Genomic DNA, 57425 nt, shown 5'->3' with positions numbered 1-57425 from the left:
CTGCGCACGGCGGGCCTGGTGACCTCGCGCCGGGAGGGCACGCGCATCTACTACCGCGCCGCCGGTCCCCGCGTACGCGGCCTCCTGGAGGAGGCGTCCCTGGTCGCCCTCGCGGCGACGGCCGAGACCCCGGCCGAGGCCCCGGCCCCGGAGGCGGCGACCGCGCCCCAGCCCCAGGAACGCCCGGCCCGAGCACCCCGAGCCCTGGGCGTCCGCCGCGCCGCGACCTGAGCGGACGGCCCGATCCATAGGGCGGCTCGATACTTGACGGGTGACGGAGAGAAAACCGAATGGGTCGGCCCGGCCGAACGGCGTGACGGCCGCCCCGACCCGCCCCCACGCCCCCCTCGACCTCACCCACCTGCGCACCTTCCTCGCCGTCCACCGCACCGGCAGCTTCACCGCCGCCGCGCGGCTGCTGAGCCTGTCCCAGCCGACCGTCACCACCCAGATCCGCGCCCTGGAGCGACAGCTCGGCCGGGAGCTGTTCGAGCGGCTGCCGCGCGGGGTGGCGCCGACGCCGTACGCCGACGACCTCGCCGCACGCGTCGCCGCCCCGCTCGACGCGCTCGCGGCCGTAGCCGACCGGGGCCCCGGCGACGGGGCGCCCGCGCAGCCCGTGCACCTGGCCGGACCGGCCGAGTTCCTCTGCGTCACCGCGCTGCCCGCGCTCGCGCCGCTGGTCGCGGACGGGCTGCGGCTGCACGTCGTCACCGGCCTCTCCGACGAGCTGCTCGACGGACTGCGCGCGGGCCGCCACGACCTGGTGGTCTCGACCGTGCGGCCGCGCGGCCGCACCCTGACCGCCGTACCGCTGGCCGACGAGGAGTTCGTGCTCGTCGCCGCGCCGGAGTGGGCACGGCGGATCGGTTCCGGGCACGTCGCGGCGGACGGCCCGGCCGCGCTGGCCGGGGTGCCCCTGGTGACGTACGCCGAGGACCTGCCCATCGCCCGCCGCTACTGGCGCCACGTCTTCGGCCGCCGCCTCACCGGCGAGGCCGCGCTCACCGTCCCCGACCTGCGCGGCGTCCTGGCCGCCGTGACGGCGGGCGCGGGCTTCACCGTCCTGCCCCGCTACCTGTGCCGCGCCGACCTCGACGCGGGCCGCCTGGTCGCCCTCCTCGACCCCGAGGACCCGCCGATCAACACCGCGTACCTGGTCCAGCGCCCCGGCACCCCCGACAGCCCCCAAGTCACGCGCGTACGCGACCATTTGCTGGCTCTGGCGCGGGACTGGTGAGCGGGCACGGACAAATCAGTTGGCCGGGGCCGGAGCCCGGCGTTATGGTGACTGCGTTCCGTACGGCGGCCGTTGGCCGGCGTACTCCGGCCGTGAGCTCGATCCGGGAGGTGTGACCGATGGCTGTCATTGCGATGGGCGCTGCCCTCATCCAGAAGCGCGTCAATTCCACTCCCGTGGCCGCCGGCTGACACCCAACGCACCGCCGGGGCCACCCTTGTGAAGGGTCACCCCTTGTCTTCCTCTTCTGCTTCCCAGCAGTCGTCCTCGCAGCAGTCCTCCATCTCGCACGCCCTGGCTCCCTACGGCTGGGACGACGCCTGGGCCGCCGCCTTCGCGCACTACGCCGACCAGGGCCTGCTGCCCGGCCGCGTCGTCCGCGTCGACCGGGGCCAGTGCGACATCGTCACCGCCGGCGGGCTGCTGCGCGCCGACACCGCCTTCGTCACCCCGCACGACCCGATGCGGGTCGTCTGCACCGGTGACTGGGCCGCCGTCGAACCCGCCGGCGACCCCCGGTTCGTCCGCGCGTACCTGCCGCGCCGCACCGCCTTCGTACGCAACACCTCATCCAACCGGTCCGAGGGGCAGATCCTCGCGGCCAACGTGGACCACGCGATCATCGCGGTCTCGCTCGCCGCCGAGCTGGACCTCGGGCGGATCGAGCGGTTCCTGGCCCTGGCGTGGGAGTCGGGCGCACAGCCGCTCGTCGTCCTCACCAAGGCCGACCTGGTGCCCGACCCGGTCGGGCTCTCCTACCTGGTCCAGGACGTGGAGACCACCGCGCCCGGCGTCCAGGTCCTGCCCGTCAGCTCGGCGACCGGCGACGGCGTCGAGGTGCTGCGGGCGATCGTCTCGGGCGGCACCAGCGTGCTGCTCGGCCAGTCCGGCGCGGGCAAGTCGACGCTGGCCAACGCGCTGCTCGGCGCGGACGTGATGGAGGTGCAGGCCATCCGGGACGTCGACGGCAAGGGCCGGCACACCACCACGACCCGCAATCTGCTCGCCCTGCCCGGCGGCGGCGTCCTCATCGACACGCCGGGGCTGCGCGGGGTTGGCCTGTGGGACGCCGAGAGCGGCGTCGGGCAGGTCTTCGCGGAGATCGAGGAGCTGTCCGGGCAGTGCCGCTTCCACGACTGCGCCCACGAGGCGGAGCCGGGGTGCGCGGTGCTCGCGGCGATCGAGGACGGCTCGCTGGCCGAGCGGCGCCTGGAGAGCTACCGCAAGCTGATCCGCGAGAACCGGCGGATCGTCGCCAAGACCGACGCGCGCCTGCGCAACGAGATCCGCCGCGACTGGCGCATCAAGTCGGCCGAGGGCCGGGCGAACTACGCGGCCAAGCGGGGCGGCGGCCGCTGACGGCCCCGGGGGATTCGGACACGGCGCCCCGAGCGCCGTGTCCGAATCCCGCGAGTCGAACCGTCCGCCCTCGCGCACACTGGACGTGTGACGACGTACGAAGAGCCCCAGACGTACGAAGAAGCCGACGAGACCCGGTACGAAGCCGTCAGCAGCCGTGACGCCCGCTTCGACGGCGAGTTCTTCTTCGCCGTGTCGACCACCGGCATCTACTGCCGCCCCAGCTGCCCGGCCGTGACCCCCAAGCGCAAGAACGTCCGCTTCTTCCCGACGGCCGCCGCCGCCCAGGGCCACGGCTTCCGCGCCTGCCGCCGCTGCCGCCCCGACGCGGTGCCCGGCTCGGCGGAGTGGAACGTCCGCGCGGACGTGGTGGGCCGCGCCGTCCGGCTGATCGGGGACGGCGTGGTGGACCGCGAGGGCGTCCCCGGCCTCGCGGTGCGGCTCGGGTACAGCACCCGGCAGGTCCAGCGCCAGCTCACCGCCGAGCTCGGCGCGGGCCCGGTCGCCCTCGCCCGCGCCCAGCGCGCCCACACGGCCCGGGTGCTGCTCCAGACCACCGGGCTGCCGGTCACCGACATCGCCTTCGCGGCCGGGTTCGCCAGTGTGCGGCAGTTCAACGACACCATCCGGCAGATCTACGCCCGTACGCCCAGCGCCCTGCGCGAGGAGTCCGGGACGAAGGCCGGGCGGGGCTCGGCCGCCTTCGCCGCCGGGATCCCGCTGCGGCTCGCCCACCGGGGCCCGTACGCGGCGCGCGCGGTCTTCGACCTGCTCGCCGAGGAGGCCGTCGCCGGGGTCGAGGAGATGACCGGCGAGCCGGGCGCGCGCACCTACCGCCGCACCCTGCGGCTGCCGTACGGCACGGGCATCGTGGCCGTCGACGAGGCGCGCCCGCGCCGGGGCGGCTGGCTGGAGGCCCGGATCCACCTCACCGACCTGCGCGACCTCACCACCGCCGTGCAGCGCCTGCGCCGCCTCTTCGACCTGGACGCCGATCCGTACGCGGTGGACGAGCGACTCGCGGCCGACCCCCGGCTCGCCCCGCTGGTCGCGGCCCGGCCGGGGGTGCGCTCGCCGGGGGCGGCCGACCCGGACGAGTACGCGGTACGGGCGCTGGTGGGCCGGGCGGCGGCGGGGGAGCTGACCGAGGCGTACGGGAAGCGGCTCGACGTGCCGTGCGGCGCGCTCACCCACCTCTTCCCGGAGCCCGGCACGCTCGCCGCGCACCCGGATCCGGCCCTGGCCGAGCTCACCGCCGCGCTCGCGGACGGCAGACTGCGCCTGGACGCGGGCACCGACCGCGAGGAGGCCGTACGAATCCTGCACACCCTGCCGGGCCTCGACGCCCGTACCGTGGCCCTGATTCGTATGCGAGCACTCGGCGAACCGGACGTGGGCTTCGACGACGAGCTGTGGCGCCCCTGGCGCTCGTACGCCTACCGGCACCTGAGCGCGGCGGCCGCCTGAGCGGACTCGCGCCCTTCAGGGGCGCGGGGAACTGCGCGACCAGCCACAGACGGCCCGCAGCCAAAACCACCGCACCTCCAGCGAAGCGCCCCGCAGACGGTGTCGCCCGACGCGCGCACCCCGCCCCCGTCTGGGAACGTCGATACATGATCCGTCTCGCCCGCGTCCCCCTGGACCGGTGGTCGGCGCTCGTGCCGGCACTCGCCCTGGTGCTGCTCGCGTTCACCTGGGGGCGGTCGCTGCCCGCAGGGCTCGTCGCGCTGGTGGCCTGCTTCCTGGCGGGCGCGGTGCTGGCGGCGGTGCACCACGCGGAGGTCGTGGCGCACCGGGTGGGCGAGCCGTTCGGCTCACTCGTGCTCGCGGTCGCGGTGACGATCATCGAGGTCGCGCTGATCGTCACCCTGATGTCGGACGGCGGCGACAAGAACGCCACGCTCGCCCGCGACACCGTCTTCGCCGCCGTGATGATCACCTGCAACGGGATCGTCGGCGTCTGCCTCCTCATCGGGGCGCTCCGCCGCAGACTGGCCGTCTTCAACCCCGAGGGCACCGGCGCCGCCTTCGCCACGGTCACCACGCTCGCCGGGCTCAGCCTGGTCCTTCCGACCTTCACCACCAGCAAGCCGGGCCCGGAGTTCTCCACCGCGCAGCTCGTCTTCGCCGCGCTCGCCTCGGTGGCGCTGTACGGGCTGTTCGTCGCCACCCAGACCGTGCGCCACCGCGACTACTTCCTGCCCGTCACCCAGCAGGGCGAAGTGCTCGACGAGGAGCACGCCGACCCGCCCTCCGCCCGGACCGCGCTGATCAGCCTCGGGCTGCTCGGGGTGGCCCTGGTCGCGGTCGTCGGCCTCGCCAAGGGCGTCTCGCCGACCATCGAGAGCGGGGTGGCCGCCGCCGGGCTGCCCGCCTCCGTCGTCGGCGTGGTCATCGCCCTCCTCGTGCTGCTGCCCGAGACCATCGCCGCCTCCCGGGCCGCCGCCCGCGACCGGGTGCAGACCAGCCTCAATCTGGCGCTCGGCTCCGCGATGGCGAGCATCGGACTGACCATCCCGGCGGTCGCGCTGGCCTCCATCTGGCTGTCGGGGCCGCTGGTCCTCGGGCTCGGCGCCAGCCACATGGTGCTGCTCGCGCTCACCGTCGGCGTGGGCATCCTCACCTTCGTCCCGGGCCGTGCGACGCCGATGCAGGGCGGCGTCCACCTGGCCCTCTTCGCCGGATATCTGGTGCTCGCGGTCAGCCCCTGACCCGGCGGCCGGAACACGACGCCCCCAAGCCGCCCCGGTGGCGGCCGTGTTGACGCGCCCGGGGCCGGTGACGCACGATCGAAATATAGATGCTGGATACATCTGAATCGGCCGGGATCCCCGCCCGGCCGGAGAGCGGGAGGCACCCCATGTGTGGCATCACCGGCTGGATCTCCTTCGACCGCGAGCTGCGGACCGAGCGGGACACCGTCGACGCGATGACCGAGACGATGGACTGCCGGGGCCCCGACGACCGGGGCACCTGGATCTCCGGCCCCGCCGCCCTCGGCCACCGCAGGCTCGCGATCATCGACCTGCCGGGCGGCCGCCAGCCCATGGCCGCCCGCACCGACGAGGGCGGCGTCGTCCTGGTCTACTCGGGGGAGACGTACAATTTCACCGAGTTACGCGCCGAACTGGCCGCCCGGGGACACCGGTTCACCACCGAGTCCGACACCGAGGTCGTGCTGCGCGGCTATCTGGAGTGGGGCGAGGCCGTCGCCGACCGGCTCAACGGCATGTACGCGTTCGCCGTCTGGGACGAGCCGAAGCAGCGCCTGGTGATGATCCGCGACAGGATGGGCATCAAGCCGTTCTACTACTACGAGACCGCCGACGGCGTGCTCTTCGGCTCCGAGCCCAAGGCGATCCTCGCCAACCCGCTGGCCCGCCGCTCGGTCGGGGCCGACGGCCTGCGCGAGCTGTTCGTCACCGTCAAGACGCCCGGCCAGGCCGTCTGGGACGGCATGCGCGAGGTCGAGCCGGGCACCGTCGTCACCGTCGACCGGGGCGGGCTGCGCCGGCACGTCTACTGGACGCTGCGGACCCGGCCGCACGAGGACGGCCGCCAGGACACGGTCGCCCGGGTGCGGGACCTGCTCGACGACATCGTCCGCCGCCAGCTCGTCGCGGACGTGCCGCGCTGCGTCCTGCTCTCCGGCGGCCTCGACTCCTCGGCGCTGACCGCGCTCGCCGCCCGCCGCCTCGCCGCCGAGGGTGAGAGGGTCCGCAGCTTCTCGGTGGACTTCGTCGGCCGGACCGAGAACTTCGTGGCCGACGTCCTGCGCCCCACCCCCGACAGTCCGTACGCCCATGACGTGGCGCGCGCGGCCGGGACCCGGCACCGGGACATCGTCCTCGACGCGCACGCCCTGGCCGACCCGGAGCTGCGCGCCCGGGTGGTCCGCGCCCGCGACCTGCCCACCGGCCTCGGCGACCTCGACACCTCGCTGCACCTGCTCTTCCAGGCGGTGCGCGAGCACTCGACGGTCGCGCTCTCCGGCGAGTCCGCCGACGAGGTCTTCGGCGGCTACCGGCAGTTCTTCAGCGAACAGGCCCGCACCGCCCGCACCTTCCCGTGGCTCGTTCACCACGACCAGGACTTCGGCGACGGCACCTCCCTGCTGCGGCCCGAGGTCACCGCCGCCCTCGACCTGCCCGCGTTCACCCGGGACAGCTACGACACGGCCGCCGCCGGGGTCGAACGCCTCGACGGGGAAAGCGGGTTGGAGTACCGGATGCGGGTGATGAGCCATCTGCACCTGACGCGGTTCGTCCGCATGCTGCTCGACCGCAAGGACCGCGCCAGCATGGCCGTCGGGCTCGAAGTGCGGGTGCCGTTCTGCGACCACCGGCTCGTCGAGTACGTGTACAACGCGCCCTGGGCGCTGAAGTCCTTCGACGGGCGCGAGAAGAGCCTGCTGCGGGAGGCGGCGGCGGACGTGCTGCCCAGGTCGGTCTACGACCGGGTGAAGAGCCCGTACCCCTCGACGCAGGACCCGAAGTACGCCGCCGCCCTCCAGGAGCACGGCAAGGACCTGCTGGCGCGCACGGACCACCCGGTCTTCCAACTCGTCGACCGGGGGCGCCTGTCGGCCGCCGTGCGCGAGGCGGCCCCGCAGACCACCCAGGCCTCCCGGAGCGGCCTTGAGCACGCCCTCGACCTGGCCGTCTGGTTCGACATGTACGCGCCGGGGATTACACTCGCCTGACCTGAATTCGGTGCGGGGGGGCGGCGGACGGGCGATGATCATCGACGACGATGCGGCGCTGCAACTGGTGATCTCGCTCCACCGGTTGCTGCGCAGTCTGCGCCGGGCCGCCCCGGCCGACGGGATCCAGCCCACCCAGATAGTGGTGCTCTCGCTGCTCGCCGAGAGCGGGCCCGCCCGCATCGGCGAGCTCGCGGCCCGGGTGCCGTGCTCCCAGCCGACCGCCACCTCGGCCGTCGCGGGCCTGGAGGCGACGGGGCTCGTGCTGCGCCAGAGCGACCCCACGGACGGCCGGGCCGCCCGTATCGTCCTCACCGAACAGGGCGCCCGCGCCCTGGTGGACGCCGCCCGCGCCGAGGCCGAGGTGCTGGCCTGGCGCCTCGGCGCGCTCGGCGCCGAGGAGGCCCGGGCGGTCGTCGCGCTCGGCCCGCTGCTGCGCCGCCTCGCCGAGGCGGCCCACGACGGCTCCGACCCGGCGAGCCGGGCGTAGTCACGCGTCCTCCAGTCCCCAGCTGTGGATCTTCTGCGGCCGGATCCGGATCAGCTCCTCGCTGAAGTGCGGCCCCAACTCGTGCGGCCCGGTGAGCAGTTCGGCCTCGCCCCGGATCTCCACGCCCCGCACCCGCCAGGGCCGTACGCTCACCACGTCGTCCACGACAAGCGCGAGCCTCGGGTTCGCCAGCAGGTTGCGCCACTTCTTCGTGGTGCCGAGGGCGTATCCGCCGATCAGGATCGTGCCGTCGTCCTGCGGGAAGAACCCGACCGGGTTCGCCTGCGGCTGGCCCTTGGGGTCGACGGTCGCCAGCCGTCCCAGCCGCTGGGACTTCAGGTAGGCGCGCTCGGCCGCGCTGAATTCGGTCATGCCCCCAGCGTCACACGCGTACCCGCCGAAGGTCATCGGCTTCGGGGACCAGAGCGCCCGGGCCGCACGACCTACGTCTTTACCGGCCCGGACTCGCCGACTCGGGCCCACCGGCTCAGGCCCAGATCACCACGCCCGCCCACGCGCCCACCACCAGCAGGCACGCGAAGAGCTCCACCAGGACCGAGTACCCGCCGGACCGCAGCACCGTACGGGCCGACGTCCAGCCCGCCCCGTGGCTGCCGAGCCGCACCCGCTCCGCCCCGTACAGACCGCCCAGGAAGCCCAGGATCCCGCCGACCACCGGGAGCAGGAAGAAGCCGGCGATCGCCGCGATCCCGCCGGTCAGCAGGGAGCGCCGGGGCGCGCCGGCCGCCTTCAGGCGCCGGGGCGGCATGAGCAGCTTGAGGGCCTGGGCGAGCAGCAGCAGGCCCGTCGCCCCGGCCAGGACCGCCCAGGCCGTGCCGGTGGTGTCGCTGAGGGCCCACCACGCCACGGCGGCCCACACGATCGCAAGGCCGGGCACCCCGGGCACCAGCACGCCGAGCAGCCCGAGGAGCATCACCAGGCCCATCTCCAGGAGCTGCCACACGCCCACCTGCCCAGCGTGCAGTAAAGAGAACGTTTCCGCAGGTCCGCGCCCGGCCCCCGGCCCCGCATCCGGCCGGATTCCGCCCCCGTCGCCCGGCACGCTAGCGGGCCACCCAGCCGCGCTCGTACGCGTGCCACCCCAGCTGGAGCCGGGTGGTGACGCCCGTCAGCTCCATCAGGCCCTTCACCCGGCGCTGCACGGTCCGCAGTCCCAGGTCGAGCTGTTTGGCCACGCTCGCGTCCGTCATCCCGGCCAGCAGCAGCGACAGGACCTCCAGGTCGGTGGCGTCGGGGCCGGACGACTCCTCCCGTACCGCCGTGCCCGCGAGGCGCAGCGGCAGCGCGTCCCGCCACACCGCCTCGAAGAGGCCCATCAGGGACTCCAGGAGGCCGCTGGCGTGCACCACCAGGGCGGCGGGCTCGGCGTCCCGGCCGGTCAGCGGCACCATCGCCAGGCTACGGTCGGCCACCACCAGCTTGGTGGGCACCCGGTCGACCGTGCGCACCTGCTCGTCGCGGCCGAGCGCCGCCGTGACCTCGGTGATCCCGGCGGGCAGGGCGAGCACCTCGCGCTCGATGACCACCCGGTAGGCCACCCCCCGGGTCGCGGCCCGCTCCTCGGACTCGTTGTCCATCCCGGTCACCGCGACCGGATTGCCGGTGACCAGCGCGCACACCTCGTCGGTGGCGCCGAGCTGGAGCTGGTGGAAGCGGTGGGCGACGGCGGACGCGCCGGTCACCACCTCCACCAGGTCGTGCACGGCGGGCTCGGCGGCCTCGGCCCGGTACTCCTCGGCGAGCAGTGCGGCCGCCAGCTCCGCCTGCTCCAGCTCGTGGCGCTGCTGGGTGAGCAGGGCGCCGAGCGCGACGCCGGGCGGGGCCGCCACCCACCGCCCGGTGCGGGCCGAGGACTGGGCGGCCAGGCCCTGGCGCTCCAGGCGGCGCAGCGCCCGTTCCGTGTCGGGCTCGGGCAGCGCGAGCCGGTGCGCGAGGTCCGCGACCTCGGCCGCGCCCAGCGCCACCAGCGTCCGGTACGCCGACTCCTGCGTCTCGTCCAGGCCTATCGCTCCCAGCACCCTCGTCCGCCCCTCTCGCGCCCGCTGTCCACGCGTGGCGGGAAACGGCCACGGCGCAAACCCGCCTCACAACATCATCCCCGCACCTTCCGTCGCTCTGCCAAGGTGGCGCAACCGCAGCACCAACAGCCGTCGGCAACAAGGCATTTATGCGCTTTGCGCGCGGAGTGTTTTGTTCCGGATTCACCTGGGGAGAGCGATGCGTCCGATATCGCGCACGGCTCCGGGAGCGGCGACCGCTGCCCAGCAGCAGGGGCGGCCGGTCGCCGTCACCCTGGTCACCGGCGACCGCGTCCTGGTCAGCCGGAACGCCACGGGGAAGGCGGAGGCGCGTTCGGTCGTGTCCGCGTACGGCGTGCGGATTTGTGTGCTGACCACTTTTACCCGTTCCACCGTTTTCGTACGGCCCGTGCGGTGGACAATAAGGGCATGAGTCAGCAGGGGGAGAGGCGCACCTCGGACGACGACTGGTGGACTCGCCTGTACGACGAGCCCGCCCCGGACAACTCACCCGCAGCCGCGGGCGACACCCTCGACGACCGCTTCAAGTCCGTTGCGGAGGCGGTGAGTCCGACCGTGCCGGACCCCCGGTCCGCGCCGCAGGACCGAATCGATCCTGCGGATACGGCCGGGCCCGAACCCGAGGACATTCCGGGTGCGGCCCCCCAAGGCATCCTGCCCCGGGCCCCCTGGCAGCCGCCCGGCACCACGGCACCGCCCGGCTCCCGCCGTACGGCCGGGTGGTGGGAGCCCGCCGACTCCCTCCCGCCGTCGGCCCCGCCGCCGCCCGGGTACGAGCCCGCCGTCCCGGCACCGCCACCGCGGCCGCCGGAACCCGGCCCCGCCCGGCCGCCAACGGCCCCGCCCGATCCCCCCGCCGCCGTCACCGCCCCGCCCGACGCGGCCCCCGAACCACCACCGCCGCCCCCCTCGTCCCGGCCGCGCGTCGGCCATGTGGGGGACCGGCCGCCCACCTACGACGCCGAGCCCACCGCGCTGCCGAACGCGCGGCCCGACGGCCTGGACGAGCTCGTCGCGGACACGGTCCTCGACGGCGCCAGGTACGGGGCGTACGTGCTGCGCGCCGCCTCCGTACGCGGCGACTCGGCCCGCTACCGGGGCGAGCCCCGGCGCGACGCCCTGCTCACCGCCCGGTTCGGGAACGGCGAGGACGCGCTGGTCCTGGTCGCCGTCGCCAGCGGCATGCGGGCCTTCGAGGGCGCGCACCTCGCCGCCGCCGACGCCTGCCGCTGGATCGGCGGCGCCATCGGGCGCAGCCACGCCCGGCTCGCCGACGACATCAGGGCCGGGCGCCGGGGCGACCTCAAGTCCGGGCTGCACCGGCTCACCGACCGAAGCTACGGCAGACTGCGCGCCCGCGCCGCCGAGCTGGGCGCGGAGCCCGAGGAGTACACGGCGGGCCTGCGCTGTCTGCTGCTCTCCGCCGACCCCGGCTGCCGCACCCGGGTCTTCTTCGGGGTCGGTCCCGGCGGCCTGTTCCGGTTGCGCGCGGGCGTCTGGCAGGACATCGAGCCCGCCCCGCCCGAGCCGGGCGAGGTCAGCGGCGCGCCCGTCGTCGGGTTCGGCTCGCCGCCCGCCGAGACCGCCGAGGGCGACCGGCTCACCATGGACCTGCACACCGTGGAGCCCGCCCGCCCGTACATCGACCCGCCGCCCCCGCCCGCCGAACCGTTCCGCTTCCGGGCCTCCGTCGCCCGCCCGGGCGACACCCTGCTGCTGTGCAGCGGCGGGCTCGCCGAGCCGCTGCGGGGCGAGCCCGCGCTCGCCAAGGAGCTGGCCGAGCGGTGGGCCGGGGACGGGCCGCCCGGACTCGCCGAGTTCCTCGCGGACGTCCAGCTCAGGGCGAAGGGGTACGCCGACGACCGTACGGCCGTCGCCGTCTGGGAGGCGTGACGCGGCGCGCCGTGGATGAATGGGAGCCATGGCCAGACAGAACGTGGCAGAGCAGTTCGTGGACATCCTCGCCCGCGCAGGCGTGCGGCGGATGTACGGCGTCGTCGGCGACAGCCTCAACCCCGTCGTCGACGCCATCCGCCGCACCTCCGCCATCGACTGGATCCAGGTCCGCCACGAGGAGGTCGCCGCCTTCGCGGCCGGCGCCGAGGCCCAGCTCACCGGCACCCTCGCGGCGTGCGCCGGATCCTGCGGCCCGGGCAACCTCCATCTGATCAACGGCCTCTACGACGCCCACCGCTCGATGGCCCCCGTCCTCGCCCTCGCCTCCCACATCCCCTCGTCCGAGATCGGCCTGGGCTACTTCCAGGAGACCCACCCCGACCAGCTCTTCCGCGAGTGCTCGCACTACTGCGAGCTCATCTCCAGCCCCAAGCAGATGCCCCGGCTGCTCCAGACGGCCATCCAGCACGCGATCGGCCGCGGCGGCGTCAGCGTGGTCGCGCTCCCGGGCGACGTGGCCTCCGAGCCCGCCCCGGACAAGGCCGTCGAGCACGCGCTGGTCACCGCGCTGCCTTCGGTACGGCCCGGCGACGCGGAGATCGAGAAGCTCGCCCGGCTCGTGGACGAGGCCAGACGGGTCACCCTCTTCTGCGGCAGCGGCACCGCGGGCGCCCACGCCGAGGTGATGGAGTTCGCCGAGCGCGTCAAGGCCCCGGTCGGGCACGCGCTGCGCGGCAAGGAGTGGATCCAGTACGACAACCCGTACGACGTCGGCATGAGCGGGCTGCTCGGCTACGGCGCCGCCTACGAGGCCACCCACGAGTGCGATCTGCTGATGCTCATCGGCACCGACTTCCCGTACAACGCGTTCCTGCCCGACGACGTCAAGATCGTGCAGATCGACGTGCGGCCCGAGCACCTGGGGCGGCGCTCCCAGCTCGATCTGGCGGTGTGGGGCGACGCCAAGGAGACGCTGCGCTGTCTGACCCCGCGCGTGAAGGCCAAGACCGACCGCCGTTTTCTCGACAAGATGCTGAAGAAGCACGCCGACGCGCTGGAGGGCGTCGTCAAGGCGTACACCCGCAAGGTGGAGAAGCACGTGCCGATCCACCCCGAGTACGTGGCCTCCGTACTCGACGAACTCGCCGACGACGACGCGGTGTTCACCGTCGACACCGGTATGTGCAACGTCTGGGCCGCCCGGTACATCTCGCCCAACGGCCGGCGCCGGATCATCGGCTCGTTCAGCCACGGCTCGATGGCGAACGCGCTGCCGCAGGCGATCGGCGCCCAGTTCACCGACCGGAACCGCCAGGTGATCTCGATGTCCGGCGACGGCGGGTTCTCGATGCTGATGGGCGACTTCCTGACCCTGGTCCAGTACGACCTGCCGGTGAAGATCGTCCTGTTCGACAACTCCTCGCTCGGCATGGTCGAGCTGGAGATGCTGGTCGCCGGTCTGCCGTCGTACGGGACGAGCAACCACAACCCCGACTTCGCGGCGATCGCCCGCGCGGCCGGTGCGTACGGCGTGCGCGTGGAGAAGCCCAAGCAGCTCGCGGGCGCCCTCAAGGACGCCTTCAAGCACAAGGGGCCCGCCCTGGTCGACGTGGTCACCGACCCCAACGCGCTCTCCATCCCACCGAAGATCAGCGCCGAGATGGTGACCGGCTTCGCGCTCTCCGCGAGCAAGATCGTGCTGGACGGCGGGGTCGGCCGGATGCTCCAGATGGCCCGTTCCAACCTGCGCAACGTGCCCCGCCCGTAAGCCCGTTCAGGGCTCCATAAGGCAGATGTCCACCCGGCCGTCTGGCGATGGGGTGATCCTCCATGGTCAGTACGTCTCCCGGCCGGGTGGCCGGAAGGCGGGCGCAACCGCAGGCGCGTCCGGCCGCGCACGAGTGAATCCGGGGCCGACGGCCGTTTCCGGCCTGTGACTCGCCTGTGGGTAAGGGGCGCTGCCATGGAGTGTCCTCCTCGCCCGTGACCGGCCCGCAGCCGCGCCGCGAGCCGTGGAACTGCTCCCGCGGCGGATTCCGTCGGTCGTTGAGGAATCACCATGCGTGACGGGGGGGCGGTGGGGCATGCATCCCGTGAGGGTGTTCGAGACGGAAAGGGACGTGACGACGTGCGGGTGGGGGCTATGACTGAGCGTCAGGGAGGGGGCGGGCCCGAAATCAACGGGGCGTTCCGCGGGACGGGTGCGCGTGCGGTGCTCCATGGGCAGCTGCGGCGCAGGGTGGGGCGGTCGGACCTGACGGCGGTGCCGGAAGTGCGGCGCGCGCTGCGGGAGTTGCTGGGGCACTGGAAGCACACGGGGCCGGTCGACGTGGCCGAGCTCCTCACCTGCGAGCTGGTGACCAACGCGCTCATACACACGGACCAGGGGGCGGTGGTGACGGCCACCGTGGCGCCGGCCGGACTCCGCGTCGAGGTGCACGACTTCACCCCGATGCTGCCCGAACCGTACGTACCGTCCGCCGACGACGGTACGCACGGCCGGGGGCTCCTGCTGGTGCAGGCGCTCGCGGACGCCTGGGGCGTGCGCGCGCACGAGGCGGGCAAGGTCGTCTGGTTCGAGCTCGGCAGCGGGACGGCGTGAGGCCTGTGACGCCGTCCGCACTCAGCCGAACTGCTGCTCCAGATCCTTGAGTTTGCGCTCCAGGTGGTCCAGGCGCGGCAGCGTCTGGGTGTCGTCCTCGGCCGTGAGGTCGACGGTCCTGGACGCCGTCAGGAACTCAGCGTCCGTGACGGCCTGAAGGGAGGGCCGGTTGCGAAGAGGCAGTTGTCCCGGCTCTATGGCGGGCTCCGCGACAGCCTTCGGCTGCCCGGAGCCCGCACTCGCCATGGACTGGACGTCGACCTGACGGCCGCCGGGCCGCACCCGGCCCAGGTTCCGGCCCTGTCGGCTGAGCGCCTTCAGATGCGCCCGCTCCAGCTTCTCCTGCTCGCGCCGGCGCAGCCTGTTCTGCTCCTTGGCGCGCCGGTCCTCGCGTACCTCCTCGACCGCCTCGTCCAGCGTCCGCACCCCCTCCAGGAGCATCAGCGACCAGGCGCCGAACGTCTCCCGGGGGGCTCGCAGCCACCGTACGATCCGGATCTGCGGCAGTGGGCGGGGCACCAGGCCCTGTTCGCGCAGCGCCGCCACGCGGGTCTGCTTCAGCGCGCGGTCGAAGAGCACCGCGGCCGACAGCGACATCCCGGCGAAGAACTGCGGGGCGCCCGCGTGGGCCATGCCGCGCGGCGCGTGCACCCAGTTGAACCAGGCGGCCGCGCCCGCGAACGTCCACACGAGGAGGCGCGAGCCGAGTGCCGCGTCGCCGTGGCTGGCCTCGCGCACGGCGAGCACCGAGCAGAACATGGCGGCGCCGTCGAGGCCGAAGGGGACGAGGTACTCCCAGCCGTCGGTGAGGCCGAGGTTCTGCCGGCCGAAGCCGACCAGGCCGTGGAAGGAGAGCGCGGCGGCGACGGCCGCGCAGCAGAACAGCAGCCCATAGGAGACGGTGCCGTAGACGGCTTCCTTGCGGCGGCGGCGCTCCTCGCTGCGTTCCCAGGTGTCGTCGCCGGACGCGCTCTCACCGGAGCGCTTGCCGCGCGTGAGGACGACCAACGCCACGACGACCCCCACGATCATCACGCCGCCCGGAAGCAGCCAGTCCAGAGATATGTCGGTCAGTCGCATGCGGTGTCCCTTGAATCACGTAAGGCTTTCCGGGCGCCATAGTGCTCCTGCCGCACGGGGCCGCAGGCGTTTTCGGGGCAAGAGGCCGCCATTGGCGGCCAGTGGCATACGGATAGGTGCGATCTGCTCGAACTGGCTTGGTGGTGAACCGAGTTGAGTTCGAATCCGGCTCACCCGGACGAGTGGCGTGGATTCAGGACGCGGCGCTCAGCTTGGCCACCCGGTCGGCGTCGCAGGTACGCGGACAGGTGACACAGGTGTCCTCGGGGCGCAGGGTGTAGAAGAGGCAGCAGCTGGCCCGGTCGCGGGTCGGCAGCGGCTCGCCCGCCGGGCCGCTCAGCTCACGGAAGCCGGCGGCGCCGACGTACGGCTTGGTCGAGCCCGGCAGCAGCAGCTCCAGCTCGCCCATCGCCCGCCGCTCCTCGCCGAGCAGCGCCGCCACGTACCAGAGCCCCTCGACGACCTCGTCGGTCGCCATGCCCCACAGCGCCCGCCTGCCGCGCCGCATCCGGGGTCCGAAGCCGTCAAGGACCGGGCCGAGGTGCTCGGCGACGGCCGCGCGGACCTCGGCGCGCAGCGCCTCCTCGTCCGGGACGACCCGGGCGCCCGGCAGCGCGGCCGCGGGGTCCCCGGGCAGGCAGGCGAACTCCCGCACCCGCACGGTCAGCCGTCCGAGGGTGCGCTGGAAGGACACGTCCTCGACGGGTACGCGCGGCACCCGGCGGTGCAGGAACCACGGCACGGTGATGAGCAGACAGGCGGGCCAGGCGTAGCGGTGGAAGCCGAAGGAGGCGATGACGTCGGGGCGGGCCCGCTGCCCGTAGTCGCGCAGGACCTGCTCGTCGTCCCAGCCCAGGAAGGCGTCCAGGGCGTCCCCGCCGGAGGCGAGCTGGTGCGCGCCGACCCAGCCGGGGGATCCGGGGGCCCGCTCGCCGTCCGCGAGCTCGTGGACCCGGACGCCGGGGTAGAGGTCGGCGAGGCGCGCGTAGGACGCGGCCAGGGGGCTCGGGAGCAGCGTGGACACAGTCATGCAGGGACCACCGAATCACGATCGTTTGCAGGTAAGGCTTACCTTAGCGGATGTGCGCGATGTTTGAACTGTCGCTTTGTCCGCCTATGGTGCTGGGGGAATACCGAGCGGTAGGAGGGCCTGGGGTGGAACAGGGCAGAGCACGCGAGACGGCGGCGCCGCCGTTCGGGTCTCCCCGTGTGCCCGCGCAGGCCCGGGTGGAGGGTGACCCCTTCACGGCCGTACGGGGTGGTGAGGCGCGCGGTGAGCACACCCACAGCGAGCCGCCCGCGCCCCAGGTCCGCCGCTATTCCGTACGTGGGCAGATCCTGGAGGCGCTGCGGGCCGCGCTGGTCGACGGCGAGCTGGTGCCGGGCGAGGTGTACTCGGCGCCGGTGCTCGGCGAGCGGTTCGGCGTCTCGGCCACTCCGGTGCGCGAGGCGATGCAGCGGCTGGCCTCCGAGGGCGCCGTCGAGGTCGTCCCGAACCGGGGCTTCCGGGTCACCGAGCGGGGGCCGCGCGAGCTGGCCGAGCTGGCGGAGGTGCGCGCGCTGATCGAGGTGCCGGTGATGCTGCGGCTCGCGCGGTCCGTGCCCGCCGCCCGCTGGGCCGAGCTGCGGCCGCTCGCCGAGGCGACCACGCAGGCGGCGGCGGTGGGCGACCGGGCGGGGTACGCCGAGTCGGACCGGGCGTTCCACCGTGCGGTGCTTGCGCTCGCCGGGAACCAGCAGCTGCTCGCGGTGGCGGAGGACCTCCACCGGCGCTCGCAGTGGCCGCTGACGGCTGCGCCGGTCGCCCGTCAGGGCGAGCTGGTGGCGGATGCGGCCGAGCATCTGGCGTTGCTGGACGCGCTGATCGCACAGGATCTGACCGTGGTTCAGACCCTTGTGCGGGAGCACTTCACGGGGTCGGCGCTTTAACGCTGCGCGGTGGGTGCGGGTTCGTTGTGGCTGGTCGCGCAGTTCCCCGCGCCCCTTAAATGCCGCTGCGCGGCATCTGCCTTTAGGAGCGCGGGGAACTGCGCGAGCAACCCAGCACGGTCCGCAGACGAAGTCGTCACGTGGCCGCCGGGGACGGCGTCAGGTGGCTCGCCAGCCACGTGGGCACCCCGCCGAGCAGCCGGAACAGCCGCGCGGCCTCCGTGCGCAGCCGGGCCGCCTCCGGCTCCGGCTCCGCATCCGCCAGGGCCGCCAGCGCCGGGGCCGTGCCGACCAGATAGCCCAGCTCCTCGCGGATCCGCAGGGACTCCGCGAAGCCGTGCCGCGCCTCCGCCAACTCCCCGTCTCGCAGGGCGAGTCCGGCCAGATGGCGCCAGGTGAAGGAGAGCAGCAGCGTGTCGCCGTGCGCGGTGGCGCCCGCGTGGGCGCGGCGGTAGGCGGCGCGGGCCGCCTGCGGCGCGTCCGCCACGTTCTCCGCGAGCAGCCCCCGCCGGAAGTCGAGCAGCGCGCGCCCCCGCGCGGCCGGGGCGATCAGCGCGGCCGCCCGGCCCAGCGCCGAACGGGCCTCGTCGGCGCGGTCGCGCACCCCGAGCAGCGTCGAGGCGTACGCGAGCTGGCCGCGCTCGCACGCGGCCGCGCCGCGCTCCTCGTCGTCCCCGGCCACCGCCTCGGCGCCGCGCAGCGCCTCCTCGGCCTCGGCCCAGCCGTCCCCGGTGTACAGACAGCGCTCGGTGAGCAGCGCGGCCCGCTGGAGCGCCGCGGCGGGCTCGGCGCCGTGCGGTTCGAGCAGGGCGGCCGCGTCCGTCCAGCAGCCGCGCGAGCGCAGCCGCCATACCGCGGTCTGGAGCGGATCCCCGTTCTCTGCATTCGTTCCGGAATCAGACATGGCGGAGTACGCCACGTTGCCCTCCCCGAGCGCGCCATTGAGCCGTTGAGTCCGAGCTGTTGAGTCGTGGGCGAATCTCAGCACGGATTGGCACGCCGGGCCAAGGGCAATGCGTGAATTCCTTCACAAACGGCGAATTGCGGTGCGTCCAGGTGGTGTTCCGGCCTCGCCGCGTCGTCCGCGCGCCCCCTCAGCTCATCCGCAGGGCCAGGAAGAAGTCCAGTTTGTCCTCCAGCCGCGAAAGATCACGACCCGTCAGCTGCTCGATCCGGCCCACCCGGTAGCGCAGGGTGTTGACGTGCAGATGCAGTCGCGTGGCGCATCGGGTCCAGGAGCCGTCGCAGTCGAGGAACGCCTCCAGGGTCGGGATGAGCTCGGCACGGTGGCGCCGGTCGTAGTCGCGCAGCGGGTCGAGCAGCCGGGCCGTGAAGGCGCGGCGCACGTCGTCCGGGACGAACGGCAGCAGCAGCACGTGCGAGGCCAGCTCGTGGTGGCCGGCCGCGCAGACCCGGCCCGGGCGGGCGGCGGCGACCCGGCGGGCGTGCCGGGCCTCCTCCAGGGCGCCGCGCAGCCCCTCCGCCGAGTGCACGGCCGCGCTGACACCGAGTGTCAGGCGCCCGTCGTCGGCGAGGCCCGCCGAGAGCGGCGCCTGGACCGCGGCGAGCAGCGCGTCCGCGTGCAGCCCGCCGTCCGTGCCCTCGCCGACCGCGGGCAGCGGCACCAGCGCGATGGCCTCGTCGCCCGCGTGGGCGACCGCGATCCGGTCCGAGGAGTCGGAGCCCGCCACGGCCGGGTCGACCAGTATTTCCTCAAGGAGGGCCTGGGCGACCGGGCCGCCCGCGACCTCCGCGCCGGCCGCCGCCGACTGGGTCCAGTCGACCCGGGCCACGATCACCTGCCAGTGCGGCGCCGAGCCCAGGCCCGGCAGCAGCACGGGGGCGGCGACCCGCAGCCGGGCCGCGATCTCGGCGGGCGCGGCGCCGGTCTGCACCAGCTCCAGGACCTCCTGGGCGAGCCGGCGGCGTACCGTACGGGCCGCGTCGCGGCGGTCGCGTTCCACGGCGATCAGCTGGGTGACGCCCTGGAGCAGGTCGAGCCGGGCGGCGGGCCAGTCGCCCGCGTCCGCCTCCACGGCAAGCAGCCAGTCCGACAGGACCGTCTCGCGCACATCGCGGGCGGCCGGGGCGGCCCCGCGCCCGCTGTGGCGGATCGGGAACAGCGAGTACGTGGTGCCGTGGACCACGGCCCGGTGCGGGCCCCGGCGGCCGGTGCGGGTCGCGCCGAGGTGTTCACCCGCCAGAGTGGCGCCGACGGACGGGGCGAGCGGTTCGCCCGCGCCCGCGATCTGCCGCCCGGTGGGGGAGAGCACCCAGGCCCGCAGGTCCAGGTCGGAGCCGAGCAGGTCCAGGACGACCTCCGGGCCGCCGCCCGCCGGGCCGGACGTCATCAGCCGCCGGTGCCGGTCGACCACGGCCGCCAGGTCCCCGGCCCGCTCGCCGGATACCTGGCGCACCACGTGCTCGGTGATGGTGGCGAAGGCGACCGACTCGTTCACCGCGAACAGCGGCAGCCGGTGCTGTGCACACGCACGGATCAGGTCATCCGGGATCGCGCCCAGCTCGGCCTCGCCGGCCGCCAGGCCGACCACCCCGGCTCCGGCCAGGATCCGTACGAATGGCTCGGAATCGTCGGCGTCGCGGCGCCAGGCGAGGCCGGTGAGGACCAGCTCGCCGCCGGAGAGGTAGCGGCTCGGATCGCGCAGGTCAGTGGTCATCACACCGCGTACGGTGCGGTCCAGCTCGTCCTCGCCGCCGAGCAGCCGCAGCCCCAGCGCGTCGGTCTCCAGAAGTGCGCGCAGCCGCATCGCGTGTCGCCGCCGATCTGTCTTGTTGTTGCCGGTGGAAAGCGGTGGGGTTACTGAGCACCGCCTTTCATACGAATCTACAAGACGTAGATGGAGACCAGCCAACTCCTTCATGGTTTCGGTGACTGCACCCGACGGAGTGAGGCTTGTGTACTGGGGCCACACAGCGTTAACAGCACATGAACGACTTCAACAGCCGAGGGCCTGCCGTCCCCGGGACTCGCGCGAACGACCCCGATTGAGAAGAAGAGAGCCACTCATGGACTTCCTTCGCCCCGCCAGCTGGGAGGAGGCGCTCGCCGCCAAGGCCGAGCACCCCACGGCTGTGCCCATTGCGGGTGGCACCGATGTGATGGTCGAGATCAACTTCGACCACCGCCGGCCCGAGTACCTTCTGGACCTGAACCGCATCGAGCTGCTGCGCGCGTGGGAGGTCGGCGAGGAGACCGTACGGCTCGGCGCGTCCGTGTCGTACACCCAGATCATGGAGAACCTGCGGGCCGAGCTGCCGGGCCTGGCGCTCGCCTCGCACACCGTCGCCTCCCCGCAGATCCGCAACCGCGGCGGTGTCGGCGGCAACCTCGGCACGGCCTCGCCGGCCGGTGACGCCCACCCGGCGCTGCTGGCGGCGGGCGCCGAGGTCGAGGTGGAGTCGGTGCGCGGGGTCCGTCTGATCCCGATCGACGAGTTCTACACCGGTGTGAAGCGCAACGCGATGGCGCCGGACGAGCTCATCAGAGCCGTCCACATCAAGAAGGCGGACGGCCCCCAGCAGTACTCCAAGGTCGGCACCCGCAACGCGATGGTCATCGCGGTCTGCGCCTTCGGCCTCGCGCTGCACCCGGAAACCCGCACGGTCCGCACCGGCATCGGCTCCGCCGCCCCCACCCCGGTCCGGGCCAAGGCCGCCGAGGAGTTCCTGAACGCCGCGCTCGAGGAGGGCGGGTTCTGGGAGAGCGGCAAGATCATCACTCCCTCGATCGCCAAGCAGTTCGCGGAGCTCGCCTCCGCCTCCTGCAACCCGATCGACGACGTACGAGGCACTGCCAAGTACCGCCGGCACGCCGTGGGCATCATGGCCCGCCGCACGCTCGGCTGGACCTGGGAGCAGTACCGCGGCACCGGCCGCTCGCTTGAAGGAGCTGCATAACCATGCGCGTCAATTTCACGGTCAACGGCCGCAAGCAGGAAGCCGACGACGTATGGGAGGGCGAGAGCCTTCTGTACGTGCTGCGCGAGCGCATGGGTCTTCCGGGTTCGAAGAACGCCTGCGAGCAGGGCGAATGCGGCTCCTGCACGGTCCGCCTGGACGGGGTGCCGGTCTGTTCGTGCCTGGTCGCGGCCGGTCAGGTCGAGGGCCGCGAGGTCGTCACCGTCGAGGGCCTGGCCGACTACGCCCAGCACCGCCAGGACGCCCACCCGGGCGGCGCCTGCGCCTCCGGGGCCTGCGGCACCTCCATCGACGCCGCCCAGCGCTGGCAGGCCAAGCCCGCCGACGGCCAGACTGGAGAGGCGGGCGGCCTGTCCCCGATCCAGCAGGCGTTCATCGACGCCGGCGCCGTCCAGTGCGGTTTCTGCACCCCGGGTCTGCTGGTCGCCGCCGACGAGCTCCTGGAGCGCAACGCCTCCCCGTCCGACCAGGACATCCGCGAGGCCCTCTCCGGCAACCTCTGCCGCTGCACCGGTTACGAGAAGATCCTCGACGCGGTCCGCCTCGCGGCCGCCCGTCAGGAAGAGGCGGTCTGACGATCATGGCCACCACAGGTACCCCCACCAGCATCACCCAGGGTTCGAAGGCCAAGGGCGGCATCGGCGAGTCGACGCTGCGCCCGGACGGCACCCTCAAGGTCACCGGTGAGTTCGCGTACTCCTCGGACATGTGGCACGAGGACATGCTCTGGGGCCAGACGCTCCGCTCCACGGTCGCCCACGCCGAGATCAAGTCGATCGACATCTCCGAGGCCGTCGCGATGCCCGGCGTCTACGCCGTGCTGACCTACGACGACCTGCCCGCCGAGGTGAAGAACTACGGCCTGGAGATCCAGGACACCCCGGTCCTGGCCCACGGCAAGGTGCGCCACCACGGCGAGCCGGTGGCGCTGGTCGCCGCCGACCACCCGGAGACCGCGCGCCGCGCCGCCGCCAAGATCAAGATCGAGTACGTGGAGCTGCCGGTCATCACGGACGAGGCGTCCGCGACGGCCCCCGGCGCGGTCCTGGTCCACGAGGGCCGCGACGACCACCACATCGGCCACGTCCCGCACCCCAACATCGTGCACCGCCAGCCGATCGTGCGCGGAAACGCCGACGAGGCCGCCAAGCGCGCCGACGTCATCGTCAAGGGCGAGTACACCTTCGGCATGCAGGACCAGGCCTTCCTCGGCCCCGAGTCCGGCCTCGCCGTGCCGTCCGAGGACGGCGGCGTCGAGCTGTACGTGGCCACCCAGTGGCTGCACTCGGACCTCAAGCAGATCGCCCCCGTCCTCGGCCTGCCCGAGGAGAAGGTCCGTATGACGCTCTCCGGCGTCGGCGGTGCCTTCGGCGGCCGCGAGGACATCTCGATGCAGATCCACGCCTGCCTCCTTGCGCTGCGCACCGGCAAGCCGGTCAAGATCGTCTACAACCGGTTCGAGTCCTTCTTCGGCCATGTGCACCGCCACCCGGCGAAGCTCTACTACGAGCACGGCGCCACCAAGGACGGCAAGCTCACGCACATGAAGTGCAAGATCGTCCTGGACGGCGGCGCCTACGCGTCGGCCTCCCCGGCGGTCGTCGGCAACGCCTCGTCCCTGAGCGTCGGCCCGTACGTCATCGACGACGTCGACATCGAGGCCATCGCGCTCTACACCAACAACCCGCCCTGCGGCGCCATGCGCGGCTTCGGCGCGGTCCAGGCGTGCTTCGCGTACGAGGCCCAGATGGACAAGCTGGCGGCGAAGCTGGGCATCGACCCGGTCGAGTTCCGCCAGCTGAACGCCATGGAGCAGGGCACGATCATGCCGACCGGCCAGCCGGTCGACTCCCCGGCCCCGGTGGCCGAGCTGCTTCGCCGCATCAAGGCCCGCCCGCTGCCGCCCGAGCAGCAGTGGGCGACCGCCGGCGAGCAGGCCGACGTCCGCGCCCTGCCCGGCGGCCTGTCCAACACCACGCACGGCGAGGGTGTCGTACGGGGCGTCGGCTACGCGGTCGGCATCAAGAACGTCGGCTTCTCCGAGGGCTTCGACGACTACTCCACCGCCAAGGTGCGCATGGAGGTCATTGGCGGCGAGCCCGTCGCGACCGTGCACACCGCGATGGCGGAGGTCGGCCAGGGCGGTGTCACCGTCCACGCGCAGATCGCCCGCACCGAGCTCGGCGTCACACAGGTGACCATTCACCCGGCCGACACCCAGGTCGGCTCCGCCGGCTCCACCTCCGCCTCCCGGCAGACCTATGTCACCGGCGGCGCGGTCAAGAACACCTGCGAGCACGTCCGCGAGGCCGTCCTGGAGATCGGCCGCCGCAAGTTCGGCTCCTACCACCCGGCCTGGGCCACCGCCGAACTCCTCCTGGAGGGCGGCAAGGTCGTCACCGACGGCGGCGAGGTCCTCGCGGACCTGGCCGACGTCCTGGAGGACGAGGCGGTGGAGCTGGAGCTGGAGTGGCGCCACCGGCCCACCGAGGCCTTCGACCTGCGCACCGGCCAGGGCAACGGCCACGTCCAGTACTCGTTCGCCGCGCACCGCGCGGTCGTCGAGGTGGACACCGAACTCGGCCTGGTCAAGGTCGTCGAGCTCGCGGTCGCCCAGGACGTCGGCAAGGCCCTCAACCCGCTGTCCGTCGTCGGCCAGATCCAGGGCGGCACCACCCAGGGCCTGGGCGTGGCGGTCATGGAGGAGATCATCGTCGACCCGAAGACCGCGAAGGTGCGCAACCCCTCCTTCACGGACTACCTCATCCCCACCATCCTCGACACCCCGACCATCCCCGTCGACGTCCTCGAACTCGCCGACGAGCACGCCCCCTACGGGCTGCGCGGCATCGGCGAAGCCCCCACCCTCTCCTCCACCCCGGCCGTCCTCGCCGCGATCCGCAACGCGACCGGTCTGGAGCTGAACAGGACCCCGGTCCGCCCCGAGCACCTGACGGGAACCGAGTCGTCCTGACCCCCTGAACCCTCCGGGCGGTGCGCGCCTTCCAGGAACGTCACACTTCCGAACCGCCCGCACCGCCCGGAGCACAGAAGTACCGCACCGCTCGCGGTCCTTCACCACCGCACCACCGGCATCACCGGCACCACAAGGCAGTACCGAATGAGCAGTACCCGAATGACCAAGCAGCATCCCCGTACCGCGGTACCGGAACCGGTACCCCCGCGGTACGCGGAAACGTTCGTCTCGGGCCGTCCCCCGGGTCGTGCAGCCCACGCACCATCCCAAATCCCGCAGCTTGTCTGACTGAGATCTCAAGTCTTATGCGGGTGCCCCTTTGAACCTTGGGAGTAGGCACCATGACCCAGCAGTCTGTGGAGCCCAAGACCACCGCCGAGGAGGCGGGCTCCGGCTCGCGCGTTCCCGCCGGACGGTCTTGGCTCGACCGGTACTTTCACATAACGGACAGAGGATCCACGGTCGCGCAAGAGGTGCGCGGCGGCATCACCACCTTCATGGCGATGTGCTACATCCTCCTGCTCAACCCGCTGATCCTCTCGACGCCCGACGTCGACAAGCACACGCTGGGCCATGCGGGCCTGGTGACGGCCACCGCCCTCGCGGCCGCGGTCAGCACGCTGCTGATGGGCTTCATCGGCAAGGTCCCGCTCGCGCTCGCCGCCGGACTGAACGTCTCCGCGGCCCTGACCACCCAGGTGGTCCCCAACATGACCTGGCCGCAGGCCATGGGCATGTGCGTCATGTACGGCGTGGTCATCATGCTGCTGGTCGTCACCGGCCTCCGCGAGATGATCATGAACGCCATCCCGCTGCCGCTCAAGCACGCGATCACCATGGGCATCGGCATGTTCGTCGCCCTGCTCGGCCTGGTGAAGGCCGGATTCGTCGGCAAGGGCCAGGGCGGCCCCGTCACCCTCGGCGCCACGGGCGAGCTGGTCGGCTGGCCGGTCCTCTTCTTCGCGGTGACCCTGCTCCTGATCTTCGCCCTCCAGGCGCGCAACATCCCCGGCGCGATCCTGATCGGCATCGTGACCGGCACGGTCCTCTCGCTCGTCGTCACCAAGGTCGGCGGCCTGTCCGACAAGGACTGGGGCGGAGCCGCCCCCGGCCTCGACGGCAGCGCGGTCGCCAAGCCCGACTTCGGACTCTTCGGCGACGTCGAGTTCGGCGGCTGGGGCCAGATCGGCGCCATCAGCGTCGGCATGATCGTCTTCACCCTCGTCCTGGCCGGGTTCTTCGACGCGATGGCCACCATCATCGGCGTCGGCCAGGAGGCCAAGCTCGCCGACGACAAGGGCCGGATGCCGGGCCTGTCCAAGGCACTGTTCATCGACGGCGCGGGCGGCGCGATCGGCGGCGTCTCCGGCGCCTCCGGCCAGACCGTCTTCATCGAGTCCGCGACCGGCGCCGGTGAAGGCGCCCGCACCGGCCTCTCCTCGGTCGTCACCGGTCTCTTCTTCGCGGCCTGCCTCTTCTTCACCCCGCTCACCCAGCTGGTCCCGGCCCAGGTGGCCGCGGCGGCGCTGGTCGTGATCGGCTCGATGATGATGAGCGCGGCGCGGCACGTGGACTGGAACGACCGCTCGGTGTCGATCCCGGTGTTCCTCACCGTGGCCCTGATGCCGTTCACGTACAACATCACCGCCGGAGTCGGCGCGGGCGTCATCGCCTACACCGTCATCAAGGCATCGCAGGGCAAGTGGCGGGAGATCGGCGGGTTCATGTGGGCCCTGTCCGGCATCTTCCTCGTCTACTTCGCGCTCAGCCCCATCGAGAGCTGGCTGGGCGTCAAGTAGGCGACGATCAGGGCGTACGACCGGACGCCCTCCACCCATCCATCCGTTAAGGAGACCGAACATGCTGGACATCGCCGAAGAGCTCAACCGGTGGGTCGAGCAGGGCCGCACCTTCGCCGTCGCCACCGTGGTGGCCGTCGGCGGCAGCGCCCCGCGCCAGCCCGGCGCCGCCCTGGCGGTGGACTCCGACGGCACGGCGATCGGCTCGGTCTCCGGCGGATGTGTGGAGGGCGCGGTCTACGACCTGTGCCAGCAGGCACTGGCGGATGGCGAACCCGTCCTCGAACGCTTCGGCTACAGCGACGAGGACGCGTTCGCGGTCGGCCTGACGTGCGGCGGCGTCATCGACATCCTGGTGACCCCGGTGCCCGCGGACTCGCCGACCCGGGCGGTGTTCGCCTCGGCCCTGGCCGCGGCGGCGCGCGGCGAGGCGGCGGCGATCGCCCGGATCACCGAGGGCCCCGCCGACCTGGTCGCCCGCCCGCTCCTGGTCCACCCCGACGGTACGTACGAGGGCGCGCTGGGCGGCCACCCCGAGCTGGACCGTACGGTCGCGGGCGAGGCGGCGGCCATGCTGGACGCGGGCCGCACCGGCACGCTGACGCTCGGCGCCGACGGCCGGCTGTGCGGGCAGCCGCTCACGGTCCTGGTCGAGTCGAGCGTCCCGCCGCCGCGGATGATCGTCTTCGGCGCGATCGACTTCGCGTCGGCGCTGGTGCGGGTGGGGAAGTTCCTCGGCTACCGCGTCACGGTGTGCGACGCGCGCCCCGTGTTCGCCACGGCGACGCGGTTCCCGGACGCGGACGAGATCGTGGTGGAGTGGCCGCACCGGTACCTGGAGTCGACCGAGGTCGACTCCCGTACGGTGCTGTGCGTCCTGACCCACGACGCCAAGTTCGACGTGCCGCTCCTCGAACTGGCGCTGCGGCTGCCGGTCGCGTACGTCGGCGCGATGGGTTCGCGGCGTACGCACGAGGACCGCAACGCGCGCCTGCGCGAGGTCGGCGTCACGGAGCTGGAGCTGGCCCGCCTGCGCTCGCCGATCGGCCTCGACCTCGGCGCGCGTACGCCGGAGGAGACGGCGCTGTCGATCGCGGCGGAGATCGTGGCGAATCGGCGGGGTGGGACGGGTGTGTCCCTGACGGGAGCCCACACCCCGATCCACCATGACGGGCCGGAGGAGCCGGTGGGGCGGATAGGTTCGGTGGCGTAGTTTTCCCCGCCCCGCCCCTTCCCGAAAGCCCTCAGGCGGGCGGCCGGAGGGGCTGCGCCCCTGGACCCCGTTCGTCTGCGGGCGGTGGGGGTTGCTCGCGCAGTTCCCCGCGCCCCTAGGTGGCTAGGGGCGCGGGGAACTGCGCGACCAGCCACAGTCGGCCGGCAGTCGAACGCAGCGGGGTGCAGGGGCCGCAGGCCCCGCAACGGGGTCCGGGGGCGTAGCCCCCGGGAAACCGTCCTCAGCCCCCACCCACCCCCGGAGGGTTTAGGGAAGGGGCGGGGAGGGGCTCGAAGCCTCCGGGGACGCGAGCGCGTCGCCCACCCCCGTCCGCGCATACAGCACCACCCTCCCCGCCCGAGCCCGACTCACCAGCCCCGTCCGGTGCAGCACGGACAGGTGATGCGAGACCGCGCTCGGCGTGACGGACAGCCGGCGGGCCAGCTCCGTCGTCGACGCCGGGCCGTCGAGGGACAGGAGCAGCGTCGCCTTGGGCGCACCCACCAGCGACGCCAGCGCACCGGGCGGGCGAGGCGGCCGCGCCTCCCACAGCGTCCCCACCCCCCGCGCCGGATACGCGATGGTGGGCGGTTCCTCAGGCCCCACCGGACTGATCGTGTGCTGCGCGAACAGCGTCGGCACCAGCCAGAACCCCCGCCCGTCCACCGACGCCCCCAGATGCAGATCGCGGTGGACGAACAGCGTCAGCTCCCCGCCCCGCCACACCGCCGTCGGATCCAGCGACGTGAGCAGCGCCGCCGCCCCTTCGCGGGCCAGCAGCCGCGCCCGCCACACCATGTCCGCCTCCAGGACGGCCCGCATCCGCGGCCAGTGCGGCGCTATCGCCAGCTCCCAGTAGGCCTCCAGCACATCCGCCATCGCGTCCCGCAACCCACGTGGATCCGCGGTCAGTTCGGCCAGCCGCGGCGGCAGGGCGCGGCCCGCGTACGCCGCCCGTACGTCCGACAGCGCCTTCGACGGCGACGTCGCCCGCACCCGCCGCAGCTCGTCCCCCACCTCCGGCAGCGGCGAGTCGGGCCGCGGCGTGATGAAGTCCGGGATCCAGCCGCTGCCGCGCACCGTCAGCTCCCCGAGCAACCCCTTGTCGAGCCCGGACGCGGCCTCCAGCGCCGCCCGGGCCCGCCGCACCCACGGCAGGTGCAGCGCGTACTTGTCGGCGCGCTGCAGCGCCCACAGGCTGGTCGCGGTCTCCAGGAGCGGCGAGCAGGCGAAGCGCATGTCGGCGAGGTCGTCGACGCCGAGTCGGTAGCTGAGCATTGAGCCCCAGCCTAAATGTCTGTCGGTGCGCGGCGGAAGGCCGTTGGCTGGGGACATGTCCTCCACCTCCTCCGGGGTGGCAGCCCTGCTGCCACCCCGCGGCCCCATGCGCGCGTACGCCCTCACCACCCTCGTCGACTGGATCGGCAACGGCCTCTTCCACACCGGCGCCGCCCTCTTCTTCACCCGGGTCGTCGGGCTCGGCGCCACCCAGGTCGGCCTCGGCCTGACGATCGCCGCCCTCCTCGGACCCGCCGTCGCCGTCCCGGCCGGGCGGCTCGGCGACCGGTTCGGCCACCGCCGGGTCTATCTGGCCACCGTGCTCGTACGGGCCGTCGCCTTCGCCGGATATCTGCTCGTCGACGGCTTCGCCGCCTTCCTCGCCGTCGTCTGCGCCATCGCCCTGGCCGAGAGCGCGTCCCGGCCGGTCCGCGGCGCCTACCTCGCCCGCGTCGCGGACGACTCGGCGCTGGTCGCGGCCAGCGCGTACACCCGCGTGATGCTCAACATCGGTTTCTCGCTGGGCAGTCTGGGCGCGGGCGCCGCCCTGGCCGCCGACTCCCGTACCGGATACGCGGCCCTCGTCCTGGGCAACTGCGTCTCGTACGCGATCGTCGCCGCCATCGTGATCCGGATGCCGGACGACCGCCCGCTGGCGGCACCGGTGGCAGCCACCCAACCCGTCAACCGCCTCGGCGCCCTGCGCGACCGCCGTTTCCTCGCCCTCGCCGCGCTCTCCGGGCTGCTCTACATCAACGCCGACGTCCTCAACCTGGGCCTCCCGCTGTGGATCTCGTCCCGTACGCAGGCGCCCACCTGGACGGTCGCGGTGCTGATGCTGCTCAACACCGCGCTGGCGATCCTGCTCCAGGTACGGGCCGCGCGCGGCAGCGACACCGTCTCGGGGGCGGCGGTCGCGGGCCGGCGCGCCGGATGGGCGCTGCTCGCCGCCTGCGCGGTGACGGCCGCCACGGCCGCGCTCCCGCCGGTGCCCGCCGTGCTGGTGCTCGCGGTCGGCGTGGCCCTGCTGACGGCGGGTGAGCTGCTCTCCTCGGCGAGCGGCTGGGGCATCTCCTACGGCCTCGCCGACCCGCACCGCCAGGGCGAGTTCCTGGGCGCCTGGAGCCTCGGCTCCGACCTGGCGAGGGCGGGCGGCCCGCTCCTGGTCGCGGCCCTGGTGACGCACGGGGGAGCGCCGGGCTGGCTGCTGCTCGGCACCCTGTTCCTGGCGGCCGGAACCGTCACCGTGCCGCTCGCGGGACGCGGGGCCGCCGACCGCGGCAAGGTGGCGGCCGGTTCACCCGGCTGAGCCGTCCGCCCCGAAATTCGGATGACTGTCCGATTCGGCCGGGTTAGTGTCGAGGAATGGATCAGCTGCGCTTCCGCGATGTTCCCGAAGCCCATGTCGACCGCGCCCTCGAACTCGGATACCTCGTCTTCCACGAACGCCCCGAGGACGAGGAGATCCGCAAGTACCACCGCGAGGCACTCCTCGACTGCGACCGGGTGGGTGCCTACGACGGTGACGTCCTCGTCGGTTTCCTCGCCGCCTTCCGGTTCACGATCTCCGTCCCCGGCGGTGAACTCCCCTGCCCCGGGCTCACGTTCGTGTCCGTGGCCCCCACCCACCGCCGCCGCGGCGTCCTCACCGGCATGATGGCCGAGCTCTTCCGCCGCGCCGCCGGCGAGGGGCGGCCGGTCGCCGCGCTCTGGGCCTCCGAGGCCGCCATCTACGGCCGCTTCGGCTTCGGTTCGGCCACCCACGGCTCCTCCGTGGAGATCGACTCCCGCCGTCCGCTCGCCCTGCGCATCGCCCCGGACGAGCGCCCGCTGCGGCTGGTCGACCCGCTGGACGCCCCCGCGCTCCTCGGGCCGTACTACGACGCCACCCGCGCCCGCACGCCCGGCCGCATCGCCCGCGACGCGGTCCGCTGGCGCAAGGAGTGGCTGGCCGACAAGGACGAGGAGGACGACGAGCTGAGCCCGCCGAGGATCGTCGCGCTCGGCGCGCCGGACGAGCCGCTCGGAGGGTACGCGGTGTACCGCACCAAGGGCGGTGACGACGACGCCGGTACGCCGGGTCTGGTCCGCGTCGACGAGCTGGAGGCCGACACCCCGGCGGGCGCGGCCGCGCTGTGGCGGTATCTGGCCGCGATCGACCTGACCGGGCGGGTCCGGTACTGGGGCGGCGCCCCGGACGACCCGCTGCACCACTTCGCCGCCGACCGCGACCAGGTCCGCGTCACCCAGACCTTCCCGGCGCTGTGGCTGCGCCTGCTCGATGTGCGCGCCGCGCTCACCGCGCGCTCCTGGGCGGCCCCGGCGGACCTGGTCGTCGAGGTGCGCGACGAGCGCGTACCGGCCAATGCGGGCCGCTTCCGGCTCACGGTCGCGCCGGGACCGGACGACGACACGTACACCGCCTCGTACGAACCGACGGACGCCCGGCCCGACCTGGCCCTGGACGTGCGCGACCTCGGCGCCTGCTACCTCGGCGGCACCGACCCGCGCCACCTGGCGGCGGCGGGGCTGATCACCGAGCACACCCCGGGCGCGGCGGCGACCCTGGGCGCGGCGCTGCGCACCGCCCGACTCCCGCACACCGTCGACGAGTTCTGACGCTCCGACCCCCCGTCCCAGGACCTAGTCCGACTCGGGCGGGGTGTCGGACGTCGGCGAATACGGCTTGATGTCGAGCACCGGCGTGCCGTTGACCAGGTCCACGCCGTCGAAGTGGAGCACATTGCCCTTCACCTCGCGCACGCGCACCAGGCTCAGGCCGATGCGGTTGTGCCGGTTGGGCGTACGGGTGGCGTAGACGCCGGTCGTGCGCCCGCTCTTCTCCCAGCCGCGCGGCACCACCTGGAGGGGCGCGGTCTCCTCCTCGGTCTGGTCGTGCAGCCAGGTCAGCAGCCATACGTACCAGCCCTCGGCGATGCCGTCGAGGCCTCCCGCGTACGGCTCGTAGACCACGACCCGGCCCTGGTCCCCGTAGGCCAGAGTCGCCTGCGGCGGGGCCTCCTGGGGGCGGGCGAATTCCGTCACGACATAGCCGATCGGCGACAGCGGCACGACCGCGTCGGCGCCTAGAGGGGCGGGCGGATGGGACACCACGTATCTCCTCACACTGGGGAACCACGTCAACCAAGCAGAACGACAGCACATGGTGAACGACACCCCGCGCCGCCCCGGCGCGGAACGCCTGAAACGCGCCGGTTCTGCGCCAATTCGAGAGACAGTCGCCTGACAATCAATAACACTGACAATATAGTGGGCAGTCGGGAGGTACGGCCCGAGTCGACGGGCCGGTCCGAGGAGGCAGCCCCGTGAGACTGAGTCCGCCGTTACCCGAACCGCCGGGCATAGCCGCCGCCGTGCTCTGGCTCCCGTCCCGCCGTCTGGGCACCGCACGGGCGGTGGCGGCCGGGCGGCTCGACCAGGAGACCGCCGACCGGCTCGGCTACCGAGCACTGAGCGAGAGCCCCGACCGGGCGGCCCCCGAAATGGCCGTGCTCGCGGCCCAGAAGGCGCTCGCCGACGCCGGCTGGTCCGGCGACGACCTCGGCCTGGTCGTCCACTCCTGGATCTACCACCAGGGCCACGACTTCTGGTCCGCCCCGCACTACGTGGCCCACGGCATCGGCGCCCGCCACGCGACCCCGATCGGGGTGCAGCAGACCTCCAACGGAGGCGTCGCCGCCCTGGAGGTCGCCGCCGCCCGCCTCGCCCTCGACCCCACGGTCAACCGGTGCCTGGTGACCACCGCCGACCGCTTCGTGGAGCCTGGCTTCGACCGCTGGTCCGGCGACATCGACGTGGCGTACGGGGACGCGGCCACCGCGCTCCTCCTCGACCGCGACGCGGGCCCCTGCCGGCTGCTCGCCATCGCCTCCGTGAGCGTCCCCGAGTACGAGGTGCTCTACCGGGGCGACGACGCCTTCACCCCGGCGCCGCGCAGCGCGTACGGGACGATCAGCGCCCGGCGCACCAAGCTGTCCTTCCGGGCGGGCGGCGGCTGGCCCAAGTTCGTCGCCGTGCTGCGCCGCTCCGTGCAGCGCGTGGTGCTCGACGCCATCGCGGACGCCGGGCTCACCCCGGCCGACCCCCGGCTGCGCTACCTCGTGCTGCCCCGCCTCAGCACGGGCGCGCTCAGCCAGTTCTACGGGCCGTCCGTCCACGAACTCGCCCTGCCCCACACCGAACTGCTCGACCTGGGCCGCGACACCGGGCACCTCGGTGCCGGGGACCCCGTGGCCAACCTCGCCACCCTCCAGGCGGACGACCGGCTCGCGCCGGGTGAGGTGGCGCTGTTCCTGAGCGCCGGCAACGGCTTCACCTGGTCCTGCGTCGCGATATCCCACGAATAGGGCGACGGGTGTCACACCCGGGCGCCGAGGAACGTCTTTCCCGTGCGGCGTCCCCGTACGGCTCGCTCGAACATCTTCCACGACATCTTCCCCATGAAGAGGTGCAGTCCCATGACAGAGCGCAACGAAGCCCTGGTCATCGGCGCCGGTGTGGCCGGACTGACCACGGCGGTGTGCCTGGCCGAGCGCGGCTTCACGGTCCGGGTCGTCGCCGAGCGCGCGCCCCGGCAGACCACGTCGGCCGTGGCCGGGGCGATCATCGGCGGCCCGGCGATCGCCGACGAGACCGAGGCGGAGGCCAAGTTCGCGCCGACCGCGATCACCCGGCCCTGGCACCAGGCGAGCCTGGCCGAGTTCACCGCGCTGGCCAAGCAGCCGGACAGCGGCGTCCGGCTGACCCGCGGCCGCCTGGTCAACCGGCAGGCCGCGGGCGGCCACGAGTGGGCCGCGCATCTGCCCGGCTACGCGCCCTGCGGCGAGGAGGAGAGCGGCGGGTTCCCGGTGGCGTTCCGGGTCGACCTGCCGACCGTGGACATGCCCGTGTACCTGGAGTACCTGGCCTCCCGGGTCACCGCCGCCGGGGGCAGCGTCGAGGTCGGCGTGGTGGACTCCCTGGAGGCGGCGGCCGCCGAGGCGCCGCTCGTCGTCAACTGCACCGGGGTGGGCGCGCGCGCCCTGGCCAACGACCCGAAGGTCTTCCCGGTCCGCGGCCAGCACGTGATCGTGGAGAACCCGGGGATCGACGAGTTCTTCTTCGAGCAGAACCCCGGTCCGAACTCGACGAGCTACTTCCCGCACGGGCGCCGACTGGTGTGCGGCGGCACCGCCGAGCGCGAGGTGTGGAGCATGGAGCCGGACCCGGCCCAGACGGAGGAGATCCTGGCGCGCTGCATCCGCGTGGAGCCCCGGATCGCCGGGGCCGCCGTCACCGGCGTCGAGGTCGGCCTGCGGGCGTCACGGCCGCAGACCCGCCTCGAAGTGGAGCCGCTCGGCTCCGCACGGGTGATCCACAACTACGGCCACGGCGGCATCGCGGTCGGCCTCTCCTGGGGCTGCGCCCAGGACGTGCTGCGCCTCGCGCTCGGCGGCGCCACCGCCGAAGTCGTCTCATGACACCGGCCCCGGCGGACGGCCCGGGTCTGCAGACCCTCTCGCCGGGCGCGACCGTCCTGCTGAAGCGGCTCGACGCGCTCCTGGAGGGCTGGGGGACCGCCGGCGGCGCGGCCCCCATGATCATGCCGCCGCTGCTGCCGGTCGCCGCGCTCTCCCGCCTCGACGTGTACGACAACTTCCCGCACCAGGCGCTCGTGGTGAGCACGCTCGATCTGACGCACCATCAAGAAGGCAATCAGTACGAGGAGTTCGCCGGGAGCGCCCTCGAACCGGCGCTCTTCGGCCTTCCCTCGGCCGCGTGCTTCGCCGTCTACCTCCACCACGAGGGCCGCGCCCTGCCCGACGGTACGACGGTGACCGTCCTCGGGCGCTGCTTCCGCCGCGAGGAGCACTACGACGGGCTGCGGCGCCTCCTCGGCTTCCACATGCGCGAGATCGTGGCGCTCGGCTCGTACGAGTTCACCCAGGAGCACCTGCGCCGGTTCGAGGAGCGGATCACCGCCCTCGCGGACGCGCTCGGCCTCGCCGTGCGCAAGGAGGCGGCGACCGACCCCTTCTACGACCGGGGCGGGCAGCGGGCGCTGCTCCAGCGGCTCTCGCCGGTCAAGCACGAGTTCCTCGTCGACGGCCTCGCGATCGCCTCGCTCAACGTCCACCGCAACTTCTTCGGCGAGCGGTGCGGGATCACCCTCGACGCCACCGGCCAGGCCGTGCACACCAGTTGTGTCGCCTTCGGCCTGGAGCGCTGGCTGTCGGTGCTCCACGCCAGGCACGGAAGCTGGGAGGCGGCGACGAAGGCCGTGGTGGAGGCGGACTCGGCGCTCGGCGGGGCGGCCCTGACCGGCGGGGCCGAGCGGTGAGGGCGCAGGCCGCCGAACTGGCGGAGATCGTCGCCTGGATCGGCAGGCGCCACCCGGAGGCCGCCGCGATCGGCCCGGACGACGACCTGATCGAGAGCCGGCTCATCGACTCGCTGGGCTTCCTGGAGTTCATCGTGCTGATCGAGCGGCTCAGCGGGCGGCCCGTCGACGTCGAGACCCTCGACCTCGACGACTTCCGCTCGCTGAGCCGGATCGAGCAGGCGTTCTTCAGTGGGCCGGACCCTCGGCCGTCGGATCGTAGCTCGGCGGGCTGATCAGCGGATACACCTCGAAGTCCAGGTGCAGTCCGGCGGGGCTGCGGTACAGCAGCTGCATCAGCTGCTCGTGCGACTCGACGTCGTAGATGTTGAGCCCCGCCGAGGCGCCGACCAGGATCCAGCGGTCCCTGATGAGCCCCTTCTCCTCCAGGTCCTGGGTGTACCGGAAGCCCTCGGCCAGCTTCTGCTGGAACTCCTCGATGCTGATGCCCACCGGGGCCCGCTTGGCTATCACCGCGAACAGCGCCATGGATGTCTCTCCTTCAGTTGAGTGGGTTCGGGGCTTCCTGGTCCACGGGCGGCCCGGCGGGCATCCGCTGGGCCCGGTCGGAGCGGGCGAAGCGCGCCCGTGCGAGGGTGCCGACGATCGCCACCGGTACGGTCGCGGCGGCCGCGATGCCGAACAGCAGCCCGAAGTCGCCGCGCCCCGCGAGCGGGCCGACGGCGGCCGTGCTGATGGCGGCGCCGGTGAAGACCGAGCAGGCGATGAGCGCGGTGGCGCTGCCGCGCGCCTCGGGCGCCGCCGCCTCCAGGATCCACGCCTGGAGCGCGGACTGGCCGACGGCGAGGGCGAGTCCGGCCAGCGCGCTGGCGATCAGGATGCCCGCGATCGACTGGGTGAACGCGGCCGTGAGATAGCCGATGAAGAGCAGGCCCGTGCCCCAGCCGAACATGCCCGCGCCGGTCGCCCGGGCGTCGACGGCCCGGACCACCACACTGCCCCCGATGGCCGCCACCCCGTACGCGCTGGTCACCAGGCCCGACATCAGGACGCTGCTGCCGTGCTTCTGGAGGGCCGCGTTGAAGAAGTTGAACAGGCCCATCATCGCCGCGCCCTCGACGAAGGTGAACGGGATGAAGAACCGGAACCAGCCGTCCCCGAGCACCTGGGCGAACCGCTCCCGTACGCTCGGACCCTCCGCGCCCTTCGCCCGCGGCGCCTCCGGCAGCCGGGCGTACACCAGGGCAAGGAGCGGCGCCGCGACGGCCGGGATGAGCAGCGGTGAGCGCCAGTTGAGCAGTTCGGTGAGCGCGCCCGCGACGACGGTCGCGGAGGCGGCGCCGACCGCGCTGGAGGACATCACCGCCGCCATCGTGCGCTGGCGGCGCTCCATCGGGATGTGGTCGCCCACATAGGCGACGGTCACCGGGATAAGGGCGGCGGCGAAGCCGCCGGCGATCGCACGGCCCGCGATCAGCAGGGCCGCGTTGGGCGCCAGGGCCGCCGCCAGGTCCGCGACGCCGAGGCCGAGGAGCGCGGTCCGCAGCACCCGGACCCGGCCCACCCGGTCCGAGATCGCGCCGTGCACCGGCTGCATGATGCCGACCATCGCCAGATAGCCGGTGAGGGCGAAGGCGGTGGTGCCCAGACTGACGTCGAAGTCCTTGGAGACGGGGACCAGGAGCGGGTTGATGACGACGAGGTCGAAGTCGAGCAGGAAGAACCCGGCGCACAGGACGGCCACCACCGCGCGGTCGGTGAGCTTCCCGCCCGCCGGCTGTGCTCTCATCGGGCCACCGCCCGCACCGCGACGCAGGACCAGCTGAACCCGCCGCCCAGACTGAGCAGCAGCGCCACCTCGCCCTCGGCGAGCCGCTTCTCGGTGTGCAGGGTGGCCAGGTTGGCGGCGGAGTCCCCGGCGCCCAGGTGCCCGGTCCCGCCGCCCAGGTTGAGGACCTCGGCGTGGCGCAGCCCGAGGAGGTCGACGGCGGGCTGGAAGAACTCCTCCAGCGGTCCGGCGCCGAGCCGGGGGAGCGTCAGGAACCGCACCCGCGGGTCGTCGGGGGCGAGCCCCGCCTCGGTGAGCGCGGTGGTCACCACCTCGACCACGGCCTCGATCAGTGTCGCGTCGAACCCGGGCTCGGCCCCGGAGGCGACGAACGCCCGTTTGGTGCGGCGCACGTCGACCCGGGGCAGGGTGCGCGGCATCGAGCTGAACTCGTCGTCGCCGCGGTGCATCGTCTCGTACTCCGAACGGGCCACGGTGGCCACCGAGAGCAGTTCGTACGGGCCCTGGGCGCGGTCCAGGAGCAGGGCGGTCCCGGCGTCGCCGTAGACGAGCTCGTAGTCGCCGAGCCAGCGGTCGAAGGCGGGCGGCAGGAAGCGGTCGCCGGTGGTGACCGCGGCGCGCGCCACGCCCGGGTCCGCGATCATGCGGGCGGCGGCGACTTCGAGTGCGGCGGCTCCGCCGTTGCACATCTGCTGCACGCCCACGGCGTTGGCGGTGGAGGCGCCGATGTGGTGGGCGACGTAGTTGGCGGGCGACCAGAAGTCGTGGCCCTGGTGGTAGGTCCAGGCGTGCGCCACCATGCCGAGGCCCGACCCGTCCCACCCGGCGGCCGCCAGCGCGTCGGTGGCGGCGAGGACCGCCATCTGAGGCGCCGCGTGGTCGTGGCTGACGGTGACTTCGCGGTAGCCGAGGCGGGCCGCCGTCTCCTCGTCGACCCGGCCGGCCGCCAGCGCGGCCTCGGTGGTATCGCGCCGGTCCGGGAGCCAGAGCGTCGCGGCCGCGATCCGCAGCGGCGTGGATAAGGGTGGGGACAGACGCACTGGGTCCTCCCGGAAAGGGCCCCGGAGGGCATCGTCAGTGATGCGGATTATCAGCAGGAGTCTTCTCTACCCCGGGATGCCGCGTCAAGGGCCGAAAGGCGCAAGTCGCGCGCCCTCGGGGGCCGTCGCGCGCCCGGGGAAAACCGGCCGTGTGCGGAGCGCGAGCGCCCGCCGCCTCCGGGCGTCCGCGCCTCGCCCCTTTTGGGCACCTTTACTAGGGTACGCCCGAAGCCCTCCCGCGCGGCCGATTGTGCGCGGTCCCGGCGGGCCGCGCCGCCGCTCCTGTCCGATCCGTTCCGCGCGACGGCCCAGCGGCCCCCGTACCCCGCCACCCGCGCGATGTCCACCGCGCGCGTCCGCCTGTGCAACTCCGAAGGGAATGGAAGCGTCCGAAGGCGGTCCTGTGTTAAACAGGTCACAACTCGCCCTCTGGTGGCGAGAGTTGACCGGAACAGCACGCATTTACCCGTCCGCTGCCGTAGCGGAGTGTCGCTTACACAGAGGTGATGCATGGACGACCTGGCCGGCACCACGAGCACCGATTTCTCCCTGAGCGCACGGGAGATCGAACAGTTCCACCGGGACGGTTACATCGGCCCGTTCGACCTGTACGAACCCGCCGAGATGGAGAAGAACCTCCGCGCCCTGCGCCCCAAGCTGCTCAACACCAAGCGCGCGATCTACGGGCAGGAGAAGGCGGTCTCCGGCGTCACCAACCTCGCCAACTACGACCGCCACCTGGACGTCGACTACCTCGCCGACCACATCACGCGCCCCGAGATCGTGCACCGGGTCGCCTCCCTGCTCGGCCCCGACGTGCTCTGCTGGCGCACCGAGTTCTTCCCCAAGTACCCCGGCGACGAGGGCACCGACTGGCACCAGGCCGACAACTTCTCCAACGTGGCCGGATCCAAGCACCCCCAGATCGTCTGGCCCGAGGACTCCGAGTTCGGCGGCACCATCACCGTCTGGTCGGCGTTCACCGACGCCAGCGTGGAGATGGGCTGCCTCCAGTTCATCCCCGGCTCGCACCGGACCATGAACTACGACGAGTCCAAGGTCATGACGTACGACGCGGACTCCATCGGCAAGGTGGAGAAGGGCGGCGTGCGGCGCGGCTTCTTCGGCTACGACTACCGCCAGCTCCAGAAGGACCCGAACTGGAGCCCGGACGAGTCCAAGGCCAAGTCGATGGTCCTCAAGCAGGGCCAGTTCATCGTCTTCTGGTCGACCCTGATGCACGCCTCGCACCCGCACGCGGGCCTCACCGACAACATGCGCCTGGGGTACGCGGCCCGCTATCTGCCGACCCAGGTGCAGGTCTACCCGTTCTCGGACGCCCTCCAGGAGTTCGGCGGCGAGGCCAGCCTCGACAAGTTCGGCTGCGTGCTGGTCTCCGGCGAGGACGCGTACGAGCACAACCGCTTCGTCGACCGGACCGTCAACGGCACGCCCTTCCGGCCGGCCCGCTGACCTCGTACGACCACGACCACTTCGACGTCGCCACATCCCGAGGGGTGTCTGCGCTGGAAAGACAAACGGGGACCCGACTCACCGGCACCCAGGAGGCGTTCGCCCTCCACCGCCGGATCAACCGGACCGCATCCGACTATCCACGGGACAGCTCGGTGCCCGCGCTCTTCGCCGCGAGCGTCGCCCGCGACCCGGACGCGCCCGCGGTCGTGCAGGGCGGGCGCGCGTACACCTACGGGGAGCTCGACCGGCTCTCCAACGGGCTCGCCCGCCGACTGCTCGCCGAGGGATTCCCGCCCGGGGCGACCGTCGGGGTCTGTCTGACGCGCTCGCCCGAGCTGATCGTGGCGCTGCTCGCGGTGCTGAAGTGCGGGGGCGCGTATCTGCCGTTCGACGTGGGCTGGCCCGACGAGCGCCTGCACGGCCTGTTCGCGGACGCCGACTGCCGATGGGTGCTGACCGACCGTCATGAACAGCTCTCCCGACGGCTGCCCCAGTGCCAAGTGCTCGCAGTAGAGGGCAAGTTGGAGGAAGCCGAAACCGCCCCGGTGGTCGGGACGACCGGCGACTCCCTCGCGTACATCAACTTCACCTCGGGCTCCACGGGCCGCCCCAAGGGCGTGGCCATCCGCCACCGCAGCATCGCCCGGCTCGTCCTCGGCGCCCGCTTCGCCCGGCTCGACGCGGACAGCCGGCTGCTCCAGCTCGCGCCGGTCACGTTCGACGCCGCGACCTTCGAGATCTGGGGCGCGCTGCTCAACGGCGGTACGTGCGTGCTCTACCCGGACGGCCTGGTAAGGCTCTCCCGGCTCGGGCGGGTCATCGACGAACACCGCGTCACCGTCGTCTTCCTCACCACGGCGCTGTTCAACGCCGTGGTCGACGAGGCGCCCGAGGCCGTCGACGGGACCGGGACCGTCCTGATGGGCGGCGAGCTCCACTCGATCCCGCACGTGGCGGCGGCGCTGCGGCGGTACGGACCGGGCCGTCTGGTCCATGTGTACGGCCCCACCGAGGCCACCACCTTCGCCACCTACCACCCCGTCGACCGGCTGCTCCCCGACTCCGGGCTGCTGCCGATCGGGAAACCCCTCCAGAACACCCGCCTCTATGTGATCGACGGCGACACCCTGTGCGAGCCGGGCCGGACCGGTGAGATCTGTCTGGCGGGCGACGGACTCTCGCCCGGCTATGTGGGCATGCCGGAGCTCACCGCCGACCGCTTCGTCGAGCGGCTGGTCGACGGTGTGACCGAACGGCTCTACCGGACCGGCGACCACGGAACCCTGCTCCCCGACGGCTCGCTCGTCTTCCAGGGCCGCGACGACGATCAGGTCAAGATCAACGGCTTCCGTATCGAGCTGGGCGAAGTAGCCCACCACCTCGACCACCATCCCGCCGTGCGGCGCAGCCATGTGACGGTGAGCACCGCACGCGGCGAACGGGCCCTGGTCGCGTTCGTGGTGACGGACGACCAGTCCGCCACGCCCACCTCCCTGCGCCACTACCTGCGGACCCGGCTCCCCGCGTATCTGGTCCCGGCCCGCATCCACCTGTGCGAGGCGCTGCCGCTCACGGCGACCGGCAAGGTCGACGGCCGCGCGCTGCTCGCCGCGCACGACAGCCACACCCCACCACCCGCCACCCCGGCCGCCCAGCCGGTGGCCTCGCGGGACTGACCGGACGGAGGAGAGACCATGACTTCCCAGGACTCGCAGGCGGCGCTCGGTACGCCGCCGATGACCGCGACCGAGGAGGCGATCGCCGAGATCTGGCGCGGTCTGTTCGGCATCACCGAAGTGGCCGTCGGCGACGACTTCTTCGAGCTCGGCGGCAACTCGCTCACCGCCATCAAGTTCCTGTCCCGGGTAGAGGAGCGCTTCGCCGTCGACGTGCTGCTGCCCGAGACGCTCTACGAGGACGCCAGGCTGAGCAGTCTGGCCAAGGCCGTCGACGAGGCGATGGCGTAGGCCCGCCGTGCGCCCCCCACCCCGCGCCGCCGCGCCGCCCGGGACCGCGACGGACAGCACGTTCGCCCGGTTCTCCGGCGCCGCCGCGGTCACCACCCGGCTGTTCTGCTTCCCGTACGCGGGCGGCGGCACCCAGGTCTTCCGCGGCTGGCAGGAGCGGATGCCGCCGGGCGTCGGGGTGACCGGCATCCGGCTGCCCGGGCGCGAACAGCGCTTCCGGGAGCGGCCCTTCGACTCCTGGCCGCAGGCGCTCGGGGCGCTGACCGAGGCCCTGGCCCCGGAGACCGAACGCGGGCCGTACGCCTTCTTCGGCCACAGTCTGGGCGCCCGGCTCGCGTACGAACTCACCCACCGGCTCACCGCCGACGGCCACCGCCCGCCCGAGCTCCTGGTCGTCTCGGCGTGCCGCGCGCCGGGCGTGGCACCGCGCACCCCGCCCATGCACACCATGGACGGGCCCACGCTGCACCGACGGCTGCGCGAGATGAACGGCGTGCCGCCCGAAGTCCTCGCCAGCCGCGCCCTGATGAAGCTGTTGGAACCGGTGCTCCGGGCCGATCTGCGGCTCGCCGAGACCTGGGAGCCGTCACCGGGGCGGATCGCGGCGCCGGTCCTGGCGCTGTGCGGAGATGACGACGACATCGACCCGTACGAGGACATGGTGGCCTGGAAGCACCACACGTCGGCGGAGTTCGCGATCCGGTCCTTTCCCGCCGGGCACTTCTTCCTGCGCGACGAGGAGGAGGCCGTGCTCGCGGCGATCTGCGGGCGGCTGGGGACGGAGGGTGTGCGATGACGGACCCGCTGAGCAGCCCTTCCCCCTATCTCACCCCGGAACACGAGGAGTTCCGAGCCGCAGTCCGTACGTTCTTCCGCAAGGAGGTCGTGCCGTACGCGGCGGAGTGGGAGCGGCAGCGGGCGATGCCCCGCTCGGCCTGGCAGGCCTTCGCCGCCGAGGGGCTGCTCGGGCTCAACCACCCCACCTCGGTGGGCGGTGCGGGTCTCGACTTCTTCCACTCGGTGGTCTTCCTGGAGGAGCTGGGCCGGACCGGCTTCGGGGGAGTGCGGTTCGCGGTGGCGCTCCACGCCTACATGGGCACCAGCTACCTCGCCACCAACGGCTCGCCCGAGCTGCGACAGCGCTATCTGCGCCCCGCCGTGGCGGGCGGTCTGATCGCCGCCCTCGCGATCACCGAACCGCAGGCGGGCTCGGACCTCGCCCGTCTGGAGGCGACGGCCGTCGAGGACGGCGACCATCTGGTGGTCGACGCCGAGAAGCGCTTCATCGTCAACGGCGCCTTCGCGGACTTCTTCGTGACAGCGGTACGCACGGGTGAACTGGGAGCACGGCAGGGCAACCTGACCCTGCTGGTCGTGGACCGCGCCACCGAGGGCGTCCACGTACTGCCCAACGACTCGATCGCCTGGCGGGCCTCGGGCATGGCCGACATCAGCATGCGCGGGGTGCGGGTGCCCAAGGAGAACGTGATCGGCCGCCGCAACTCCGGCTTCGTACAGATCATGAAGAACATGCAGCTGGAGCGGCTGGCGGCGGGGATCTCGGCGGTCGGCGACGCGGCCAACTGCCTGGACACCACCTGGAAGTACCTGAAGAGCCGGGTCATGTTCGAGTCGACGCTCAGCGCCAAGCAGGCCGTCCGCCACAAGATGGCCGATCTGCTCACCGAGGTCGAGGCGGCCCGGCAGCTCGCCCACCACGCGGCCTGGAGCTACGCCCGCGACCCCCTGTCGATCACGGCCTGCTCGATGGCTAAGCTCAAGGCCACCGAAGTGGCCCGGACCGTCGCCGAGGAATGCCGCCATCTGCACGGCTCCGAGGGCTTCCGCGAGGGCGCGCCGATCGTCCAGACCGTGCATGACGCCCAAGCCGCCACCGTCGCCGCCGGAGCGAGCGAGGTCATGCGCGACATCGTCGTACAGAGCGGATACGAGGAGTTGCCGTGACCACGTCCGAGACGGAGGCGGCGAGCGCCGGCGGTCCACCGGGCCCGAAGCCGGCTCCGCAGCGGGGCCCGGGCCTGGCGTCCGAGCTGGTCAGGGCCGGGACGGTCGGGCTGATCGCCGCGTTCGTGGGGTTCTCCAGCTCGTTCGCGATCGTCCTCGAAGGCCTCACACGGGTCGGCGCGAGCCGCGCCGAGGCGGCGTCCGGCCTGATGGCCCTCTCCGTCTCGATGGGCGCCTGCGCGATCTTCCTCAGCCTGCGGCTGCGGATGCCGATCAGCGTCGCCTGGTCGACACCGGGCGCGGCGCTGCTGGCCGGCTCGGCCTCGGTCGACGGCGGATTCGGCGCGGCCGTCGGCGCGTTCCTGGTGACCGCCGCGCTGATCGTGGTCACCGGACTGTGGAAGCCGCTCGGCCGCTGGGTCTCGGCCATCCCGAAACCGCTGGCCAACGCCATGCTCGCGGGAATCCTGCTGCCGCTGTGCCTGGCCCCCGCCAAGGCGGTCCAGGAGAAACCGGCGGTGGGCCTGGCGATCGTCGCCGTCTGGGCGCTCGTCGGCACCTTCAAGAAGCTGTACGCGGTACCGGCCGCGGTCGTCGTCGCCGTGGTCCTGATCACCGCGACCACCCACATCTCCGCCGCCGACCTCGGACCGCTGTGGCCCGAGCCGGTCCTGGTCACCCCCGACTTCACGGCGGCGGCCGTGATCGGCATCGCCCTGCCGCTGTACGTGGTGACGATGGCGTCGCAGAACATCCCGGGCATCGCGGTCCTGAACGTCAACGGCTACGAGCCCGAGCCGGGCCCGCTGTTCGGCTGGACCGGCGCGTTCGGCCTGGCCTCGGCGCCGTTCGGCGGCCACGCGGTCAACCTCGCCGCGATCACCGCCGCGCTGTGCGCCGACGAGAACGCGGGCCCCGACCCGCGCAAGCGCTACCGGGCGGCGGCGATCGGCGGCGGCGCCTACATCCTGCTCGGCCTGGGCGCAGGCGCGGCGGTCGCGTTCGTCGGCGCGGCCCCGCCCACCCTGATCGAGGCGGTGGCGGGCCTGGCACTGCTCGGCGCGCTGGGAAACTCGCTGGTGGGAGCGGTGACCGACCCGGGCGACCGCGAGGCGGCGGTGGTCACGCTGGTGGTGACGGTGTCGGGGGTGCAGTTCTTCGGGATCAGCGGCGCGTTCTGGGGGTTGCTGGCCGGGGGCGCGCTGTACGCGGCGAAGCGGCGACTGCCGACGAAGTGAGCCGGGCCTTCGCGACGGCCGCGAGTCACTCCCCGAAAAGGTGCGCCTCGATCGCCTCGTTGTACTTCTGGAGCGCGAACTCCTGCGTACCAAAGCAGTGTTCGTCGTTGGCCCCGGTCGTCAGACCGATCTGGATCTCGCGATAGATTTCGAGGTCCTCGTACTGCACCTGATAGGTCAGCTGCCGGTTTTCCTCCCACTGCTCGACGCTGCCTTCCCGTACCGATCCCTTGGGCACGATGAGGCGCAGCTTCACGAGCGTACGGGTCGGGCTCAGCGGGTGACTGGTAATCCACAGGAAGTGGTCCGACTGATGCAGCACCGTCTCGTTGGGAAAGATCGTGTGGATCACGTTCGCCACCGACAGAAGACGTCGTTCACTGCGCTCGGTCTTGGTGATGAAGTTTATCGACCGCTTCGGCAGGATCGAACGCAGATGGGGCCCGAACGCATCGAAGAAGAAGGTGCTGTTCTCGAAGAGCGGGTTGGCACTCTTCGCATGAAGGAAGGGGAAGTGGTAACCCTCCAGGGTTCCTTCGACGACCAGCTTCCAATTGATCTCCCACTCCTGGCTCTCGGCGCCGTAGATCTCGTACGAGGAGAGATCGAGATCCGCGATGTCGGGAAGGAAGTCGCCCAGGAACGCGTCGAGGTCGGACCGGCCCGGATTCTCCTCGGGCATCAGCCAGACGAACCCGTACGCCTCCACCGCCGGGAGCGCCACCAGGTTGCGTTTTCCCCGCTCGACGCCGGGGAAGCAGTGCGGGCTGGGGATCGCGGCGAGGGTGCCGTCCAGATCGTAACGCCAGGCGTGATAACCGCAGATGAACTGTCTGCGCTCGCCGGAGGGGTCCTTTTCCAGGCGCGCTCCGCGATGCCGGCAGGCGTTGAGGAAGACGTGCGCCACCCCGTCCTGGTCGCGGCTGACGATCAACGGCCTGCCGAAATGCTCCAGGGTCGCGAAGGTGCCGGGAGCCGGAATCTCGGAGCCGTGCACCAGCATCGAGGGCAACTTGGTGAAAATGCGGTCGAGTTCCGCCTGGTACCACTCCGGTGACCGATAGCGGTCGACGCTGACCCGGGTGTCCGAGTCGGTCAGCGGGAGTCGCTTGTCGCGAAGGTGCTCCAGGGCGCGGTCAAGGATCCGGAGTTCCTCGTCGCGATCCATCCGCCAACTCCCTCCAAGTCCCCTGCGGGTTTCGGGTCCGCCGGAATTCTATAGCGGTTCCCGAGAGGTGACGAGACCTGTTCAATGTCAAAAAACGCGCGGTTGAACGGGAGTTGTGCTTTTCCCTGAAAGCCCGGTAGAACGGCGCGACACCCTGCGGCCCGACAGGAGTGAGCCGACGTGCAGACGCATCTCCTACTCGCCGGATCCACCGCGCCCCCCACCGGACGGTTCCTCCTCGCCCTCGCCGTCATCCTCACGGTGGCCTTCGTACTGGCCCGGCTGGCGCAGCGCGTGCGGCAGCCCGCCGTGATGGGCGAGATCGTCGGCGGCATCCTGCTGGGCCCGAGCCTCCTCTCCCTCTTCCCGGGCGAGCTGGAGACCCGGCTTGTCCCACCCGCCACGCTGCCCTACCTCCAGCTCCTGTCCCAACTGGGCCTGGTGCTCTTCATGTTCGGCGTGGGCTACCAGTTCGACATCGGGCATCTGCGCACGCCCACCGCGAAACGGCAGGTGGCGGCGGTCTCGCTGAGCTCGGTGGCGCTGCCGTTCGCGCTGGGCGCGGGGCTCGCGTACGGGCTCTACCCCTGGCTGAGCAAGTCCGAGCTGAAGACGGACGGCCCGCTGGGCCCGGCGCTCTTCCTCGGTGCGGCGATGTCCATCACCGCCTTCCCGGTCCTGGCCCGCATTTTGGCCGAACGAGGCCTGTACAAGGACCCGTTGGGGTCCATATCGCTCGCCTGCGCGGCCGTCCAGGACTTCCTGGCGTGGTGCATCCTGGCGGCCGTGGTCGTCGTGGTCCGCGCGAGCGGACCGTGGCCGCTGGCCCGGATGGCGCTGGAGTCGGCGCTGCTGCTCGCCGCGCTCGTCCTGCTCGTACGCCCGGGCCTCGGCTGGCTCCTCGCCCCGGCCAGACCGTGGGCGGGCGGCACCGCGCTCACCCACGCCGTCCTCGTGGTCGGCGTCCTGCTGACCGCCGTCGCGACCGACGAGATCGGCCTGCACGCGGTCTTCGGCGCGTTCGCGTTCGGCGCGGTGGTCCCGCGCGCCCGGATCGACGAGACGGCCCCGCAGGTCCCCGAACGCATCGAGCAGACCAGCCTGCTGCTCCTGCCCGTCTTCTTCACGGTCACCGGCATGTCCGTGGACGTCTCCGGCCTCGGCGGCCGCGGCCTGGCCATGACGGCGGCGGTCCTGGCGGCGGCCTGCGTGGGCAAGTTCACCGGCGCGTTCGGCGCGGCCCGCCTCACCGGAGCGGCTCCCCGCGAGGCGACGGCCCTGGGCGTACTCCTGAACGCCCGCGGCCTGACCGAACTGGTCATCCTCAACGTGGGCCTGGGCCTGGGCGTCATCGACACGCGCCTGTTCACGGCGATGGTGCTGATGGCGGTGGCCACGACGCTGATGACGGGGCCGCTGCTTGACCGGGCGCGTCCGCCGGAGCCACCGGCGAACAGGAGCGCGTCGGTGGACCGGCCTGTTCACGACGCGGCCTGACGCGATCCTCGGCGCTGTAGTCGGCTCCCGTGCGTACGGCCAGGGCCGCCAGCACCGCCAGATTCCGCGGGGCGACGCGGCGCAGGGCCTCCAGGACCCTGTCCCACCGGGTCAGCCGCAGCGCCTCGACGAGGTGCCGGCGGGCCTGCGCGGTGGGGCCGAGCGTCTGCGCCACGGCGGCGAGGGCCAGGCCGCGGCGGTCCTCGGCACGGATGGTTCCGGCCAGTTCGACGGCCCGGACCGGCTGCCCCGCCGCGGCCAGGGCACCCGCGACGGCGGGCAGCGCGATGTCGCGCATGACGGGATCCGTGAGTCCGTCGAGGAGCGCGAGGGCGCGATCGTGGCGCCCGGCCACGGCCAGCGCTCCGGCAGCGTAGCCCAGCGTCCGCTCGTACTCGACGGGTTCTTCGATGTCGTCCGCGAGTTCCTCGACGCGGGCGAACCGGCCCGCCTCGGCCAGCGCTTTGCCGATCGCCGAGAGCGTCTCGTCGGCCGCGTGGGCGTCGGTGAGGGCGTGGGCCAGGTCGACGGACTCGTCGTACCGGCCCGCCAGGGCCAGCACCCTTGCCACCGAAGCGAGCCCCCATGCCCGGTGGTGGGGGCTGTCCTTGGCGTCGGCGAGCTCGCGGGCCCGACGCGTGAGCGCCATCGCCCGCCCGGGGCGGCCCGCCTTGGCCCAGGCCGTGGCGACATCGCACAGCGCCTCGCATCGCTCGCTCGGGTGGACGAGGTGGAGGGCGACGGCGGTGGCCTGCCGGAAGGCGTCGGTCGCGTGCCGCTCCCGGCCCACGGCGAGGAACGCCTTGCCGACGGCGGCCAGGTCACGCGCCCGCCCGAGGGCGCTGCCGTGGCGGGTACGGCCGACGGCCCGCCGGGCGAGCCCCGCCGCCTGATCGGGCTCGCCCGCCGCCAGCGCCTCGGCGAGCGCTGCCAGGACCGTTACGCGTACGGGAGGTTCGAGCCCGCCGCGGGCGAGATCGGTGACCAGGTGCGCGGCTTCGGTCGCCTCGGCGTGGAGCCCGGCGGCGGCCAGGGCGTTCGCGACGAAGGCGAGGGCCCGGACCCGCAGGACGGGATCGGTGACGAGCTCGGCGGCCTCGCGGGCGGCTTCGGCGGCCCGGCCCCGGCAGCCCGGGTCGACGGCAGCCTCGCTGACGCAGGTGAACGCCCGGGTCCGCTCGTACGGGTCGACGAGGCCACCGGCCACTTCCACGGCCCGCTCCTGGTGCCCTTCGCGGGCCAGCACACCGGCGAGGTCCGCGAGCAGTTCCTCACGGTCGTCCTCGTCGTCGATGCCGAGGGCGAGGCCGATGGACTCTTCCGGCAGCGCGGCCTCGGCCAGCGCCCTGGCGACGGCGGGCGTGGCCCAGCCGCGCTGGACCGGGTCGGTGAGGGTGCGGGTGAAGTCGACCGCCTCCCGGGCGACTTCGGCCGCCCGGGCGCGGTGGCCCGCCGTGGCCAGCGCCGAGGCGACGGCGGCCAGGGTCTGGGCCTGCTCGTGCGCCGTCCAGTAGCGTGCGAAACGGGTCGCCCGCCGGACCGACTCGTCCGCCTCCTGCGGAAGTCCGGCCGAGGCCAGCGCCGCCCCGACGGCGCCGAGCACTTCGGCGCGCGTACGCAACGGGATCGTGGACGCGATCTCCTGGGCCTGCCGCGCGAGGGCGACGGCGCGGCCGTGCCGGCCCGCCCCCGCCAGGCCCGTGGCGACGGTGGCCAGCGCCTTGGCCCGCTCGTCCGCTGCCCCGACGGTACGGGCGAGTTCGGCGGCCCGGTCGTGGTGCCCCGCCGAGACCAGCTCGCGCACGATCCGCTTCAGCGCCTCGTCCCGCAGGTAGTCGCTGGGGTTGCTCCTCGCCAGCTCGACCGCCGACGAGATCGCCGACTCCGTACGACCGGTCGCGGCCAGCGCTCCGGCGACCTCGGCGAGAGCCACGTCCCTGCTGACGGGGCCCTGCGCCCTGGCGAGGTTGACGGCGCGGTCGACGTGCCCGAGCCGTGCCCACAGGGCGATCAGCGAGGAGGGAAGGTGGTCCATGCGGTCGTGGAGCGCGTCCCGGCGGACTGCCAGCAGGACTGCCGCGTCGACGTCCGGCCCGTCGGGCCCGGCGCCGTCGAGCAGCAGCAGGTCGAAGGCGAGCGCGATCTCGGTGAGGGCCTCCAGGTCGGAGCCGCTGACGCGCCACAGGCGTTCGTGGCGGGCCGGGTCGCGGGCCAGCGCGGTCAGCCGGGCGGTGTCCCGCTGTTCGACCAGGAGCTGGACGTAGCCCCGCAGCAGGTACTCGGGAGTGCCGGCCGGCCACCCGGAGTCCCGGTACTCCTCCGCCCAGGCGTGCAAGCGGCCCCGGAAGCAGGCCTGCTCACCGTCGGTGAGCAGGGCCAGAGCGCTCCGCTGGATCTCCTCGTGCGCCAGCAGATAAGCCGCTGCGCCCCGGGCCCAGTGGGGAGCCCGGGTCCGGAAGCTCCGGCCGCTGACGGCGGTCAGCTCGCGCTCGACCAGCCGGGGCCGACTGCCGGTTAGGCGGGCGAGGTCGGCCGCGCTGAGGCCGCCCCCGGCGGCGGCGATCAGCCCCACCAGATCCCGGCCCGCCCCGCCCCCTTCCAGGAGCCGGAGCAGATCGCGCTCGGCGTCGAGCCGTACGGCCTGTGCGTGGGGCGACGGGGCCAGCGGGTGGTCGATGGCGCTGTCCCGCAGGGGATGGTCCGAAGGCACGTCGTCGGGCACGGGCGGATGGGGGCGCCCGGCCACCAGGACGCGCATACCGTGCGGGGGGCGGCGGGGCAGCAGCGCGCCGATGCTGTGGCTGTCCGCCCCCGAGGTCACCCCGCGGTCCTCGTCCAACCCGTCGACGACCAGGACCAGCCGCCGCTGCCGCCGCGCGCAGGATTCCGCCGCCCGGTCGAGTGCGAGGAGCAGCTGCTCCTCGCGCGTGCAGTCCGTCGCCAGCGGCTCTTCCTCACCCAGCAGCGCGTACAGCTGCCGCTGAACGACTTCGCAGAACGCCCGCCGGTCGTTCTGCCGCGCCAGCCGGGAGGTGACGAAGAACGCGACGACGTCGACGTCCGGGGGCGGATGGAGGACGAAGTGCGCCATGACCGCCGACTTCCCGGCCCAGGCGGGGGCCAGCCAGCGCCAGTACGTGGCGGCGATGGGGCACGAAGGGGGGCTTGGGGCGGGCTCCGGGGCTGGGGCCGAGGTGGTGCCTGAGGTGGTGTGCGGCGCGGTGCGCGAGGTGGTGCCTGTGGCGGTGCCTGAGGTGGTCCCTGAGGCGGTGTCCGGCGCGGTGTCTGAGGTGGTGCCCAAGGTGGTGCCTGAGGCGGTGTCCGGCGCGGTGCCTGAGGTGGTGCCCGAGGTGGTGCCTGAGGCGGTGCCCGGCGCGGTGCGGAACGGGCTCGGGGTGGGCTCCGAGGCAGGACCAGGCGCGGTGCCCTGCTCTGCGCAGAACTGGGCCATGGCAGCCAACTCGCTCTCCCGCCCGCACAGTTGAGCCGCAGCGATGGCTTCCACCTGCAGCAGATAGCCCGAGTGCGGGACGCGCGGCGGCGCCGTCTCCGCGACCGTCACGTTCCCATTGATCACCCCGGAGTTCGACAGCGCGACGGGGCCCTCGGCCCGCGCCTGACCGGTGCTCCGCGCCGACAGCCGCTCCCGCCCTGCCATCCGTATGCCCTCCGCCCGGACCCCGCCGCTCGCGGGCGGTGCGCTACGGCTGCTCGAACCCGGTGTTCGCCCGACTGCCGCCACCCTCGGCGTGCGCGTCCCCAGTCTGGCCGATCTCCGTGGAGCCCGACCCCGGAACGCCGATCAGGCCCGTATTGGCGCTGCCTCCGCCACGGGCCGTGGCCGCGCCGGTACCGGAGACGCCGACGGTACGACCTCCAGCCCCCGCCAGAGCCGCCCACGCGGCCGCACCAAGGCCCGCGATCCCCACCAGCGCGGAGACGACCCCCGCGACCTGATCCGCGCGGTCCCAGCTCAGCACCGAGAACACCCCGGCGCACCCCGCGAGCACCAATCCGGTCACCACGAGAACGCCACGCTGCCCACTGCCCATCAAAGCCAGTCCCGACGCTTGAAGATGAAGTACAGACTCACGCACACCCCCGCCATCAGCAGGATCGCGAAGGGGTATCCAGCCACCCACTTCAGCTCCGGCATGTTCTCGAAGTTCATGCCGTAGATCGTTCCCACCAACGTGGGAGCAAACAAAATGGCCGCCCAAGACGAGATCTTCTTGATCTCCTCGTTCTGTTCGAAGCCCGCCTCCGCCAACGCCCGCATCTCCGCGTTCTGTTGCTGGGTGACCAGTGTCGCGTTGACCGTGAGGATCTCCGTGAGGGCCTGGCGGAAGCCGTCCACGCGTTCGCTGGTGTGGGTGACGTGGTCGGCTACGTCGCGGAGGTAGCGTTGGAGTTCCTCGTCCGTGCCGTACTTGGCGAAGCCCGCCATCAGGCCGTGCAGCATGCCGACCAGGGGGCGGGTGGCGCGCTGGAACTCGACGATTTCCCGGGAGAGTTCGTAGATGCGGCGGGACACCTCGGGGTCGCCGCGGAAGACTTCCGTCTCGATCTCGTCGATGTCGTTCTGGACGCCGGAAACCACGGGTACGTAGCCGTCCACCACCGCGTCCAGGATCGCGTACAGCACCGCCTCCGGGCCCAGGGCCAGCAGCTCCGGTGTCTCCTCCATGCGGCGGCGCACCGCCGACAGGTCGGGGGCGGCGCCGTGGCGGACGGTGATGAGGAAGTCGCGGCCGATGAAGACGTGTAGCTCGCCGAAGTCGACCTCCTCCGGGGCGTCCAGATAGCGGGCCGCGCGCAGGACGACGAAAAGGGTCTCGCCGTACCGTTCGAGCTTCGGGCGCTGGTGGGCCTCCAGGGCGTCCTCCACCGCGAGCGGGTGGAGGTCGAACTCCTCGGCCAGCGACAGCAGTTCGGCCTCCGACGGGCGGTGCAGGCCGATCCACGCCATACCGTCGGGCGTCTCGCGCAGCCGGCGGAAGGTCTCCGCCAGCGTGTCGGGGGACGAGACGCGGCGGCCGTCCCGGTACAGCGCGGACTCCACGACACTGCGGTGGTCGTGGCGTACGGGCCCGGGGGAGGCCGGTGCGGCGACCGCGGGGGGCGTGGACGCGGGCGGGTTCGGCGGCGGGGCGAGCTGGCGCCGCCACGAGTGCTTCTTCGAGGGCGGCGGAGACTGGCCGGAACGCCCTCCTCGCTCGGTCACGGCGTCACCTGGCCTGGAGCGGCTCCGCGCTCGGTCATGGCGCCGACCACCAGGCCCGGAGTGGATCCCCGCTCCGTCACGGCGTCACCAGGCCCGGGCCGGCCCCTCGCTCTCCTCGCTCGGTCATGGCTCCACCTCCCGCGCGCGACCGCCTCCGGCGGTGTTCCGCGGCGGGCCGGGGTGTGCCGGAGTGTGCCCGCCTGGTCTCGGTGCAGGATATACGGCTCAAATGGCGCAGGCTCGGCACAGGCTCGGCGTCCGCCAAAGATCCGGACGCCGTCCGGATCTTTGGCGGACGCCGAGCGTCTACCTCCCACCTCCGACCTCCGAGCGCCGATCTCCGACCGCCCGCCGACTGCCGTCCGCCGGACACCAGACGCCGCCCGCCGAACACCACGGCGGCATCCCGCCGCGAAAGCCCCCCACCGCCCCCCACCGCGGCCAGAACCTGTCCTACATCCCCACTACCGTGCCCTCATGCCCCCGCACACGACACGCCCCGCCCCCCTCCTCACCCCCCGCGCCCTCAACCGCGCCACCCTCGACCGTCAGCACCTGCTGCGCCGGACCGATGCGCTCAGCCCGCGGGACGCCGTCGCGCACCTCGTCGGGTTGCAGGCACAGAACGTGAAGCCGCCGTACTTCGCGCTGTGGGCCCGGCTCGCCGGGTTCCGGCCCGAGCAGCTCTCCGCGCTCATCGAGGCGCGTGAGCTCGTACGGATCGTGACCCTGCGGTCCACCATCCACCTCCACACCGCCGACGACGTCCTCACCCTGCGCCCGCTCGTCCAGGCGGCCCGGGACCGCGAGCTCAAGCAGTTCCGGGGGCAGCTGGAGGGCGTGGACCTGGAGCGGCTCGCCGAGACCGTCCGTGGGCTGGTGGAGGAGCGGCCGTACACCATGAAGGAGATCCGGGACGTGCTCAGCGAGCAGTGGCCCGACGCGACCCCCTTCGCGCTCTCCCTCGCCGCGCGCTGCGGGCTGCCGCTCGTGCAGGTCACGCCGCGCGGGCTGTGGGGGCGCAGCGGGCGGGTGGCGCTGACCACCGCCGAGCACTGGCTGGGGCGGGCGCCGGGGCCGGTCCCGGCGCCCGACGACACCGTGCTGCGCTATCTCGCCGCGTTCGGGCCCGCCTCGGTCAAGGACATGCAGACCTGGGCGGGACTGACCCGGCTGGGTGAGGTCTTCGAGCGGCTGCGGCCCGTTCTCGTCACCTTCCGTGACGAGAACGGGGTCGAGCTCTTCGACCTGCCCGACGCGCCCCGCCCCGACGAGGACACCCCGGCCCCGCCGCGCTTCCTGCCCGAGTTCGACAACCTGCTGCTGTCGCACGCCGACCGTACGCGGGTGATCCCGGCCGAGCACTGGGGCCGCACCTGGAAGGGCAGCCAGGCCTTCTGCACCCTCCTCGTGGACGGCTTCCTCGCCGGGTTGTGGCGCCTGGAGGAAGGGAAGGAGCACGCCGTCCTCACCGTTCAGCCGTTCGGGTCCCTCGGCCGGGCCCGGCGCGACGAGGTGGCCGCCGAAGGCGAGCGGCTGCTCGCCGAGATGACCTCGGCCACCTCGTACGACGTCCGGTTCGGGGACGTCATCCGCTGACCTCAACGCGCCAGGAAGCCGTCACACCCCCACATCCCGCGCCCGCTGGTCCTCGAACGTCTCCCGTCGCAGCAGCAGCCGCGACCGGCCCCCGGCGACCGCGACCACCGGCGGTCGGCCCGTCATGTTGTAGCCGGACGCCATCGAGACCTGGTACGCCCCGGACGCCGGTACGGCGAGGACGTCCCCGGGGCGTACGTCCTCCGGCAGCTCGACGTCCTCCGCCAGGATGTCGCCCGCCTCGCAGTGCCGCCCGACCACCGTCGTGGCGCGCATCGGCGCCGCCGTCGTACGGCCGACCATGCGGACCGTGTACCTGGCCCCGTACAGCGCCGGGCGCGGGTTGTCGCTCATCCCGCCGTCGACCGCGACGAACACCTGCGCGCCGGTGCGCTTCACCGACAGGACGCGGTACAGCGCCACCCCGGCCGGAGCCATGATCGAGCGGCCCGGCTCCACCGTGAGCCGGGGCGGGGGATAGCTGAACTCGGCGCAGGTGGCCGCCAGTTCCTCTCCGATCCGGCGTCCGTACGCCGCCGGGGACGGCGCCGGATCGCCCGGCAGGTAGGCCGCCGCGAAGCCGCCGCCGAGGTCCAGCTCCGGGAGGGTCACGTCGTGCCGGTCGCGGATGCGGGCCAGGAACGCCACCACCCTGCGCACCGCCTCCCCGTACGGCTCGGTCGACGCGATCTGGGAGCCCAGGTGGCAGTGCAGACCGGCGAGTTCGAGACCGGGCTGGCCCAGGACGCGGACGACGGCGTCCTCCGCGTCGCCGCCCGCGATCGACAGGCCGAACTTCTGGCCCTCCGCGCCCGTCCGGACCTTCCGGTGCGCGCCCGCCTCGATGCCCGGCAGCACCCGGACCAGGACCTTCTGGGTCGCGCCCTTGGGGACTTGGGTCGCGATCCGGGCGATCTCGCAGTCAGAGTCGATGACGATCCGGCCCACGCCGAGGCGCAGGGCCGTGCGCAGGTCCCGCGGGGACTTGGCGTTGCCGTGCAGCACGACGCGCTCGGGCGGGAAGCCGCGGGTCGCGGCGAGCTCCAGTTCGCCCGCCGAGCAGACGTCGAGCCCGAGGCCCTCCTCGGCCATCCAGTCGACCACGGCCCGGCACACGAAGGCCTTCGCCGCGTAGACGACCTCGGCGTCCGGCAGCGCCTGACGCCAGGCGCGCGCCCGGGACCGCACCTCGGTCTCGTCGAGTACGTACACGGGCGTGCCGTGCCGTTCGGCCAGCTCGGCGAGGGACACCCCGGCGAGCGACACATCGCCGCCGGGCGCGTTCACGGCGGAGTCCGGCCACACCGAGGGGGAGCTCAACTCCCGTACGAGGGAGTCGGGTTCGGTTGTCATACGGGGATTCCCTCTCTCAGTCTCTCGGTCCACGTCTCTCAGTCCACGAACGCGTGGATCGCGGTGACGGCGGTCCAGACGGCCGCCGCCGCGCCCGTCACGCGCAGCACGCCGACCATGTCCGGGTCCCACCCGGCCCGGCGCGCGCACGGCTGCCCGACGGGCTCGGCGCGTACGGTGACCGGGGCCGGGGCCGCGAGCTGCGGGTCGACCGTCACCGCGGTCACGCCGAGCGGCTCCGCCAGCGACCGCAGCGCGGGCTCGGCGAGCCGGATCCAGCTCTGGTCGCGCCCGAGCACCGCGCACAGCCGCTCGGGACTGGTGAAGCCGACGGCGGTCCTTACGCCGAGCGGGGTGCGCGAGAAGCGCAACTGCTGTCCTCCGGCAGAGCCGAGCCGAACCGGCACGTAAAGGGCCGCTGCCGGGCGGCGTTCGTCGGGGTCCGCGTCGTCGATGGTGAGGCTTTCCATGGTGGTGCCCTCCGGTGGAGTACGAAGCCGGTTGATGGGAGTACGAAGCCGGGCGATGCGGCGTCGCTTTGTGCGACGCCTCGACGTCTGTGTGCGACGCGTCGAAGCTATGCCCGCGTCCGGGTTGCCGAGCCGTCTCCTGACGCGCTGTTGATCCCGTTCCGCCCGACTTTGACGGCCCCCTAGCGCCGAGCTGCCCTGTCCGCCCTGGCTGGAGTCGCCGCATGGAACTGCGGCAGCTCAGCTACTTCGTCACCGTCGCCGAGGAACTGCACTTCGGGCGGGCCGCCATGGGGGTCCCCCCTGCTCCTTAAGAGCTTGGGGGAGGTTGCACATCGTCCAGTCGGCGGTGAGCCGGCAGGTGCGCCGCCTGGAGCGGGAGCTCGGCGCCGAGCTCTTCGACCGCTCGCCCCGGCACGTCCGCCTCGCCGGTGCCGGGGAGCGGCTGCTGCCCGAGGCGCGCACGGTGCTCGCGGCGGCGGAACGGGCCCGGGCCGCCGTGCGCGGCCGCACCGGGCTGCGCCTGGGCACCAGTACGGGCCTCGGGGCCCACCTCGGCAGGGTGCTCGACCGGTTCGCGGCCCTCGCTCCGGACACGCCGGTCGAGCTGGTGTCGGCGGCGACCCGGGACCGTCTGGAGCAGGTCGCGGACGGCCGTCTGGACGCGGCGTTCGTACGGTCCACCGCGCCCGAGGCGGGCGTACGGATCCTGCCGCTGTGGGAGGACCCGCTGGTCGTGGCGGTCCCGGCGGCGCATCCGCTGGCCCGCGCGGCGGACGTCGCGGTCGGCGAACTCGCCGCGCTCGGCCTGTGCATCACGGCCCGCCGCAACAACCCGGCCCTCGTCGACCTCGTGGTCGGCGCCTGCCACGCCGCCGGGTTCGAGCCGCTGCCGGGCCCGGTGAGCGGCTCGCTCCAGGACACGCTCGCCACGATCGGCACGGGAGCCAGGCCCTTGTGGACGGTGGTGTACGCGTCCCACGCGCGCGTGCTGCACAGCTCCCGGGTCGCCTTCCTGCCGTTCCGCGCGCCGGGCCTGGCCCTGCCGACCGGCCTCGCCGTGCACGCGCGCACCCCACCGGCGGAGCTGGACCTGCTCCTGAAGGCGTGTGAGACCCCAACTGCCGCTCCGACCAGTAGCGATCACGAAAACTGATCGCTGTCGTCGCCGTCTGCCTCTTGGTCGGCGTACCCCTATGGGATGGACTGAGGTCACGCCGGTGAGCGGCCCGGAGGAACCGGGAGGCCGCCGCTGGCAAGGGAGTTGACCGTCATGCCGATCGTCCCGGACGCCTCCCCAGGGTGCGGGGGAATCCGCCGCGCGGACTTCCCCCGCACCCCCCTACGGGGGTAAAGAGGCCTGGTCACGCACCGCGAGGTGGTAGAGAGTGGCCAGGCAACGAGGAGGGCACATGGACGCACGTGGCGCCACGGAGGAGTTCCGGGCCGCACGGGACTTCCTGCTGGAGCACCGGGAGGACTACGCGACGGCCTGTCAGGGGTTCAGCTGGCCCCGCCCCGAGCGGTTCAACTGGGCGCTCGACTGGTTCGACGTCATCGCCGAGGGCAACGGCGCCACCGCGCTGCACATCGTCGAGGAGGACGGCCGCGAGATCACGCTCTCGTACGCCGAGATGTCCCTGCGCTCGGACCAGGTCGCCAACTGGCTGCGCGCCCAAGGGGTACGGGCCGGGGACCGCGTCGTCGTCATGCTCGGCAACCAGCGGGAACTGTG

General features: G+C 72.9%; 49 protein-coding genes and 1 pseudogene (2 of these 50 running past the window's edge). 33 read left to right on the top strand and 17 right to left on the bottom strand.

The genetic code is table 11. The annotated features are described in order from the left end of the window. The 7 genes from QIY60_RS02330 to QIY60_RS02300 all read left to right on the top strand — a co-directional run. On the top strand, positions 1 to 231 hold the 3' portion of the coding sequence (locus QIY60_RS02330) for a metalloregulator ArsR/SmtB family transcription factor (RefSeq protein ID WP_283140875.1). Its footprint begins 186 nt before the window's first position; 231 of the gene's 417 nt are visible here — the last part of the coding sequence; its start codon lies beyond the left edge, outside the window; the stop codon is at positions 229 to 231. A gap of 82 nt (positions 232 to 313) precedes the next feature. Then, the gene (locus QIY60_RS02325) at positions 314 to 1240 is read left to right on the top strand and encodes a LysR family transcriptional regulator (protein ID WP_283145795.1); all 927 of its coding nucleotides are present in this window, start codon (positions 314 to 316) and stop codon (positions 1238 to 1240) included. A 234-nt stretch (positions 1241 to 1474) separates the two neighbouring features. After that, positions 1475 to 2599 carry a ribosome small subunit-dependent GTPase A gene (rsgA, locus tag QIY60_RS02320; RefSeq protein WP_283140874.1) on the top strand — a complete coding sequence of 375 codons (1125 nt, stop codon included), beginning with the start codon at positions 1475 to 1477 and terminating at the stop codon, positions 2597 to 2599. 87 nt (positions 2600 to 2686) lie between these two features. Continuing rightward, positions 2687 to 4066: a DNA-3-methyladenine glycosylase 2 family protein gene (locus QIY60_RS02315; protein ID WP_283140873.1), complete on the top strand. Its 1380-nt coding sequence runs from the start codon at positions 2687 to 2689 to the stop codon at positions 4064 to 4066. A gap of 146 nt (positions 4067 to 4212) precedes the next feature. After that, entirely contained in the window at positions 4213 to 5310 is a 1098-nt protein-coding gene (locus QIY60_RS02310) for an ionic transporter y4hA (RefSeq protein ID WP_283140872.1), read from the top strand. 149 nt (positions 5311 to 5459) lie between these two features. Next, entirely contained in the window at positions 5460 to 7301 is a 1842-nt protein-coding gene (gene asnB, locus QIY60_RS02305) for an asparagine synthase (glutamine-hydrolyzing) (protein ID WP_283140871.1), read from the top strand. A 34-nt stretch (positions 7302 to 7335) separates the two neighbouring features. Then, entirely contained in the window at positions 7336 to 7791 is a 456-nt protein-coding gene (locus QIY60_RS02300; protein ID WP_283140870.1) for a MarR family transcriptional regulator, read from the top strand. On the opposite strand, the gene QIY60_RS02295 is transcribed toward QIY60_RS02300, so the two are convergent. The 3 genes from QIY60_RS02295 to QIY60_RS02285 all read right to left on the bottom strand — a co-directional run bounded on the left by QIY60_RS02295 (position 7792) and on the right by QIY60_RS02285 (position 9830). Beyond that, on the bottom strand, positions 7792 to 8163 hold the full coding sequence (locus QIY60_RS02295; protein WP_283140869.1) for a PPOX class F420-dependent oxidoreductase: 372 nt from the start codon (positions 8161 to 8163) through the stop codon (positions 7792 to 7794). Positions 8164 to 8278: 115 nt separating this feature from the next. After that, positions 8279 to 8761 carry a DUF456 domain-containing protein gene (locus QIY60_RS02290; RefSeq protein WP_283140868.1) on the bottom strand — a complete coding sequence of 161 codons (483 nt, stop codon included), beginning with the start codon at positions 8759 to 8761 and terminating at the stop codon, positions 8279 to 8281. A 94-nt stretch (positions 8762 to 8855) separates the two neighbouring features. Beyond that, a complete protein-coding gene (locus tag QIY60_RS02285; RefSeq protein ID WP_283140867.1) occupies positions 8856 to 9830 on the bottom strand; it encodes a LuxR family transcriptional regulator in 975 nt (324 codons plus the stop codon). A gap of 429 nt (positions 9831 to 10259) precedes the next feature. Here QIY60_RS02285 and QIY60_RS02280 point away from each other — a divergent pair, with 429 nt between their 5' ends. The 3 genes from QIY60_RS02280 (at position 10260) to QIY60_RS02270 (ending at position 14349) form a co-directional block, all read left to right on the top strand. After that, on the top strand, positions 10260 to 11744 hold the full coding sequence (locus QIY60_RS02280; RefSeq protein ID WP_283140866.1) for a protein phosphatase 2C domain-containing protein: 1485 nt from the start codon (positions 10260 to 10262) through the stop codon (positions 11742 to 11744). A 28-nt stretch (positions 11745 to 11772) separates the two neighbouring features. After that, complete coding sequence (locus tag QIY60_RS02275; protein ID WP_283140865.1) at positions 11773 to 13515, top strand: pyruvate dehydrogenase; 1743 nt, start codon at positions 11773 to 11775, stop codon at positions 13513 to 13515. 444 nt (positions 13516 to 13959) lie between these two features. After that, positions 13960 to 14349 carry an ATP-binding protein gene (locus tag QIY60_RS02270; protein ID WP_349253893.1) on the top strand — a complete coding sequence of 130 codons (390 nt, stop codon included), beginning with the start codon at positions 13960 to 13962 and terminating at the stop codon, positions 14347 to 14349. Positions 14350 to 14370: 21 nt separating this feature from the next. On the opposite strand, the gene QIY60_RS02265 is transcribed toward QIY60_RS02270, so the two are convergent. After that, positions 14371 to 15429, bottom strand: a complete 1059-nt coding sequence (locus QIY60_RS02265; protein ID WP_283140863.1) for a DUF2637 domain-containing protein — start codon at positions 15427 to 15429, stop codon at positions 14371 to 14373. A 193-nt stretch (positions 15430 to 15622) separates the two neighbouring features. Further along, entirely contained in the window at positions 15623 to 16459 is an 837-nt protein-coding gene (locus tag QIY60_RS02260; protein WP_283140862.1) for a (2Fe-2S)-binding protein, read from the bottom strand. 125 nt (positions 16460 to 16584) lie between these two features. On the opposite strand from QIY60_RS02260, the gene QIY60_RS02255 reads away from it, so the two are divergent. Further along, positions 16585 to 17358, top strand: a complete 774-nt coding sequence (locus QIY60_RS02255; protein WP_283140861.1) for a GntR family transcriptional regulator — start codon at positions 16585 to 16587, stop codon at positions 17356 to 17358. A 136-nt stretch (positions 17359 to 17494) separates the two neighbouring features. Here the strand turns inward: QIY60_RS02255 and QIY60_RS02250 are convergent, their stop codons facing one another. Beyond that, on the bottom strand, positions 17495 to 18262 hold the full coding sequence (locus QIY60_RS02250) for a hypothetical protein (protein WP_283140860.1): 768 nt from the start codon (positions 18260 to 18262) through the stop codon (positions 17495 to 17497). A gap of 190 nt (positions 18263 to 18452) precedes the next feature. Further along, positions 18453 to 20126, bottom strand: a complete 1674-nt coding sequence (locus QIY60_RS02245; RefSeq protein ID WP_283140859.1) for a PucR family transcriptional regulator — start codon at positions 20124 to 20126, stop codon at positions 18453 to 18455. A gap of 259 nt (positions 20127 to 20385) precedes the next feature. Between QIY60_RS02245 and QIY60_RS02240 the strand changes: the two genes are divergently transcribed. From QIY60_RS02240 to QIY60_RS02220, 5 genes are all read left to right on the top strand, one after another. Next, positions 20386 to 21276, top strand: coding sequence for a xanthine dehydrogenase family protein subunit M (locus QIY60_RS02240; protein WP_283140858.1), 891 nt, complete (start codon positions 20386 to 20388; stop codon positions 21274 to 21276). 2 nt (positions 21277 to 21278) lie between these two features. Continuing rightward, the gene (locus tag QIY60_RS02235; protein WP_283140857.1) at positions 21279 to 21872 is read left to right on the top strand and encodes a (2Fe-2S)-binding protein; all 594 of its coding nucleotides are present in this window, start codon (positions 21279 to 21281) and stop codon (positions 21870 to 21872) included. Positions 21873 to 21877: 5 nt separating this feature from the next. Further along, entirely contained in the window at positions 21878 to 24271 is a 2394-nt protein-coding gene (locus QIY60_RS02230; RefSeq protein WP_283140856.1) for a molybdopterin cofactor-binding domain-containing protein, read from the top strand. 344 nt (positions 24272 to 24615) lie between these two features. Further along, entirely contained in the window at positions 24616 to 26073 is a 1458-nt protein-coding gene (locus QIY60_RS02225; RefSeq protein ID WP_283140855.1) for an NCS2 family permease, read from the top strand. 61 nt (positions 26074 to 26134) lie between these two features. Continuing rightward, positions 26135 to 27286 (top strand): XdhC/CoxI family protein, encoded by a 1152-nt coding sequence (locus tag QIY60_RS02220; protein ID WP_283140854.1) that lies wholly within the window; start codon positions 26135 to 26137, stop codon positions 27284 to 27286. Between the two features lie 267 nt (positions 27287 to 27553). Here the strand turns inward: QIY60_RS02220 and QIY60_RS02215 are convergent, their stop codons facing one another. Beyond that, the gene (locus QIY60_RS02215) at positions 27554 to 28564 is read right to left on the bottom strand and encodes a DUF5937 family protein (protein ID WP_283140853.1); all 1011 of its coding nucleotides are present in this window, start codon (positions 28562 to 28564) and stop codon (positions 27554 to 27556) included. Between the two features lie 55 nt (positions 28565 to 28619). Here QIY60_RS02215 and QIY60_RS02210 point away from each other — a divergent pair, with 55 nt between their 5' ends. Next, a complete protein-coding gene (locus QIY60_RS02210; RefSeq protein WP_283140852.1) occupies positions 28620 to 29873 on the top strand; it encodes an MFS transporter in 1254 nt (417 codons plus the stop codon). A 56-nt stretch (positions 29874 to 29929) separates the two neighbouring features. Beyond that, positions 29930 to 31183, top strand: a complete 1254-nt coding sequence (locus QIY60_RS02205; RefSeq protein WP_283140851.1) for a GNAT family N-acetyltransferase — start codon at positions 29930 to 29932, stop codon at positions 31181 to 31183. A gap of 24 nt (positions 31184 to 31207) precedes the next feature. Here QIY60_RS02205 and tsaA read toward each other — a convergent pair whose 3' ends face one another. Continuing rightward, positions 31208 to 31675: a tRNA (N6-threonylcarbamoyladenosine(37)-N6)-methyltransferase TrmO gene (gene tsaA / locus QIY60_RS02200; protein ID WP_283140850.1), complete on the bottom strand. Its 468-nt coding sequence runs from the start codon at positions 31673 to 31675 to the stop codon at positions 31208 to 31210. 215 nt (positions 31676 to 31890) lie between these two features. On the opposite strand from tsaA, the gene QIY60_RS02195 reads away from it, so the two are divergent. From QIY60_RS02195 to QIY60_RS02180, 4 genes are all read left to right on the top strand, one after another. Continuing rightward, on the top strand, positions 31891 to 32931 hold the full coding sequence (locus tag QIY60_RS02195; protein WP_283140849.1) for a ketoacyl-ACP synthase III family protein: 1041 nt from the start codon (positions 31891 to 31893) through the stop codon (positions 32929 to 32931). Positions 32932 to 33042: 111 nt separating this feature from the next. Then, positions 33043 to 34044: an FAD-dependent oxidoreductase gene (locus tag QIY60_RS02190; RefSeq protein WP_283140848.1), complete on the top strand. Its 1002-nt coding sequence runs from the start codon at positions 33043 to 33045 to the stop codon at positions 34042 to 34044. Then, positions 34041 to 34904, top strand: a complete 864-nt coding sequence (locus QIY60_RS02185; protein WP_283140847.1) for a hypothetical protein — start codon at positions 34041 to 34043, stop codon at positions 34902 to 34904. Before QIY60_RS02190 ends, QIY60_RS02185 begins: the two co-directional genes overlap by 4 nt. After that, complete coding sequence (locus QIY60_RS02180; protein ID WP_283140846.1) at positions 34901 to 35179, top strand: phosphopantetheine-binding protein; 279 nt, start codon at positions 34901 to 34903, stop codon at positions 35177 to 35179. The genes QIY60_RS02185 and QIY60_RS02180 overlap by 4 nt, the downstream gene beginning before the upstream one ends. On the opposite strand, the gene QIY60_RS02175 is transcribed toward QIY60_RS02180, so the two are convergent. The 3 genes from QIY60_RS02175 to QIY60_RS02165 are packed head-to-tail and all read right to left on the bottom strand — an operon-like array spanning position 35133 to position 37733. Beyond that, positions 35133 to 35432 carry a muconolactone Delta-isomerase family protein gene (locus QIY60_RS02175; RefSeq protein ID WP_283140845.1) on the bottom strand — a complete coding sequence of 100 codons (300 nt, stop codon included), beginning with the start codon at positions 35430 to 35432 and terminating at the stop codon, positions 35133 to 35135. The two genes, QIY60_RS02180 and QIY60_RS02175, sit on opposite strands and share 47 nt — an antisense overlap. Positions 35433 to 35445: 13 nt before the next feature. Then, positions 35446 to 36693, bottom strand: a complete 1248-nt coding sequence (locus tag QIY60_RS02170; protein ID WP_283140844.1) for an MFS transporter — start codon at positions 36691 to 36693, stop codon at positions 35446 to 35448. Beyond that, a complete protein-coding gene (locus tag QIY60_RS02165; protein WP_283140843.1) occupies positions 36690 to 37733 on the bottom strand; it encodes a 3-oxoacyl-[acyl-carrier-protein] synthase III C-terminal domain-containing protein in 1044 nt (347 codons plus the stop codon). The genes QIY60_RS02170 and QIY60_RS02165 overlap by 4 nt, the downstream gene beginning before the upstream one ends. 510 nt (positions 37734 to 38243) lie before the next feature. Between QIY60_RS02165 and QIY60_RS02160 the strand changes: the two genes are divergently transcribed. Genes QIY60_RS02160 through QIY60_RS02135 form a run of 6 tightly spaced genes read left to right on the top strand, consistent with a single transcriptional unit; the run spans position 38244 to position 44379 of the window. Continuing rightward, a complete protein-coding gene (locus tag QIY60_RS02160) occupies positions 38244 to 39206 on the top strand; it encodes a chlorinating enzyme (RefSeq protein WP_283140842.1) in 963 nt (320 codons plus the stop codon). A gap of 44 nt (positions 39207 to 39250) precedes the next feature. Continuing rightward, on the top strand, positions 39251 to 40885 hold the full coding sequence (locus QIY60_RS02155) for an amino acid adenylation domain-containing protein (RefSeq protein ID WP_283140841.1): 1635 nt from the start codon (positions 39251 to 39253) through the stop codon (positions 40883 to 40885). An 18-nt stretch (positions 40886 to 40903) separates the two neighbouring features. Then, the gene (locus QIY60_RS02150; RefSeq protein ID WP_190093353.1) at positions 40904 to 41176 is read left to right on the top strand and encodes a phosphopantetheine-binding protein; all 273 of its coding nucleotides are present in this window, start codon (positions 40904 to 40906) and stop codon (positions 41174 to 41176) included. Positions 41177 to 41183: 7 nt separating this feature from the next. Beyond that, entirely contained in the window at positions 41184 to 41972 is a 789-nt protein-coding gene (locus tag QIY60_RS02145; protein ID WP_283140840.1) for an alpha/beta fold hydrolase, read from the top strand. Next, positions 41969 to 43141, top strand: a complete 1173-nt coding sequence (locus tag QIY60_RS02140) for an acyl-CoA dehydrogenase family protein (protein ID WP_283140839.1) — start codon at positions 41969 to 41971, stop codon at positions 43139 to 43141. The genes QIY60_RS02145 and QIY60_RS02140 overlap by 4 nt, the downstream gene beginning before the upstream one ends. Further along, the gene (locus QIY60_RS02135) at positions 43138 to 44379 is read left to right on the top strand and encodes a benzoate/H(+) symporter BenE family transporter (protein ID WP_283140838.1); all 1242 of its coding nucleotides are present in this window, start codon (positions 43138 to 43140) and stop codon (positions 44377 to 44379) included. Before QIY60_RS02140 ends, QIY60_RS02135 begins: the two co-directional genes overlap by 4 nt. Positions 44380 to 44404: 25 nt before the next feature. Here the strand turns inward: QIY60_RS02135 and QIY60_RS02130 are convergent, their stop codons facing one another. Beyond that, positions 44405 to 45547 (bottom strand): SRPBCC family protein, encoded by a 1143-nt coding sequence (locus tag QIY60_RS02130; RefSeq protein WP_283140837.1) that lies wholly within the window; start codon positions 45545 to 45547, stop codon positions 44405 to 44407. Between the two features lie 180 nt (positions 45548 to 45727). On the opposite strand from QIY60_RS02130, the gene QIY60_RS02125 reads away from it, so the two are divergent. Further along, entirely contained in the window at positions 45728 to 47044 is a 1317-nt protein-coding gene (locus QIY60_RS02125) for a cation:proton antiporter (RefSeq protein WP_283140836.1), read from the top strand. Positions 47045 to 50133: 3089 nt separating this feature from the next. Further along, the gene (locus QIY60_RS02120) at positions 50134 to 50529 is read left to right on the top strand and encodes a hypothetical protein (RefSeq protein ID WP_283140835.1); all 396 of its coding nucleotides are present in this window, start codon (positions 50134 to 50136) and stop codon (positions 50527 to 50529) included. 216 nt (positions 50530 to 50745) lie between these two features. Here QIY60_RS02120 and QIY60_RS02115 read toward each other — a convergent pair whose 3' ends face one another. Then, the gene (locus QIY60_RS02115; protein WP_283140834.1) at positions 50746 to 51066 is read right to left on the bottom strand and encodes a hypothetical protein; all 321 of its coding nucleotides are present in this window, start codon (positions 51064 to 51066) and stop codon (positions 50746 to 50748) included. Between the two features lie 29 nt (positions 51067 to 51095). Then, on the bottom strand, positions 51096 to 52268 hold the full coding sequence (locus QIY60_RS02110) for a magnesium and cobalt transport protein CorA (protein ID WP_283140833.1): 1173 nt from the start codon (positions 52266 to 52268) through the stop codon (positions 51096 to 51098). 477 nt (positions 52269 to 52745) lie between these two features. Here QIY60_RS02110 and QIY60_RS02105 point away from each other — a divergent pair, with 477 nt between their 5' ends. Continuing rightward, on the top strand, positions 52746 to 53867 hold the full coding sequence (locus QIY60_RS02105; protein WP_283140832.1) for a winged helix DNA-binding domain-containing protein: 1122 nt from the start codon (positions 52746 to 52748) through the stop codon (positions 53865 to 53867). Positions 53868 to 53888: 21 nt separating this feature from the next. On the opposite strand, the gene lysA is transcribed toward QIY60_RS02105, so the two are convergent. Then, positions 53889 to 55220: a diaminopimelate decarboxylase gene (gene lysA, locus QIY60_RS02100; RefSeq protein WP_283140831.1), complete on the bottom strand. Its 1332-nt coding sequence runs from the start codon at positions 55218 to 55220 to the stop codon at positions 53889 to 53891. Positions 55221 to 55258: 38 nt separating this feature from the next. Beyond that, positions 55259 to 55690, bottom strand: coding sequence for an SAV_915 family protein (locus QIY60_RS02095; RefSeq protein WP_283140830.1), 432 nt, complete (start codon positions 55688 to 55690; stop codon positions 55259 to 55261). A 224-nt stretch (positions 55691 to 55914) separates the two neighbouring features. Between QIY60_RS02095 and QIY60_RS02090 the strand changes: the two are divergent. Next, positions 55915 to 56846 (top strand): annotated as a pseudogene (locus tag QIY60_RS02090) (LysR family transcriptional regulator). Positions 56847 to 57102: 256 nt separating this feature from the next. After that, on the top strand, positions 57103 to 57425 hold the 5' portion of the coding sequence (locus QIY60_RS02085) for an AMP-binding protein (RefSeq protein ID WP_283140829.1). The gene runs 1366 nt beyond the window's last position; 323 of the gene's 1689 nt are visible here — the first part of the coding sequence; it begins with the start codon at positions 57103 to 57105; the stop codon falls past the right edge of the window.

It is taken from the genome of Streptomyces sp. BPTC-684, from assembly GCF_030028635.1.
GTDB classification, from domain to species: domain Bacteria; phylum Actinomycetota; class Actinomycetes; order Streptomycetales; family Streptomycetaceae; genus Streptomyces; species Streptomyces noboritoensis.
Note: the sequence above shows the minus strand (reverse complement) of the source record. Positions and strands in the feature narration are given on the sequence as shown.

What these genes read in the sequence shown, in the direction of transcription:
- QIY60_RS02215 (WP_283140853.1), bottom strand. Translation starts at nt 28,564, where the DNA reads ATGCTCAGCTACCGACTCGGCGTCGACGACCTCGCCGACATGCGCTTC.
- QIY60_RS02300 (WP_283140870.1), top strand. Translation starts at nt 7,336, where the DNA reads ATGATCATCGACGACGATGCGGCGCTGCAACTGGTGATCTCGCTCCAC.
- QIY60_RS02265 (WP_283140863.1), bottom strand. Translation starts at nt 15,429, where the DNA reads ATGCGACTGACCGACATATCTCTGGACTGGCTGCTTCCGGGCGGCGTG.
- QIY60_RS02240 (WP_283140858.1), top strand. Translation starts at nt 20,386, where the DNA reads ATGGACTTCCTTCGCCCCGCCAGCTGGGAGGAGGCGCTCGCCGCCAAG.
- QIY60_RS02185 (WP_283140847.1), top strand. Translation starts at nt 34,041, where the DNA reads ATGACACCGGCCCCGGCGGACGGCCCGGGTCTGCAGACCCTCTCGCCG.
- QIY60_RS02260 (WP_283140862.1), bottom strand. Translation starts at nt 16,459, where the DNA reads ATGACTGTGTCCACGCTGCTCCCGAGCCCCCTGGCCGCGTCCTACGCG.
- QIY60_RS02150 (WP_190093353.1), top strand. Translation starts at nt 40,904, where the DNA reads ATGACTTCCCAGGACTCGCAGGCGGCGCTCGGTACGCCGCCGATGACC.
- QIY60_RS02230 (WP_283140856.1), top strand. Translation starts at nt 21,878, where the DNA reads ATGGCCACCACAGGTACCCCCACCAGCATCACCCAGGGTTCGAAGGCC.
- QIY60_RS02250 (WP_283140860.1), bottom strand. Translation starts at nt 18,262, where the DNA reads ATGTCTGATTCCGGAACGAATGCAGAGAACGGGGATCCGCTCCAGACC.
- QIY60_RS02225 (WP_283140855.1), top strand. Translation starts at nt 24,616, where the DNA reads ATGACCCAGCAGTCTGTGGAGCCCAAGACCACCGCCGAGGAGGCGGGC.
- QIY60_RS02210 (WP_283140852.1), top strand. Translation starts at nt 28,620, where the DNA reads ATGTCCTCCACCTCCTCCGGGGTGGCAGCCCTGCTGCCACCCCGCGGC.
- QIY60_RS02245 (WP_283140859.1), bottom strand. Translation starts at nt 20,126, where the DNA reads ATGCGGCTGCGCGCACTTCTGGAGACCGACGCGCTGGGGCTGCGGCTG.
- lysA (WP_283140831.1), bottom strand. Translation starts at nt 55,220, where the DNA reads ATGACAACCGAACCCGACTCCCTCGTACGGGAGTTGAGCTCCCCCTCG.
- QIY60_RS02095 (WP_283140830.1), bottom strand. Translation starts at nt 55,690, where the DNA reads ATGGAAAGCCTCACCATCGACGACGCGGACCCCGACGAACGCCGCCCG.
- QIY60_RS02105 (WP_283140832.1), top strand. Translation starts at nt 52,746, where the DNA reads ATGCCCCCGCACACGACACGCCCCGCCCCCCTCCTCACCCCCCGCGCC.
- QIY60_RS02175 (WP_283140845.1), bottom strand. Translation starts at nt 35,432, where the DNA reads ATGGCGCTGTTCGCGGTGATAGCCAAGCGGGCCCCGGTGGGCATCAGC.
- asnB (WP_283140871.1), top strand. Translation starts at nt 5,460, where the DNA reads ATGTGTGGCATCACCGGCTGGATCTCCTTCGACCGCGAGCTGCGGACC.
- QIY60_RS02205 (WP_283140851.1), top strand. Translation starts at nt 29,930, where the DNA reads ATGGATCAGCTGCGCTTCCGCGATGTTCCCGAAGCCCATGTCGACCGC.
- QIY60_RS02140 (WP_283140839.1), top strand. Translation starts at nt 41,969, where the DNA reads ATGACGGACCCGCTGAGCAGCCCTTCCCCCTATCTCACCCCGGAACAC.
- QIY60_RS02280 (WP_283140866.1), top strand. Translation starts at nt 10,260, where the DNA reads ATGAGTCAGCAGGGGGAGAGGCGCACCTCGGACGACGACTGGTGGACT.
- QIY60_RS02220 (WP_283140854.1), top strand. Translation starts at nt 26,135, where the DNA reads ATGCTGGACATCGCCGAAGAGCTCAACCGGTGGGTCGAGCAGGGCCGC.
- QIY60_RS02130 (WP_283140837.1), bottom strand. Translation starts at nt 45,547, where the DNA reads ATGGATCGCGACGAGGAACTCCGGATCCTTGACCGCGCCCTGGAGCAC.
- QIY60_RS02170 (WP_283140844.1), bottom strand. Translation starts at nt 36,693, where the DNA reads ATGAGAGCACAGCCGGCGGGCGGGAAGCTCACCGACCGCGCGGTGGTG.
- QIY60_RS02275 (WP_283140865.1), top strand. Translation starts at nt 11,773, where the DNA reads ATGGCCAGACAGAACGTGGCAGAGCAGTTCGTGGACATCCTCGCCCGC.
- QIY60_RS02190 (WP_283140848.1), top strand. Translation starts at nt 33,043, where the DNA reads ATGACAGAGCGCAACGAAGCCCTGGTCATCGGCGCCGGTGTGGCCGGA.
- QIY60_RS02160 (WP_283140842.1), top strand. Translation starts at nt 38,244, where the DNA reads ATGGACGACCTGGCCGGCACCACGAGCACCGATTTCTCCCTGAGCGCA.
- QIY60_RS02120 (WP_283140835.1), top strand. Translation starts at nt 50,134, where the DNA reads ATGACCGCCGACTTCCCGGCCCAGGCGGGGGCCAGCCAGCGCCAGTAC.
- QIY60_RS02295 (WP_283140869.1), bottom strand. Translation starts at nt 8,163, where the DNA reads ATGACCGAATTCAGCGCGGCCGAGCGCGCCTACCTGAAGTCCCAGCGG.
- QIY60_RS02310 (WP_283140872.1), top strand. Translation starts at nt 4,213, where the DNA reads ATGATCCGTCTCGCCCGCGTCCCCCTGGACCGGTGGTCGGCGCTCGTG.
- QIY60_RS02235 (WP_283140857.1), top strand. Translation starts at nt 21,279, where the DNA reads ATGCGCGTCAATTTCACGGTCAACGGCCGCAAGCAGGAAGCCGACGAC.